The organism is Macrococcus equipercicus (assembly GCF_004359525.2).
Taxonomy (GTDB): Bacteria; Bacillota; Bacilli; order Staphylococcales; family Staphylococcaceae; genus Macrococcus; species Macrococcus equipercicus.
The window spans coordinates 461,372-503,182 of the sequence record NZ_SCWC02000001.1 but is presented as its reverse complement, the minus strand read 5'-3'; the positions used below and the strand labels follow the sequence as shown (position 1 = coordinate 503,182).

The following is a 41,811-nucleotide window of genomic DNA, read 5'->3' as shown; positions in this document are numbered from 1 at the left end:
ATTTTCCTAATGCCGAAGGCGTCAGGTCATATTCACGTACAATTTCATTTCTAGGTTTACCGTTCTCATAAAGTTTGACCATCTGTAGTTTAAACTCAGGACTGAAACTTCTTCTTTCTCGTGACATAAATAAATCGCCTACTTTTTTAGATTAACAATATCTATTCACATAGAAATTGTCCAACTAAGTGTAGACGATTCAATATGAATTCTGGAGATTTTAAGATAACTTTAAGGATAGGCATCCTTTTCCTCTCAACTTAGGCCATAACTCTATTTTCCCGTAAAAAAACCGCTGAACGTATTGTTCAGCGGTTGTTTGTCATATTAGAACGGCAGGTTCATTCCCTGGAACGGGTTTCTGCCTTTTTTGCCTTTTTTCATGCCTGAGAACTGCTTCATCATCTTCTTCATCTCGTCGAACTGCTTGATCAGACGGTTCACTTCGCTCATGCTTCTACCTGAGCCGGCCGCAATTCTGCGCTTTCTTGAGACGTTGATGATCGCCGGATTCTCACGCTCTGCTTTCGTCATGGAACGGATGATCGCCTGCACATGATCGATCTGCTTCGGATTCATGTTCAGCTGATTGACGCCTTTCATCTTGTTGGCGCCTGGTATCATCTTCAGCAGATCATCCAGCGGTCCAAGCGCTTTGACCTGATCCAGCTGCTCCAGGAAGTCATCGAACGTGAATGATGATGTCTTCATCTTCTGTTCCAGTTCCTTCGCTTTTGATTCATCGACTGACGCCTGTGCTTTCTCGATGAAGCTTAAGACGTCACCCATGCCGAGTATACGGGACGCCATGCGCTCAGGATGGAACGGCTCAAGTCCGTCCATCTTCTCGCTCATACCGACGAATTTGATCGGTTTCTGTGTCACGCTGCGGATGGACAGTGCTGCACCACCACGTGTGTCACCGTCAAGTTTCGTCAGCGTGACACCTGTCACATCAAGCTGTGTATCGAAGCTCTCTGCCACGTTCACTGCATCCTGACCGGTCATGGCATCGACAACAAGCATGATTTCATCCGGTTTTGAGACTTCCTTCACATCAACCAGTTCATTCATCAGCGCTTCATCGATATGCAGCCGGCCTGCAGTATCGATGATGACGAAGTCATAATGTTCTTCTCTTGCGTGCTGCAGTGCCTGACGCGTGATTTCATCAGGTTTCACCTGGTCTCCTAATGTGAACACCGGGATGTCGATCTGCTTACCGACTGTCTGCAGCTGCTGAATCGCAGCGGGACGATATATATCACACGCGACAAGCAGCGGTCTTTTGTTGAATTTCTTCCGCATCAGGAGGGCAAGTTTACCGGCAGTGGTTGTTTTACCTGCCCCTTGCAGACCGACCATCATGACGACAGTCGGCGGCTTTTTGCTCATGTTGATGGCTGTATTCTCTCCGCCCATGAGCTGTGTTAATTCATCCTGGACGATCTTGATGACCTGCTGGCCCGGCGTCAATGATGTCATGACATCGCTGCCAAGCGCGCGTTCTGATACAGTCGCGACGAACTGCTTGACGACTTTAAAGTTGACGTCGGCTTCAAGCAGTGCAAGTCTGACTTCACGCATCATCACTTTAATATCTGCTTCTGTTACTTTACCTTTACCTCTGATCTTCTGCATCGTTGCCTGCAGTCGTTCTGATAATCCTTCAAATGCCATATGACACACCTCTATTCAATCGATTCTATTTGTTCTATCAGCTTCAGCAGCGCTGTGTCCTGCTGTGTTAAGCTTGCTTTCATATCATCCAGCAGTGCTTTACGTTGTTCAAACTTCTTCAGTAGCCCGAGCTTCTGCTCATAATCCTCAAGCAGTTCGTCAGTCCGTCTTATATTATCATAAACCGCCTGACGGGACACTTGAAATGTCTCTGCGATTTCTGACAGTGACTCATCTTCCAGATAATAGCGCTCTAAATAGTTGCGCTGCTTATCGGTCAGCAGCCCCTGGTAGAAATCAAAGAGATAGTTCATCCGCATCGTTTTGTTCAGATCATCCTGCATGAGGATCAGTCGTTTCTGTGTCGTCCGCTGTGTCAGATTCAACACCGCTCGCTTCAATCATATCTGCGAACAAGCCGTAGACATAGCTTTCTGCGTCAAACGGCTGCAGGTCATCCAGCTTCTCACCAAGTCCGACAAACTTCACAGGGATGTGCAGTTCGTTACGGATCGCAAGGACGATACCTCCTTTAGCTGTACCGTCAAGCTTCGTCAGCACGATACCTGTGACGTCAGTCACTTCTTTGAAGGCCTTCGCCTGCACAAGTGCATTCTGTCCAGTCGTCGCATCTAATGCCAGCAGCACTTCATGCGGTGCACCCGGCACAGATTTTGAGATGACTTTCTTCACTTTCTGCAGCTCATTCATCAAGTTCGCTTTATTCTGCAGCCGGCCTGCTGTATCACAGATCAATATATCGACTTTCTTCGCTTTCGCGGCATTGACTGCATCAAACATGACTGCGGCCGGATCTGATCCTTCGCTCTGCTTCACGACTTCCACGCCGACGCGGTCGCCCCAGATCTGCAGCTGTTCAATCGCTCCTGCACGGAACGTGTCACCTGCTGCCAGCATGACTGTCTTGCCCTGCTGTCTGTAGCGGTGTGCAAGCTTACCGATAGTCGTCGTCTTACCGACACCGTTGACACCGACCATCAGGATGACCGTCAGACCATCTTCCTGAATATTCATCGCCTGCAGCTCATCGTCTTCCTGCTCATAAATTTCCACAATTTTCTCAACAATGACTTCACGGAGGTCAGCTGTTTCAGTAATATTTTGACGCTTGGCTTCAAACCTTAATGATTCGACCAGCTCCATCACCGTGTTGAAGCCGACGTCCGCCTGGATCAGCATTTCTTCCAGTGCTTCAAAGAAATCTTCATCGACTGTCCGGTAGTGCGCTAATAAGTCATTCAGTCTGTTCTGGAAATTCTCACGGGATTTTTCCAGTCCTTGACGGAACTTCGCACCGATCTGCTGCGCTTCCAGCTCCTCGAATTCTTCGATGGACATTAAATCTTCGTCATCAAAGCTGAAGTCCCAGTCGTCCGCCTTTTTCTTCGGCTTGACTGGTTCTGCTGGAACGGGTTCATCGGCTGGAACGGGTTCATCTAAAGGCTGTAACTGTTCCTGTTCTTCTTCTGGTGCTACAAATCTATCTTTTAATCGTTTAAAAAAACTCATTGTGTCAGCTCCTTAACTTTATTATGGTCCAGTTCATTTAAATTGACACTGACTAACTGAGTGATGCCGGAGTTCTGCATCGTGACGCCGTAAAGTCTATCCGCTGCTTCCATTGTACCTTTTCTGTGCGTGATGACAATAAATTGTGTGTCGTCGCTCAATGTCTGCAAGTAACTGCCGAAACGGACGACGTTCGCCTCGTCGAGCGCCGCCTCCACTTCATCAAGTATGACAAACGGCGCACTTCTTACTTTCAGAATGGCAAACAGCAGGGCAACGGCAGTCAACGCCCGCTCACCACCTGACAGCAGTGTCAGCTGCTGCCGTTTCTTGCCGGGCAGCTCCACTGTCATGTCAACGCCTGCTGTTAAGAGGTCATCGCTGTTTAATGTCAACTCACCGATGCCGCCGCCGAACAGCTCACTGAACACCACATTGAAATGCTGCTGCACCTGCTTGAATGTCTCCGTGAAGCGTGTCATCACTTCACTGTCCATCTCCTTGATGACTGTTTCGAGTGTCGCTTTCGCTGCCAGCAGATCGTTTTCCTGCTCAGTCAGGAAGTCATAGCGTTCTTTCACTTCCTCATACTGCTTGATGGCACCGATGTTGACCGGTCCCAGTTCTTCAATCGATGCCTTCGTCAGCTTGACGCGTTTTCTCAGCGCATCGATGTCGCTATCGTCCGTATAATCAGCTGCCGCCGCTTCATATGTCATATGATAGTCTTCCAGCAGGTGATAGATCAAGTTCTCAAGCTGCACATCAATTCTTGAGTAGCGGGCTTTCATTTCGCCGATGCCGTTCTCAAGGCCGCTGATCTGCCGCATCCCTTCATTGTAATGGTGCCGGGCCTGACTCAGGCTGTCTTCCTGCGCCTGTAGTTCTGACCTCCATGTTTCCAGCTGCTGCTGGACAGTCGTGCGGTCGTGCTGCATATCAGCAAGTGTCGTTGACAGCTCACTGATTTTAGCGGTCATCTCTTCCACTGACGTCAGCGCGTTCTGTGCAGTCAGTTCAAGCGTCTGCTGCTCGAGCTGCGTCTGCTGCTGCTGAATCTGCGCGGACTGCTCCTCCTGATACTTCAGCCGTTCCTGCTGGATGATGCGGCGGCTTCTCAGATCATTCAGTTCGGCACTGACTTCTTTTTCGAGCGTTCTGCTGTCAGTGCGGAATACCGTATAGTCTTCCAGCTGCTGCTGAATGTGTGCCAGCTCTTCCTCGCGGCGTGACACGCGCTGTCTGAGGTCAGCCGCCTGCTCTTTAAGCTCTGTATGCTCCTGACGGCGGTCTGCGAGTTCAGCGAACGCCTCATTCGCACGTTGCAGCTGCGCGAGCTTCTGCTCATGCTGCGTCAGTTCAAGCATTTTCTCCTGGCGGTCTTCCGCCAGTGCTTCCCCGCGCGCTCTTAATGTATGGCCATAATGTTCCGCTTCTGCCAGTTCTTCTTTCAGTGCGGCGACTTTCGCCTCAAGTGCTGTCGCCGATGTCTTGTATGTGCTGATTTTAAGGGCGAGTGCTCGTTCTTCTTCTTTCTGCTTTAGCAGCAGCGACGGCTGATTCAGACTGCCGCCGGTCATCGAGCCGCCCGGATTCACCACATTGCCGTCAAGTGTCACGATGCGGTACTTATAGTTGACGATGCGTGCCAGCTGGTTAGCGTGCGGGAGTGTATCGGCGATAATAGTCAGGCCGGTCAAGTTCTGGATCACTGCCTGATAGCGCCTGTCTGTTGTGATGAGGTCTGACAGCACACCGACAAAGCCTGCCTGCTCTGTCAACTGAAGTTTGACTGACTCCGGCAGTTCCCGCTTCTTGATAGTCGTCAGCGGCAGAAATGTCGCTCTTCCTGCTTTCTTCTTCTTGAGCGCTGCAATCGCTGTGCGGGCGCTGTCCTCATCTTCTGTAATAATGCTCTGCAGCTGGCCGCCGAGCGCAATATCGAGCGCCGTCTGATACAGAGCGTCAATATCAATCAGCCCTGCCACAGCGCCGTGAATGCCGGGTAATGAGCCATCTTTCAAGACAGCCCGTACACCTTGGAAATAGCCCTGGAATTCCGCCTGCATAGCGACAATGCTCTCATGTTTTGATGTCAGCTGCTCGATGTAACGGTAAGCTTTAAATAAGTTTTCTTCTTCTGTCTTATACGTCTGATTCAGACTGCTGACTTTGAGCGCTTCCTGCTTATACGCTTCGCGGGCAGCGGTTAACTGCTGCTCGAGCTCAGTGAGCTGCTGCTGCTTCATTCGATGTGCTTTATCAGCCTGCTCGTAATTGTCACGGTCCGCCGCGTCCACCTTGTGGCTCGCAAAATAACCAGCCAGCTGTTCCAGCTGCCGCTCGATCAGTTTAAGCTCATTTTTATTCGCCGTCTGCTCGCTTAACGTCTCGTAGTAATTACCACGCGCCTCTTCCACGAGCTGGTCGACGTCACTGTTCAGCGCCGTCAGCTTCTGTTCAAGCGCGCGTTCTTCTGCCCGCAGCTGTTTGACTGCCTGCTTAGCTTCGTCAATGGTTTTGATGCTGTCATCATGACGCTGCCGGGCTTCTCTGCTTTCTGCTGACAGTCTCGTCAGTTCACGCTGCAGCCGTGCTGTTGAGGCGGCATGGTTCTCTTTCTTCTCTGCCAGCAGGTGATACTGTCCTTGCGTCCGCTCTATTGTCTCCGTCAGCTCGAGCAGCCGCGCCGTCAGCTTGTCAAGTTCGGCTGCCGCCAGTGATTTGTCAGCGGCTGCCTGTCCGATCTGCTGCTCAAGCCGTGTCACTTTGTCCTGCTTGATTAAAATCATTTCTTCGTACTCTTTGATTTCCTGCTCAAGCCGGCTGTAGTGAGTCTTCAACTGAGTGATGTCAAACACCGTGACCTGGATGTCGGCATCTTTCATCTCCTGCAGCAGCTCCTGGTATTCCAGCGCAATCGCCGCCTCCATCTTCAGCGGCTCCACGCGGCCTTCCAGGTCAAAGATAATATCGTTGACGCGTGCTAAGTTGCCTACCGTCTCACTGAGCTTTGACTCCGTCTCTTTTTTGCGCTTCTTGTACTTCAGGACGCCGGCCGCTTCCTCGATCAACTGCCGGCGGTCTTCCGGCTTCGCATTCAATATTTCGTCCACTTTGCCCTGTGAGATGATACTGAACGCTTCTTTACCGAGACCTGTATCCAAAAACAGCTCCGTGATATCTTTCAGCCGGACTTTATTATGATTCAGAAAATATTCACTCTCTCCTGAGCGATACAGCCGGCGCGTCACTTCAATCTCCGCCGCGCCGTCAATCAGCTGACCTGCCTCGTCAAGCTTCAGCGTCACTTCCGCGTAGTTCAGCGGCTGCCGGTTCTCAGCCCCTGAAAAGATGACATCTTCCATGCGCGCACCCCGCAGGTTTCTGGCTGACTGCTCCCCGAGCACCCAGCGGATGGCATCTGTAATATTACTTTTACCTGAACCGTTCGGCCCGACAATCGCCGTGACTCCGCGGCCGAATGTCACATGAGTCTTATCAGCGAATGATTTAAAGCCATAGGCCGTAACCCCTTTCAAATACACCATGCTATACTCCTAACTGAATCGTTTCGAGCGCAATGCGTGCTGCCTGCTGCTCTGACTCTTTCTTCGTACGCCCCGTACCGCGGCCGATCACCTTTGTATCGAGCACCACTTCTGAAGTGAACTCCTTGTGATGCGCCGGGCCGTTTTCTTCTACAAGACGATAGACAATCTGCCCCAGCCCCTGCTGATGAAGATATTCCTGCAGAAATGTCTTATGATCTAAAATTCCTGCCAGCAGCTCCTCATTGATATGCGGGATGATCGCAAGATCCGCAAACTTGACCGCTGCCTCAAACCCGAGGTCAAGAAACAGCGCTCCGATGAACGCTTCAAAGACATCCGCGATCAGTGACGGACGATTTCTGCCCCCTGTCTTCTCCTCACCTTTACCGAGTAGAATCAGCCGGGAAAATTCAAGTTTATTCGCGAATGTTACAAGTGATGGCTCACAGACAATAGCTGCTCTTAATTTCGTCAGCTTACCCTCTGACATATCGCTATGTTCTCGGAATAAATATTGAGAAACCACCAATTCTAACACCGCATCACCGAGGAATTCGAGACGTTCATTATCTTTCAGCTTCTCCATCTTGAAATCATTGATGAAGCTTGAATGAGAAAATGCCTGTTCATACAGTTTTAAATTATCCGGCTTAATATTCAGCTCAGTCATTTTCAGCGCCAGCCGGCTGTGAAAATCTTTTAATATCGCTTGTTTCTTACTCATATGCTACCTCCTTTTATTATCCCTTTATTTTACGTCATTCCTGCATGAAAAAAAAGAAAAAATGGCTAAATAAGATGATGCTTCCTAGTAAACCGCCGATTATCATCTAGAGAACTAAAAAAACGCCTTGCAGTCTTCACGAGGAAGCATTCAAGACGTAAAAATCGCTGATCGATTATTTATCTAATGATTCAATGTATGATACAGCGTCACCAACAGTGTTGATTTTTTCTGCTTCCTCATCAGGAATTTCCATACCGAATTCATCTTCTAATTCCATTACTAATTCTGCGATGTCCAAAGAATCAGCACCTAAATCATCTTTGAAAGACGCTTCAGGAGTTACTTTTTCAGCATCGACACCTAAACGGTCGACGATGATTTCTTTTACTTTATCGAAGTTTGCCATGATCTCACCTCCTTCAAATGATGGCCTGAACATTAGTTCATGACCATGCCGCCGTTGACGTGCAAAGTCTGCCCTGTTATATATTTTGCCTTATCAGACGCTAAAAAGCTAGCCGCATATGCCACATCTTCTACTTGACCGAATGTTCCGAGCGGAATCTGGGTTTTCATCGCTGACTGGATGTCCTCGTTCAGCTGGTCTGTCATATCAGAGACGATAAAACCCGGTGCGATCGCGTTCACTGTAATGTGACGGGATGCCAGTTCACGTGCAAAGGTCTTTGTCAGTCCTTCTACACCGGCTTTCGCTGCGACATAGTTCGCCTGTCCGGCATTGCCGATAGTGCCGACGACGCTGCTGATATTGATGATGGTACCGCTTCTCTGCTTCAGCAGCTGACGAGTGACACCCTGCACGACGTTGAAGACGCCTGTCAGGTTAGTGTCGATGACGTCACTCCACTCGTCCTGCTTCATGCGCATCATCAAATTGTCGCGCGTAATCCCTGCATTGTTCACAACGCAGTCAATCGTCCCGAACTTCTCGATCGTTTCTTTGACCATGGCCGCCACTTCTTCTTTGACGGCAACATTCGCCTGGACGGCAACGGCTTCACGGCCGAGCGCCTTGATTTCGTCTACGACCTGCTCCGCTTTTTCTTTACTGCCGGCATAGTTGACTACGACGTCAAAGCCATCTTTTGCGAGCTGCAGTGCAATGGCTTTGCCGATTCCTCTTGACGCGCCGGTTACTAATGCTGTTGTCATTGTGCATTCCACCCTTTAATTTCTTCAACCGTGCCGAGCGCTGTGAGCGTGACATTCCGGTCGATTTTTTTGATGAGACCGCTCAATACTTTGTTCGGTCCTACTTCTACAAATTCAGTGACACCCTGCTCGATTAAATAACGGATCGATTCTTCAAAGCGGACGGGTGAATACAGCTGTTTGATCAGCTGCTGCTTAATTTCGTCTTTATCAGTCACAGGCCGTGCGGTCGTATTCTGAACGACCGGTACTACCGCATCATTAAATGTGAACGTCTCTAAAAAGGCACCGAACTCCTCAGCGATGCATTCCATCATCGATGAATGGAATGGTCCTGAGACATTAAGCGGCAGGACACGTTTTGCGCCGAGCGACTTACCGTCCCGCACGAACGCATCAATTTTTTCCTGATGCCCAGAGACAACAATCTGACCCGGACAGTTCAAGTTGGCCGGTTCCACTTTCAGTTCCGGTGTAGACAGCTGTTCGCAGATAGCCGTCACTTCCTCCACTGTCAAGCCGAGTACCGCAGCCATGGAGCCGGTGCCTTTCGGAAAGGCCGTCGCCATCAGTTCACCGCGTTTAGCAACAATCTTGACGGCATCTTCCGCAGTCAGCACGCCGCTTGCGACAAGCGCTGCATATTCGCCTAAGCTGTGACCGACAGTATAGTCATAATCGATTGTCAGTTCATTCAGGACAGCCGTGCTATGGCTGACAATGGCCGGCTGGGTATACTGGGTCAGACCGAGCTGTGCTTCATCATTGAACATGAGCTCAAGCACATCAAAGTTAAGTGCAGCGTTCAGCTGGTCAAGAAATGCCCGGCCGCTCTCCAGTTCGTCGTATATATCTTTCGCCATCCCAAGCTTCTGGGCTCCCTGACCGGGAAAGAGCAGTGCGCGTTTAGTCATTTCGGACAACCTCTCGTTTCATAGTTTCTAGCACATTCATTTCTACTGTTTCCTTCGCCTGGCGGAGTGCATTGAAAATCGCTCTGGCGTTGGATGAGCCGTGTGCTTTAATGACGATCCCATTCAAGCCGAATAATATAGCGCCGCCGTACTCCGAATAGTCCATTTTGTCTTTAATAAGATTCATATCTTTTTTCAGCACACCTGCTGCCAGTTTGTTCTTCATGTTTTTCGTCAGCTGCTGTTTCAGCATGGTGAAGATGCTGTTCGCTGTACCTTCCAGTGACTTAAGCACCATATTGCCGGTGAAACCGTCTGTCACAACGACGTCAGCTGCACTGAACAATAAATCCTTCGCCTCAACGTTGCCGATGAAGTTCAACGGGTCCTGCGCCTTCAGCAGTGTGAAGGCTTCACGTGTCAGCATGTTCCCTTTTTTATCCTCTGTGCCGATATTCAGCAGACCGATCGTCGGCCGCTCTATTTTGCGGATTGCTTTGGCATAAACATTGCCCATGACCGCATACTGCTCAAGGTGCTCCGGCTTGGCGTCGGCATTGGCCCCCATATCAAGCAGGATGAATCCGCTGTCATCTACAGTCGGCAGCGTCAGCGCAAGTGCCGGTCTTTCCACGCCCGGCAGCCGGCCGACGATAAACAGGCCGGATGACATGAGCGCCCCCGTATTTCCCGCCGATACACAGGCATCCGCTTCACCGTATTTCACTGCTTCTGCCATGCGGACCATAGAAGAATCTTTTTTGCGTCTGATGGCGCGGACCGGTTCATCCTCCATATCGATCACTTCTGTACAATGCTGGAACTGAATACGTTCATGCTGCAGGCGGTATTTCTCCTGGTCACCGAAGAGCTGGATTTCGACGTCATCGTATTCATCGAGCAGCATTTTAACGCCGTCAAGCACAACATCCGGAGCATTGTCTCCACCCATCATATCAACCGCAATTTTAATCATTATTTTCACCTTCACTCACATAATACATTTCAAACTTACCTGTAAATACCATACGCTGCTTGACCGTGCTGACCACTTCGATGACCGCCCTGTTGTTTTTCTTCTCGACAAGCAGTGCTTTCGTGATGACCCGTTCACCGAGCTTGACCGGACTGACAAACTTGACCTCACTCTTTGCCGTCAAGGCGAATTCATCATCCATCAGCGCCACACAAAGTGAGTTGGCCTGAGCAAACAGGAAATGACCGCGGGCAATCTTATTGCGGTGGAACACATGCTCATCCTGGATATCAAGAATAGAGATCGCCACTTTATCCAGCTGCAGTTCAACAATCTCACCGATGACTTCATCAATCGGCAGCGCCTTCACTTCATCCCTGTTCTGACAGGCAACATCTTTAATACGTTCACGCAGCTCAGGAATGTTCTTCTCAAGTCGATCCAGCCGGATTGTCTGGATGCTGACATTGAACGTCTGACTAAGCGCCTCATCGGTCAGAAAAGGGTTGTCATTCAATATGGTCTGCAGCTGCTGCTGGCGTTCAGCCTTCGTTAATTTTTTCATATCTTCAAGTCCTGTCTTAGTAGTTGGTACTAATACTTGTACTTAGTATAAACAACTTCTAAAGTTTGTGCAAACATTTACAGACTGTAGTTCTACACTCTGCTGCACAAAAAAACCGCTGGAGTCAGTCGTTCACTCCAGCAGCTGTTAAGCGCCTCTCACAATACGTGCCTTGACGATGAGCCGCTCTTCAAAGAGCAGCGTGTCAGGGTTATAGGAATCACATGTAATCAAAGTCAGCTCCTGCGGTCTGCCCGGATGTTCATTCAGCACGGACACTTGTGACGGATTGACCTTATAACTGTCATAAATCTCATACACTTTCTTTCCGCCCTTTGTCACGAGGATGACTTTATCCCCCTTGTTGGCGCGGCCGAGATAATTGAACCTGATGCCTGCTCCTTCGACCCGGTGGCCTGCAATGGCGATATTCTGTTCAGATAACTGTTCATCCTTCTCTACAAGCGTGACACCATTCTCTAAGTTAGCCTGTGTCGCCGGTCCTTTCAGCAGCGGCTCGTTAATGCCCGCTGCCGGTATTTCTAAATAGCCGAGCATGTTCTTCTTCAGCGTCACTTTTTCCGGGTCTGTCTGAGTGATCCACCGCTCGAGTGGATTGACTTCAGGCGCTTTGTCCTGCTGTTCAAAGGAAGTAATCACTTGATGGTTCACTCTATCCGTGAAGTAAGCCCGGATATTCTGCCAGAAAAACAGCACAAGAGCTGCCATTATAAATAGCACGCCGAGTGCTCGTAATCCTCTCATCAGTTTTCTCCTCCATTTCAGCATCAGCCCGCTTAATCAATCTCCAGCGTGTTCAGTTCCAGCTGCAGCCGATTTTTCAGGCCGCTGTTTTCAGGTCTATCAATCGCACCGCTTAAGATCATTGCCGCTGCTTCGTCACGCGCCACTTCAAGCATGCGGTAATCTTCAACAATATCTGCGACTTTAAAATCCGGCAGCCCGCTCTGCTTCACGCCGAAAAAGTCGCCGGGGCCGCGCATCTCAAGGTCTTTCTCACTGAGGACAAAGCCATCAGTCGTCTGACACATGATCTGCATCCGCTCAATTCCGGTCTCTGTTGACGGGTTGCTGATTAATAGGCAGTAACTCTGCTGATCGCTCCGCCCGACGCGGCCGCGCAGCTGATGCAGTGTCGACAGACCGAACCGCTCAGCATCTATAATGATCATCATCGTGGCATTCGGCACATTGACCCCGACTTCAACGACGGTCGTCGACACTAAAATTGATATCTCGTGTCTGCTGAACCGCTCCATCACCGCATCTTTCTCTTCTGACGACATGCGGCCGTGCAGCAGGCCGACCCGCTCCGCACCGAACTGGCGGCAGAACTCCTCGTAGACAGCGACGGTGTTCTGCACATCCAGTTTCTCGGATGCTTCTATGAGCGGGCAGATAACATAGGCCTGTCTGCCTTTCTTCAGTTCGTCTGCCGTCCTCTGATAAATAATCGGCATCTCCTCATGTTTCGCCCATGACGTGATAATCGGTTTACGGCCTTTTGGCATCTCACGGATTGTCGTGACGTCCATTTCTCCGAACACAGAGATCGCCAGTGTTCTTGGTATCGGTGTCGCCGTCATAAAGAGCACGTTCGCCTCTTCGCCTTTTTCGCGCAGTCGTTTCCGCTGATTGACGCCGAAGCGGTGCTGCTCATCCGTGATGACCAGTCCTAACCGGTTGAACCGTACTTCGTCCTGGATGAGGGCATGCGTACCGACAATCATGTCGATCTCTCCTGCTGCCAGCTGTTCGAGCAGGAGACGCCGCTTTCTGCCCTTGACTGAACTCGTCAGCAGGGCGATACGGCAGCTGTCTTTGTAGAGAGCTGCAAGACTTTCTGCATGCTGTTCCGCGAGAATCTCTGTCGGTACCATGAGCGCACTCTGATAGCCGGCTGTCATAAGGGCATACATGGCAATCGCAGCCACCACTGTTTTACCGGAACCGACGTCTCCCTGCAGCAGACGGTTCATGCGCAGCGGCAGTTTGATGTCCCGGAATATTTCATTGACGCTCTTCTTCTGCGCTTCAGTCAGTTCAAACGGCAGTGTCTCAATGAACGCCTTGACTGCGTCTATATCATAATTGATACCGACCGCAAGACCGGTCTGATGCTCCTTCATATTCAGCATTCTCATCTTCAGCTGAAATAAAAACAGTTCGCAAAAAGCAAACGTTCGTTTCGCCTGCTTCAGGCTGGAATCATCCGCCGGAAAATGCAGTGTCTCGACCGCCTGCTTTAAATCCCACAGCTTATACTTCGCTGCGAGGTCATCAGGAATCATTGGCGTGATGTCAGTGAGCGATAACGCCTGTGCCACTAACTTCTGAAACTGCTTCGGCTTCAGCTGACCTTTCAAGCTGTACTGCGGCACAAGCGCTTTGTCCGAGCTGTCAGTCACTGTCGCTGAAAATTTGCTGCCTTGAATGATCTGCTTGGACCGCTGCCATTTACCGGTGACGGTCACTGTCTCGCCGAGCACGACTTGATGCTTGATGTACGGCTGGTTAAAAAACTCGACTCTGACCGCCACTTGGTTCACCAGCATGTGAAAGGCTGTTTTCGAGCGGCTTCTGCCAAAATAACTCAGTTGCGGAGAACTATATACTTCCCCCGCCACCGTTATTTTCTCGCCGTCCGCCGCCGTGTTGATATCGACAATGGATTCGTCCTCATAGCGATACGGCAGATGCAGCACGATATCAGTCAGCGAATGGATGCCGAGATCATTCAGCTTGAGCACCGTCTGCGGGCCGACACCTTTTAATTCTGTTAATGGACATTCAGACTCAATTAAATGTTGATTGTGCATTGGAACCGAAAATTCTTTCTTTCATTTCCTGTCCTGTCTTAGTGCCCGCCAGGCCGCCGCGTCCTGTTTCACGCAGTGCACTCGGCATCGTCTGACCGATTTTGTACATCGCTTCAATGACTTCATCAGTCGGAATACGACTTTCGATGCCTGCAAGCGCCATATCTGCTGAGACGATGGCATTGGAAGCACCGGCTGCATTACGTTTAACACATGGCACTTCAACGAGTCCTGCAACCGGGTCGCATACTAGACCGAGCATATTTTTCATGCAGATGGCAAATGCATGAGCAGATTGTTTCGGTGAACCGCCCGCCATTTCTACGATCGCCGCTGCAGCCATCGCAGCAGCCGAGCCGACTTCCGCCTGACAGCCGCCGGCAGCACCGGAAATAGAAGCATTGTTCGCTACGACAAAGCCGAATGCGCCTGTTGTGAACAGGAAGTTCACCATATCTTCTCGAGTCGCCTTGAGTTTATTTTTCACGGCGAACAACGTGCCCGGTACCACCCCTGCAGAGCCGGCTGTCGGTGTCGCACAGATTAAGCCCATCGCAGCATTCACTTCGTTTGTCGCGACTGCTTTCGCAACTGCATCAAGCAGCAGCTCACCGCTTAACATGTTGCCTTTCTCAATATATTCACGCATTTTAACGGCATCCATGCCTGTCAGACCTGTCGGACTCTGCACGCCGTTCAGTCCGCGTTCAACCGCCTGCTCCATGACCTCCAGGTTGCGTTCCATTCCTTTGTATATATCTTCATAAGAGCGTTTAGAGACTGCCATCTCCTGCTCGATCATCACTTCATATATTTTTTTGTTCTCTGTTTCGCAAATCGTTACGAGTTCTGCTACACTTTTAAACATCATGTCCTCCTTATGACTCTTCCATCAAGGTTACTGTCTGTATCCCCTGACAAGCTCTTATTTCATTTAAAACCTCTTCAGTGATCTGATCATCCAGTTCACACGTCATTAACGCGATGTCGCCTTTCTCTTTACGGGACACCTGCATCTGACCGACGTTGATCTGATGTCTGCCTAAAATCTGTGTCACGCTCGCAATAGAGCCGAACGTGTCCTGGTGAAAGACAAGCAGTGTCGGATAGTTGCCTGATATGGCAATAGGGAAGCCGTTTAACGCGACAATTTCGATTTTACCGCCGCCGATGGATATCCCTTCGATCGTCAGTTCTTTATCGCCGTCTGACATATGAATGACGGCAGTGTTCGGATGACTCTTCTCCTCACTCATCTCGATGAATGAGACAACCATGCCCTGTTCCTTCGCAATGTTCAGCGCCTGAGGAATACGGGAATCATCTGTATCAAATCCCATCAGTCCGCCGACTAACGCGACATCTGTGCCGTGTCCTCTGTAAGTCTCCATAAATGAACCATATAAATAAATATCCGCCTGCTTCGGTGTCCCGCCGAATAAATCACGTGCGACAAGACCGATTCTCACGGCCCCTGCTGTATGTGAAGAAGACGGACCGACCATTACCGGGCCAATAATATCGAATACACTTCTATATTTCATTGCTACCTACCCCTTTAAACCTTTTAATATGATGATTATACCACCATTTGACCATTAAATGCTGGCTGACCATTCACTGACAGCCGCAAAAAGATAGCGTTTTCAGGAAAATTAATATTTTCGCCATAAGTAGCCTACCATCTTTCCTGCACCACTTCAACTTGAACGGGTTAAAGCCTCATAAAAACATAAAAAAGCTTACTTATAGTAAGCTTTGTAACGATTCATGCTTCTCTACTCGCTCCAGAAAGAAGACATGTCTTCAATTATTCTACTGCAAACATGAAACTGTAGATCGGCTGTCTGCCGTCCTGCACTTCCACTTCGATATCTTCATACTGCTCCTCAAGATGCGCGACCAGTGCATCGACGTCTTCGTCGGCAGCATCAGCACCTTTAAAGATGGTAACGATCTCGCTGTCGTCATCGATCATCGCAGCAAGCAGCTCAGTACATACTTTCTGCTGACTCACGTCCGATACTTTAATCTTGCTTTCAAACAGACCCATGAATGCACCCTTTTTAATCTCCACGCCGTCAATTGACGTATCTCGTACTGCATAAGTGACAGAGCCGGACTTCACATGTTTCAGCGCTTCAGTCATCTGCTCCTTGTTAGCTTCAAGTTCAGCATCCGGCATATAGGACAGCATAGCCGTCATACCTTGCGGAATCGTCTTGGACGGAATGACCGCGACCGGAATTGAGACGACGGAAGCTGCCTGTTCTGCTGCCATGATGATATTTTTGTTATTCGGCAGAATGATGGCTTCCTGACATTTAGAAGCTTCGATGACTTTGACGATATCTTCTGTCGATGGATTCATCGTCTGACCGCCGCTGATGACGTGTGTGGCACCGATAGACTCAAAGAGCTTCGTAATACCGTCACCCATTGAAATCGTGATGACCGCTTTTTCCACTTCTTTTGTCGCTGACTGCTTAATTCCACGTTTACGCAGTACTTCTCTATGCTGCTCACGCATGTTCTCCACTTTGATCTTGATGATCTCACCGTACTGGCTGCCATATGTCAGCGCTTCTCCCGGTGTTTCTGAGTGGACATGTGTTTTTACGATTTCATCATCTGAAATGACAAGCAGAGAATCTCCGAACTCAGCCATGTCATTTCTGAACGCATCTTCATTGAACGGCTTTTTGCCCGGCGTAAAGCGCACCATGAACTCTGTACAGAAGCCAGGGACAATATCTTCTGTTTTCACGACATCACCGAAGTCATGGTCGTCATTGACAAACGACTCATCCACTTTGGCCTGCGGCGGTGCAATAGCTTCACCTTTCATCGCTGCAAGAAAGCCTTCATACACATACATCAGCCCTTGGCCGCCGCTGTCGACGACACCGACTTCCTTCAGTACAGGTAGTAGTTCAGGTGTATTCTTCAGAGAAATATTGCCTGCTTCGACGATGGCTTCCATGATCTCAATGACATCATCACTTGTGTCAGCCACTTCCATGCCGCGGGCGGCTGCTTCTCGTGCGACCGTCAAAATCGTCCCTTCCACAGGTTTCATCACTGCTTTATAAGCTGTTTTAACACCTGAATCAAAAGCCTTTGCAAATTTCTTCGCCTCGATGTCCGCCTGTTCCTCCACTGCTTTAGAGAAGCCTCTAAACAGCTGTGACAGAATGACACCGGAGTTTCCGCGTGCACCCATGAGCAGTCCTTTAGAAAATGCTTTGCCGACATTGCCGATATGAGCTTCAACATGCGCTGCTGTTTCTGTTGCGCCGGAAGTCATCGACAAATTCATATTAGTTCCTGTATCACCGTCAGGCACAGGGAAAACGTTCAGAGAATCCACGTACTCTGCGTTCTGAGATAAGTTATTTGCTCCAGCTGAAATCATCTCAGCAAATAGCCTGCCATCAATCTTGTTCATTCAAATGATCCTCCTTATTCTTCCTCGTCCAGTTTAATCACACGTACACCTTGTATATATATATTAACTGAATTAACTTTTAAGTTTAATGCTTTTTCAAGCGTATATTTAACAGCAGACTGCACATTATTCGCGATTTCTGAAATCTTTGTGCCGTAAGCGACAATGATATACATGTCTACGTCCAGTTTATCGTCTTTCTGTGAGACAATAACCCCTTTAGAGTAGTTATCACGTCTTAAAATATCCGCAATTCCGTCTCTCACTTGATGTTTGCTTGCCATCCCGATGATACCGTAGCATTCAACAGCAGCACCGCCGGCAATGGTAGCAATGACGTCATTAGAAATATCAATACTGCCGAACTCATTTGTAATTTCTAAAGTCATGAGATCCCTCCTAATTTTCATTCATCAAGTTATTATACGCAATATTCCCTGCAATGTACAAGAAAACTCTAAAATATGAAAGCACAGCTCAATGAATACAATGTCTCAGCAGAGACAGCCGACCGGTTTTCTGTCATAAAATAACACACAGCTGTCACAAGTTTCTCAACAATAAAGTTGCAACCTCTACTCATTTGTGTTAAATTACTATGGTATGTAAAAGATAAGTGTATCTCTATATATCATTAAAGGAGGAAATCACATGGCTAAAGTATGTCACGTTACAGGCCGTAAAGCCGTAACTGGTAACAATCGTTCTCACGCTATGAATGCGAACAAACGTCGCTGGAATGCTAACTTACAAAAAGTTAGAATCCTTGTAGATGGCAAACCGAAACGTGTATGGGTTTCTGCTCGTGCATTAAAATCAGGTAAAGTGACTCGCGTTTAATGACTATATAGATACAGAAAAAAAGACCTTTGTGTGGAAGGTCTTTTTTTTTATGCTGATTTGTCCCTGCTCTGCACCATATAGACCATGCCGTTCTCTACTGTCACTTGGGCCCGGTCAGCGATAAACTCATTGGACACCGTCCGCGTCCGCCCTAGTTCAAGCGGTGTGCGGGGCAGCTCGTATTTCAGGCCTTCTATCGTCAGCAGCACCTGCTCGCCGAGCGGAATGAAGGAGACATACTGCATGTCTTGCGCATGCGTAATGATATGTGTGCCTGCTGCCAGCACCTGGATGATGTTCTGGTCATCTACAATATAGAACTCACTGCCGGACAATATGACGTCCGGATGTGCAAGTGTCTGTAAGTTGCCGAGGAAGTGATCCATCCGGCCGCCTGTCGCGCCGTGAATGAACACCCGGTCATAATCAAGCGTCAACGCGTAGTGAATGCCTACTTCAAGATCCGTCTCATTTTTTTCTGACGGCAGCACTTCCACTTCGATATGGTCATTGATCAAGTCGCGTTCTGCGGGCGTCGTCGAATCAAAGTCACCGAAAGCAGCAATCGGAGTGATCCCGTGCCTGAGCAGCACGACGGTGCCGTAATCTATCCCGACCCAGTCCTCATGAGCGAGCTGACTCAGCGTGTCCTCTGTCACGCCGTTATATGTACATAGCAGATGCAGATCCATCTTATTCACCCCTCAGTTTCTGTGCAGGTACATTGTAATCATCATGCTTGAAGAAATAGGACCCTGCAACAAACACGTCGGCACCGCGTGCCCGGCACAATGCGGCTGTCTCCTCATTGATGCCGCCGTCCACTTCAATCTCATAGGTCAGGCCGTGTGCCCGGCGGTAGTCGTCCAGATAGCTGATCTTGTCAACCATGCCTTCTATGAACGACTGGCCGCCGAAACCCGGATTGACGGTCATCACAAGTACAAGGTCGACATCAGACAGCACCGGCTCAAGCAGTGTCACGTTCGTTCCGGGATTAACAGCCACTCCTGCTTTCTTACCCTTCTGCCTGATCATTTGCAGCACGCGGTGAATGTGAGGCGTCGCTTCCAAGTGAACGGTAATGATATCGCTGCCGGCATCCGCAAACTGACTGACGAACACTTCAGGGTCGGCAATCATCAGATGGCTGTCAATCGGCAGCGAGGTAATCTGCCGCAGCTGCGCTAATATCGGCAGCCCGAAAGAGATGTTTGGTACGAACTGACCGTCCATGACATCATAATGCAGATAGTCGACGCCGCTCGCCTCCAGTTTCTTGACCTCCTCCTGAAGCTTCGTAAAATCACATGATAATAAGCTCGGTGCAATTTTAACCATCAATATCTCACCTTTCTCGTCTCAATTTCATTCATCAGCTGCAGATAGTTGTCATACCTTGACTGCATCACCTCACCCGATTCAACCGCTGCTTTAACAGCGCATGACGGCTCATTGACATGCAGACATTCCCTGTATCTGCACTGGTCTTCACGAGCCACAAACTCAGGAAAGCAGTTTTTGAGGATATATTTATCAATATGGGCGATATCAAGTGCACTGAACCCCGGCGTATCCGCTAAATACTTGCCGTTCACTTGAATCAGTTCAACATGCCTGGTCGTATGCTTCCCGCGGTTAAGGGCGCTTGAAATAATCCCAGTTTCAAGCTGACTGTCAGGTTTCACCGCATTGATCAGTGACGATTTGCCGACACCTGACTGCCCGCTCAGCACGTTAATGCCATCCACTAAAATATCGGCAAGCGCTGACTGGTCCTCAAGATTGGAGACGAAATACGTGCGGTAACCGATGGCTTCATAATCGCTCAGCTGGCTCTCTATCGCTGCAGTCTGTGCCGCGTTCAGCAGATCTTTCTTCGTGACAATGAGACAAGGCTCTATGTCATAGCTTTCAACAATAACAAGGAATTTATCGATTAAGTTTTTGCTGAATTCAGGTTCTTTCGCACTCATCACGACGAGCACCTGGTCGATATTAGCGACTGGCGGCCGCTTCAGTTCATTCCGGCGGGGTTTCAGTTCTGTAATGTAGCCGTCCGTCTCATTTTCAATCTGAAAGATAACTTCATCACCGACAAGCGGCGAGATGCCTTTTTTCCGGAACACACCACGCGCACGGCACTGGAAGCTTTCACCTTCACTGTCCACATAATAAAAACCGCTTAACGCCTTATAAATTAATCCTTCTCTCACTGCGTCACCTCATCTGTTTCTTTCGCTCATTTCAGTATAAACAATTGTCATTAGTTTAACATACATCGCAGCGTCAGAACATGACACGTTGTATATTATTGCGCCGGAAAGATAACAGTGATGATGGTCCCACCGTTCAGTTCGCTGTCGACTTTCAGTTCCGCGCCGTGCAGCACTGCTATTTCATGCACGATAGCCATCCCAAGACCATTTGACAGCGTTTCATCTTCCTTTGTATCCGCCTTATAGAAGCGCTCAAACAAATGCCTGCGCGTGTCATCAGTCATCCCGCGGCCATTGTCACTCACCTGCAGAACAGTATGACCCGCTCTGAGTTTCAGTGACAGGCGGATCTCTCCTACTGCCGGCGAATATTTAATGGCATTCGACAGTAAGTTCGTCACGAGCTGAAACAGCAGGTCCCGGTGCCCGTAAAGCATGATGTCATCAGCGTCAGCGATGGCAAGCTGCTCTTTCAGGTCCAGCTGATAGAGCATCGACTGGATGACTTCCTGCAGCAGCTCCCGGCCGTTAAAATATGCCCTCTTGAGCTTTACGCCTTCGTTATCAATGGCAGCGAGCAGCAGCAGCTGTTTCGTCAGTCTGCTGAGTCGTTCTGACTGATGCTCAATGGCTGAGATCACCGTGCTGTCCTGCCGGTCTTTCAGCTGATGCGTCAGGCCGAGCAGATTAGTGATTGGCGACTGGATTTCATGGCTGACATTGGCGACGAACCGTTCATTCATCTCTTGATGCCGCTTGATGGCGCGGCTCATCTCTTCCATCTCGCGAGCCAGCACACCGATCTCATCGCGCCGCTTAATCGCTGTCACGTCGCTGTAATCTCCGCTGCGAATGCGCTCTGCAAACGACTTCAGTTTAACGACCGGACTGACGATGCCGATGGAACTGAGCAGCACGAAGAAGATGGAGAAGAGGACAATGAGTACGAGCAGTATCGCCAGAAACACCCTGAATTCTCCCATGCTCTGCCCGACATCCGGACGAATATAGACATCATAAGATTCACCGTTCACAATCAGCGTCCTGCCCACTGTATTTTTCGTCTCGTTATCAAAGAAGCCGGTGATGAACAAATTAAACGGCCTGTTTTTGATGCCGTGATAGATCTTGTGTTCAAGCGGCTGGACTGTGAGATTATCCACTCGGAACGGTGTACCGTAGAAGCGCTTCTGCCCGTCTTTAATCGCCATCACCTGGAAATTCAAGCTTGCAACCTGGTTGAAGTAAGCAGCACTATCGATGTCCGGGTGGTGCTCTATAAACTGTTTCTGCCTGGCCAGCGTGTGCGTGATACGCGCGTCATTCATCGGTTTCAAATAACTATGGTAGCAGACATTGGCGAGCAAAAAGGCAAGCAGACTGCTGAGCAGCATAACGATTAATGTCGAGACAATAAACTGTGTCGACAACCGGTTAAACATGATGCACCTTATAGCCGACGCCCCGCACTGTGACAATTTCGATCGTTGCCTGAACAGCCGCCAGCCGCTTTCTCAACCGCTTAATATGAACATCGATGGTCCGCTCGTCGCCGTCGAAGTCATAGCCCCATATTTCAGTGATGAGCTCGTCACGCGGTGCCACTTTCGGTTCGCGCTTGACCAATGTACTCAGCAGTTCGAATTTTTTCCGCGGCAAATACAGTGTCTGGTCATTGATATATAGCTCATAACTCTCAGGGTTCAGTTCGACATTGCCGAGCTTCAGCTGCTCTGACGATACGCGGTAGCGGCTCAGCACCGCCTTTATTCTGAACTGCAGCTCCTCCGTACTGAACGGCTTTGTCATATAATCATCAGAACCCGCTTCGAATGCCTGGCGCTTATCGTGCAGCTCACTGCGGGCAGTCAGCATGATGACCGGCTTATGATAGCAGCGTTTAATATCATCGCACAGCAGAAATCCGTTGGTCCCAGGCATCATGACATCGACGACGCACAGATCAACGCCGCCTTCATCGAGCAGCGTCACTGCTTCTTCAGCATCCGCTGCACCGACGACTGTGAAATCAGGCAGTCCCCGGAGCACCATCTCTCTAATATTCTTCTCATCGTCCACAATTAAAATAGTCGGTTTCATTTTTTCGCTCCTGTTCATATTCAGTTCATATAACTCCCTTAATATAACGTTATCAAACAAAATAGAAAGGAAGTTAATCATGAAACTCGCTTTAAAAGAACTCTCTTACTACAAACTAAAATACTTACTGATTACAGCCATCTTGTTCCTGCTGGCTTTTCTTGTGCTCTTTGTCACTAGTTTAGCACAAGGGCTCGGTCAGGATAATGTCTCAGCAATCGACCATATGAAGGCAGAGCAGTACATCATAGATAAGGATGCTGATCATCAGCTGACACAGTCGGCCCTCAGCGATAAAGACAAGCAGCTGCTGACGGACTATCATATCGACCTGCTTGCCATGCAGCTGCTGCCGCTGACTAATAATCTCTCTGTCGCAGCGATGTACTCTGAAACAATGCCCGAAAGAACGATAGTTGAAGGCCGGATGCCGAAGCAGGCAGATGAAATTGCTGTCGACGAATCGCTGCAGGAAAAATTAAAACTGAATGATACATTAACTGTAAAAAATAAAGAAGACAACAAGAAAAAAATCAAATATAGAGTGACCGGTTTCATCGCAAAAGAGATGTACGCCCATACACCGGCTGCCATCGTCACGAAAGCAGGATTTGAGCAGTTCAATCCCGATGTCACACCAAATGCCGGCTTTGTTCAGGCCAATGATAAAGCAGAACTGAGCAAACTGAAAGATGACTTAAGTGACTCAGAGATCATCACAGCCGATGAACTGAAAAAAGGAATCCCAAGCTTTGAAGCTGAACAGATGCCGCTGCAGCTGATGGTCGTATTCCTGTTCGTGATCTCTGCGATTGTTATTTCAGCGTTCTTCTATGTGATCACGATACAGAAGACTAATGAATACGGTATTTTGAAAGCCATCGGTATGAAGAACCGGAAGATTGCGCTCGTCATTCTCGCGGAAATTATGCTGATCACGTTCATCGGTGTCGCAGCAGCGATTATACTGACCGTCGTCATCTCTATGTTCCTGCCTGCGACAATGCCGTTTTATTTAAATCATAACCTTGTCGTTATACTCGCAGGACTATTCTTTGTCGTCTCGTTAATCGGTGCCATGATGTCACTGATCAAAGTCATTAAAATTGACCCGCAGGTCGCTTTAGGAGGAGAATAATATGCTAAGCATCGAAAACGTCTCAAAAACATATGGTAAAGGCGCGCAGGCGACGACTGTGCTGAAAGATATCAATCTGCAGCTGGCGCCGGGAGAAATCGTTGCGCTGTATGGTCCATCCGGCTCCGGTAAAAGTACGCTGCTGTCCATCGTCGGCGCATTACTCACCCCGTCTTGCGGCGATATTACTCTTGATGGCAGAGCATGGCGCCACCTCACTGACAATGAAAGAACCGACATGCGGCTGAAAGACATCGGTTTCATCTTCCAGTCATCTCACCTGCTGCCCTACTTGACAGTTAAAGAACAGTTGACGGCAGTCGGCAGTGAGGCAGGGCAGAGCAAGAAAGAAGCCTCTGCACGTGCCGAACAGCTGCTGACATCATTCGGACTCGGCCATCGCCTGTCCGCTCATCCAAAAGAGCTGTCGGGCGGCGAAAAACAGCGGACAGCCATTGCCCGCGCTTTCATGAATAAACCGAAGCTGATTCTTGCCGATGAACCGACAGCGAGCCTTGACAAGGAACGTGCGTCTGAAGTCGTCGATATGCTGAGAAAGCGTGTTAAGGAATCGGGGGCCGCCTGCATCATGATTACCCATGACCAGCGCCTGTTTTCCTACACTGATAAAACGTATTATCTTGAGGACGGCTATTTGACGTTAGCAGCTGAATAACAAAAGGACCTGCATTTCACATGCAGGTCCTTTTGTATTGAATTACAGCGGTTTGATATACGGTGCTTTATGAGCAGGCAGTGAAATCGGAATCGATTCATAGACCACTTCATTCGCAGGCAGTTCGAACCATTTTGTCGGTGAAGCCGTATATTTTTTCAAGAATATTTTTATCTGCATGATCAGGCGGTCATACCATGCAATGCTGGCATCAATCGGCAGTTGATCCATAAGAAGAATATAAGCGAAGTCGCCGATGATTCTTGTCGGATTCGTACCGTAGCGGCGCGACTGCTCATGAATGATGCCTTCTTTCAGCATATGCGCTGCAATCTGTTTGATGTACAGATTGATGTTCTGATGGATACGGAAGCCGAGAACGAGCTGAACTTTGAAGATGTTCTTCGTCCCGAAGTCCTCAATCTGATAGTTCACCTGATACGGTTTATCAGACACTTTGACATTGACGAACCAGTAGACGTCTGCTCGTTTCGGCCGGCCGTCAAGAATAGACTTCAGCGCCTGTTTCTCAATCATCTTCATATCGTTTGTTGTCGACAGATAGACGAGGTTCGCAGCGTATTTAGGGACAGCTGTATCTGCTGATAAAGCTGTCAGCTGGTTCACATACAGATCGATGTTGACATCAAATGTCCGCTTATCCTTGATTTTGTACCCTTTATACCAGACGATCATCAGCGCGATGACCGCGACAGAGATGAGGACCGCGATATAACCACCGTGCATGAATTTAGCGAGGCTTGAGAATAAGAACGCACTTTCCAGTATCAGGAAAAATCCAGTAATTATGATTGTCAGCCCTTTGTCGATTTTCTTCATCGATAAGTAATGATAGATCAATATCGTCGACATCAGCATTGTCACTGTAATACTCAGACCGTAGGCCGCTTCCATGTTGACTGATGTTTTAAAGTACAGGACGACCATGATGCATAATATCCAGATGCAGAATGTGACAGCCGGTATATACATCTGTCCTTTCATCGTCGAAGGATATTTAATGTCCAGCTTAGGCAGCAGCCGTAAGTGAATGGCTTCTGAGACAAGCGTGAAACTTCCTGAGATTAATGCCTGAGATGCTATAATCGCGGCACCCGTCGCGATAATGACACCGAAAACAATAAATGATTCAGGCATGACTTGAAAAAACGGATTGAGCTCATGATTGCCGAGCATATCCTGCTTCTTAATATGACCGATAATCCATGCAGACTGCCCGAAATAACTGAGCAGCAGCATGAGTTTGACGAACGGCCATGTTTTAAAGATCGCATGCTTGCCGACATGTCCCATATCTGAGTACAGTGCTTCAGCCCCTGTCGTCGAGAGGAATACTGTGCCGAGAATCAGCAGTCCCATTTTGTTGCTGTCATCGAACAGCACACGGATACCATACAGCGGATTGATCGCTCTTAAAACAGATAAATCAGTTGCCAGCTGAATCACACCGAACAGACCCATCATCGAGAACCAGATCAGCATGAACGGTCCGAATATTTTACCGATGCTGCCCGTGCCGAAACGCTGTGCAAAGAAAATCAGCGAGATGACAGAAATGACAACGATCAGAATATTAGTCTGATGAGTGACAAAGCTATTTTTGAGGGCCGGAATCTCCTGCATCCCTTCAACAGCGGCTGTAACTGTGACGGCCGGCGTCAGCACGCCGTCAGCGAGCAGTGCTGCCCCGCCGATGATCGCCGGGACAATCAACCAGCGGCGGCGTTTTCTGACCAAAGTGTAAAGGCTGAAGATTCCTCCCTCACCATGGTTATCTGCCTGCATGGCAATCAGCACATATTTTACTGTTGTCAGTAAGGTGATGGTCCAGATGACAAGCGACAGACAGCCGATAATATAATCTTCAGTCATCGCCTTCATTCCGCCGTTCGTCTCCACGACCGCTTTCATGACATAGAGCGGAGACGTACCGATATCCCCGTAGACGATACCGATAGCGACAAGCATTAGACCGAACTGCCAGTTGCTTCTTTTATTTTGCGGCATTTTTAACCCTTCTTTTATCAAATATTTTTTGCTTACAATGGCTATATGATACTGCTGCTGCAGCGATATAGCAATCCTTATTTTTAGAATCGTACCTTCTACTCAACGTTATTTACTTCCCGCTCCGGGGTATATTAAACATGTACCTTAATTCTGAAAAAAGAGGTGTCAACATGACGAACAAATCGATTACAACTGATGCGCTTCAGGCTGCACTTCAGGCTGCAACAACTGACCGTATCATCGATGTCAGAGAACAGGATGAATATAACCGCGGCCATATTAATGAAGCAGTGAATATGCCGCTGTCAACGCTCGCAGAACACACAGACGAGCTGGCTAAGGATCAAGCTTATTACGTCATTTGCCAGAAAGGCGGTCGTTCACAAAAAGCAGTCGATTATTTACATGGACAAGGCTATAATGTGACGAACGTTGAAGGCGGAATGGACGACTGGCATGGTGAAATTGACATATAAAAACCTGGGATAATATCCCAGGTTTTTATATTAAAGCGTACGGTCGAAGTTCAGACGTACGTTTTCGATTTCCATACCACTCTTCACGCGGCCCGGCAGTTTTGTGCGGTCTACAGTGAAGTCCTGTGCAGGCACATCATAAGTGATTTCGCGCGCAAAGTATTTCATCGTTTCTTCCATAATGATGATGGTCATCCACTCACCCGCACAACGGTGGTTCGTATGATAATCGCCGCCGCCTTGAGGAATCAGGTCGAACGGGCTGCCATCCCAGTTGTCAAAACGGTCAGGATAGAAGCGTTCTGGATCCTGCCATAAATCTTCGCGGTGCAGCGTGCCGAAAATATCAAGGACAATCATTGTGTCCTGTGGAATGCTGTAACCTTGAAAGTCAATGTCTACTTTCGCTTTTGCAGGTAAGAACGGTACGAATGGGAAATAACGTCTTAACTCCTGTGTAAATTTGTAGGCATAGTTGTTGTCATCAGCTGCAACACGTTCACGTTCACCCGGGAATTCATGCAGTGCAAGAACACCATACGCTACGAAACGGTTGATCGCCACTAATGGACGGATGACGTTCATCAAGTCAACGGCAGCAAGTCTTGAATCCATATAGTTGCCCTGGAAGTCTCTCCAGTGACTAAATGAATGTAATGCCGTTCCTACTTCAGGATGGATTTTACCCTTACGCGTCGCAATGATCTGCTTTTCAAGGAAATCTTCAACGCGCGCACGGGCTTTCTTTGCTTCGCGGTAACCTTTATAAGCAGTGCCGACTGAACCGAATGAGTCAATCATTTTGTCCATGTCCATCGCATGCTGTTCAATCTTCTCAGGCTTTTCAGTGACACCTGCCCAGCGGAAGCCGACTTTAGTCAGAAGAATGATGGATTCTTTATAAACATTCACTTTACCCATCAGCTGCATGCGTTCTGTATTCTGGTACCAGAATGTACGCGTTAATTTCCTTAAATATTCCAGGTTGTTTTCAGTCATCAATGACATGAATAAAGATTTACGGTCAAGATGGACTTTACCTGTTGTTGTATGGATCGCACCTTTACCGAACAATGTTTTGACGACACGGGGCGGTAATGTACCTTTACGTTCAATTTTGTCATTATCATAGAATAATTCTGCCGCTTCTTTACCGCTGATAATCACAGCGCGTTTACCACCAAGTACACGCGTCTCGAAAACATCGGAATTGAATTTTTTCGTGCGGTTGGAAATGTATTCATATCCTTCTTTCATGACTGTTAATGTTTTGTCTATTCCCTTATCCTTTGGAATGGGCTTGCTCATCAGAATTCCTCCTAAGTCCTTAAACTTATTACCTTCATATTATATTACTACTGATTGCTAAGTCGGTTCATTAGTTCAAATCTGCCAACTTGCCTGATATCATCCTGTAAAAATGAAGATTCACTTAATTCTACCATAACATCAGGTAAAACTGTCTTATCTTTATATGCGGAATATATAAAAAAATGATTGCCGAGCGCTACTTTCTTCAGCGGTTGGGCCTGACCGTACGTTTCCCGGCCGACGAGCCGCCCCCGGCCTGCGAAAGAGTCAGCAAGCCGCTCAGCACTACCTTTCGTCATTGCATCGACCAGCATGACGAACTCAGTGCGTGCCAGCTGTTCAGCCATCCAGTCAATCTGGTTGTCAGGAATCACGCCGTAAGCAGCGGTGAGGTCAATAAGTAAACGCTCCGCCGGTTCATGGAGATAGCGCTGCAGCATGTCAATGGAATAGACGACGACTTCCGTGTACTGGTCATGCTGGATGACGTCAAGACCTCGGTTGTCATCGTAGACATGAAGGTCAAAGTCATAATACTGGTCGCTTCTTCTGACTTTTGCACTGCTTTGTTTCCTGAGTATCGGATGCCAGTCCTGGCGTTCAGCCGGTTCATTGAACAACAGCTTCTGATAACGTTCCGCAAGGTCGCTGAGCGGGTCTCCTGATAAGGCGACGATTTCATCACCGACAACAAACTGCAGATCATCAATGACATCAGTGACAATCAGCGCGTCGTTATAGCGTCTGACACGGATACCATTTGTCCAGTAATGCTGATCTATATAATCCATCGATTTGACATTGAACTCACTTAAATACTCGACCATCAGCTGCTGAAAAGTCAGTTCATTCGGTGAGAGATTCTTGAATATCTCCTCATAATTGCTGCTGATAGTGTCATTGCTGTATCCTTCCTGCTCCAGAAGACTTCTGACCTCCCGGAATATCGTTAAATAGTTTTCCATACTGTTCCCCCTTCACACTGCTTGTTATTAATTCTTACCCATTTATGCTGTTTTTAGACGCGCGGCTACTGACGGCTCTGTTCTTTATAGCAAGTCGTCCACAGTCCCATCAATACGAGCAGTATGATGATGACGGCCAGCATGACATTATGAATGTTCGGACCGATAAGTACTACCGGCAGCACATAAATATAGCCCATAATGGTTGAACCGATGGAATTGCCGAGACTCTTAGTCAGCGTGTACAGCGACATCATGCGCTTCATCTGTTCAGGTGACGATTCCTCCTGCACGGTGATGCTGTCCTTCGTATAGACAATCCCGAAACTTGCACCGGCAAGCAGTAGACTTACGGCGGTGAAAAGCGGCACTGAACTGCCGAACAACAGCAGAATGCTGCAGAGCATCAAGCTGGTGAACGCACTTAAATAAAGCATCTTCTTCGTTCGTCCGGCTTCGATTCTAGGCATATTAAAGTTGATGGTGATCCAGGCAAGTGAAATCGGGAAGATAGTCAGACCACTCTGCAGTGGTGACAGTCCCACTTCTTCCTGCAAATAGATCGGCATGTATAAGTTATAGCCCATCAGCATAATGGCATAGAGAAAATCCGTCAGAAAGACAATAATGATTGTCCGCTTGAACTCTGTCACCGGAATAAAAGGAACCCGCTGCTTTTTCTCGGCTTTAAACAGCAGCAATGCTGCAAGCAAAAAGACGATGAAACCAATACTATTGTACACAAGATGGGCGGTAGACAGCACCGTGACCATCAATGCCGCAATCATGACATAGAATAACGCAAGGCCTTTGTAGTCCAGACGGTTCTTGACCAGCACTTCATCTTCAAAATGGAATGTCCAGAGCACGAGCGCACCAGCAATGACCGCGATCGGGAGATTGATGAAAAACAGCCAGTGCCACGATGCAATCTCAAGGATCGCACCGCCCATCAACGGTCCGAGCAGACTCGCCACGCCCCATACACTGCCGACCATTCCCATGACCTTGTAGCGGAACGGAATTGGAAATGCAAGCTTCGGCACGATTTGACTGAGCGCCATTAAAATACCTGAACCAAGCCCTTGAATAAAACGGGAGATAATCAGGATAGTGAACGTGTCACTTAAGCCGGAGAACAGGCTGCCGAGTGTAAATAATATCAGACCTGTAATCGTCAAATAAATGATTTTGACCCGTGACAGCAGCTCCCCGACAATCGGATTGGCAATGACTATCGCGATGAAGTATACCGCAAAGACGAGCGAAACAGATGATTTTACATTCAGATCGTCTTTGATTGTCGGCAGCGCCAATGAAATAATCGACGTCTCAATCGCCGACATAAACATAATAAGTATCAGGGCAATAATAATCCCTGCTGATTTAAATTTCACAATATTCCTCTTTTCCACTTAAAACGCTGTTTATAGCACAGCGCTTTGTATTGTTACGACCTCTTTCTTCTATTATTTAATAGCAGCATGATGATCAGCCCGATAATCAGCAGCAGCATCGTCACCGCATCATCCAGCAGCTCGAAAGCATAGCGGCAGAAAAATAACATTAAGACATAAATAAACATGACCAGAATCTTTATATTTTTATGAGACATTTTTTCACCCGCTGACTTTCTTAGTTTACATAATATTAATATGATTATTATATCGATTAAAAAAGCACCAATCCAATGATTGGTGCTTATACGTCGTCATAATTAATCGTCTTACTTGTAAATACTTTACCATCGACTTTAATAATAAATGTCGCCCTGCCCTTCGGAGCAATCGTCATCGGTATCACGACCGTGGCATCATTGTTCATATTAAACGAATTTACTGCACGGCTCTGTTTATTGTTCTTATCTTCGACATATACTTCTACTTTTTTCGCTGACGGCTGCCCGGCCTGTGCGACTTGCTGATAAGGAATGATGACTGTCTCTGTATAAGTGACATCATATCCTGCTGTCGGTTTCTCTGTTGCTGGTTCTTCCGTCGTCGGTTCTTCTGTCGCCGGTTCTTCTGTCGTCGGTTCTTCCGTTGTCGGTTCTTCCGTCGTCGGTTCTTCTGTTGTCGGTTCTTCTGTTGTCGGCTCACTGCCTTTTGACACGACAAAGTTGATGACTGTGCCGGCAGTATAGCTGCTGTCTTTATGATCCTGCGAAATAATCGCGCCGTTGTTTACAGTGTCGCTGTAATGTTCGCCGGTTACATTCACTTTAAAGCCGAGCGCTTCCAGCTCGTCTTTCGCCGCAGTGAACGGCTGCCCGGTAAAATCTGCTACTTTTATTTTTTTAAGTCCTTTAGACACGGTGAATGTCACTGTTGTATCTCCCGGTATGACTTGTTGTCCGGCATTTAAGCTCTGCGCTAAAATAGTCCCGGATTCAGCTGACTCATAGACGTGCTTCACAGCGACTTTATTGAATCCTGCTTTTTCCAGAGTCTTTTTGACCGCACTGATTTTTTTACCTTTATAGTCCTGGATCTTATATTTCTTGAGTCCTTTAGACACTAAAAGGTCAACTTCTGCCATTTCCTTGAGCTTAGTGCCGGCTTTCGGTGTAGCAGTCAGCACAGTGCCGTCATCCTCTTCAGAGTATTGATAAGTGACTTTCCCTTTTCTCAAGTTCTCTTTTTCAAGCAGCGCTGTCGCTTCCGCCAGAGAATGTCTGCTGACGACTGGAACATGGCTGTACTTTGGTAGAAACATATACCAGAGTATTCCGCCCAGTGCCAGTAGAAGGAGCAGCAGCGGCATAAGCAGCAGTAACAATGGATTTCTCTTCTTCGCTGCCGGTGTATTTTCTCGTGGTTCAGGTGTCACTGCTGCTGTAACCGGCCGCACGGTTTTTCTTTTATCATCGATCACAGGAATCATCATCGTCTTATCATCGGCTACTTTAACCGGCTCTTCTTTCTCGCGTTCGGCATCCAGTACGGTCGACAGGTCAGTGTACATATCTTCCGTTGACCGGTACCGGCTGTATTTGTCTTTCATCGTTGCCTTGATGACGACGTTCTCAAGGCTCTGCGGGACATCAGAACGGACAGCACGAATATCAGGCAGCGGCTCCTGAATATGCTTGATGGCGATGCTGACCGGAGAATCACCTTCATACGGCGGATGTCCGGTAAGCATCTCATAGAGCACGATACCGATTGAATAGATATCCGCTGATTCATCGGCTGCCTTTCCTTTAGCCTGTTCAGGCGGTAAGTAATGAACAGAACCCATCACGTGATTCGTCTGCGTCATCGCTGTCTCACTCAGTGCGCGGGCAATGCCGAAATCAGTGATTTTTAATTCCTTATCTTCTGTCAGCAGAATATTCTGCGGCTTAATATCTCTATGAATGATCATGTGATGATGGGCATGCCCGATGCCTCTTAAGATTTGCTTAGTAAACAAAATCGCTTCATCGACTGATAATGGCCCGTTCTCTTTGATGTATTCTGATAGTGTCGGCCCTTCAATGAACTCCATGATCAAATAATAATGATGGTCATCTTCATCCACATCGATGACCTGTACAATATTAGGATGAGATAACGACGTGGCATTCTGTACTTCCCGTTCAAACCTCTGGACAGCACGTTCCTTGTCATTAGGTGGAATATTGATAATTTTTACAGCTGCCCGCCGGTTGAGAATGATGTCTTCTGCTAAGTAGACATTGCTCATGCCACCGCCACCGATATAGCGGATTAATTTGTAACGCTCACTGATGATCGTTCCAAGCATTAACGGACACCCCCAAAATCACCTATCACAAATGAGACATTGTCATTCACATCAGAGGACAAGGCAAGGTCGATCAGCTTTTCGCCGATTGTCTCCAGCTCACCTTCTTCATTGAATACATGATGGATGACCTGCTCATCTACATAATCCGTCAGGCCGTCTGATGTCAGCAGAATTTTATCGTAATGCTTTGTCTCATAAGTAAATATATCAGGATGCAACCGTTTATCACTGCCGACGACTTTAGTGATAATATGACGCTGCGGATGGCGGGCTGCCTCTTCTTTTGACAGTTCTCCGGCCATGACAAGATGATTGACGAATGTATGGTCATTGGTCACTTGTCTGAATTCCCGTTCATTGACGAAATAAGCCCTGGAATCACCGACATTCGCAATGACAGCTTTGTCATCATACAGCAGCGCCGCTACGATCGTCGTTCCCATGCCCTGGTTCTCATCATCCTGATGCGCCAGCTGATATAACTGACGGTTAATGTCTGAGATATTGGATTTCAGCCAGTTCTCTGCCTGATGGTCCTCGATATAATTCTCTTCCTGAAAACGCTCTTTCATGCGGGCAGTGACAAAGCTGCTCGCCACGTCTCCTGCATTATGTCCGCCCATTCCATCACATATGAGTAACAAAACCTGTCCCGTATGATTTTTAAAGACGCCGCCTGCATCTTCGTTACGCGTCCGTGTCCTGCCTATATCCGTAAAAAAACGTGCATCCATTTATGCTACCTCGTTTCTTCCTGTCTTTCTTTAGCTCTCAGCTGCCCACATGCAGCGTCTATATCAGAACCATGTTCCCGTCTAATTGTAGCATTAATCCCATGTCTTTTTAATTCTTTTTCGAACTTGAAGATGTCTTCTTTCGATGTACGGACGTAATCGCGTTCCGGCACATGGTTCACTGGAATCAGATTGACGTGGCAGTTTAAGTGCTTGATTAATTTCGCCAGTTCCCGAGCGTGGTGCACTTGATCATTGACACCGCCAAACAGACCGTATTCGAAAGTGACACGGCGCCCTGTCTTCTCAGTGTAATATTCAATTGCCGGCATTAATTTATCCAGATTATAAGCCCGGTTGATCGGCATTAAGCGTGAACGGACATCATTATCTGCGGCATGAAGGCTCAGCGCAAAGTTGATCTGCAGGTCTTCATCAGCAAAGTCATAAATACGAGGGACGACGCCGGACGTTGAGACGGTGATATGACGTGCACCGATATTCAGTCCATCATTATGATTGATGATTTTCAGGAAATCCATCATCTCGTCATAGTTTTCAAACGGTTCACCGATACCCATGATGACGACATGGCTCACACGTTCTTCTGTTAAATCAAGCGCCTGCTGCACGTTCAGCACTTGAGCGACGATTTCACCCGCTTCCAGATTTCGTTTCAAGCCGCCGAGCGTACTGGCACAGAACGTACAGCCGATGCGGCAGCCGACCTGTGTCGTCACGCAGACAGAGTTCCCGTAGTCGTGACGCATCAACACTGTTTCAATCGTATAACCGTCCTGCAGCTCATAGAGAAACTTGATGGTGCCGTCTTTACTTTCCTGTTTGACGACAGTCTTCAAGGTGGTAATAGAGAACTGCTCCTCCAGCAGCTGACGAAGCTCCTTTGATAAGTTGCTCATCTCTTCAAATGAAGTGATGCGTTTAACATATAACCAGTCGAATATCTGCTTCGCCCGGAATCCCTGCTGCTTGTTATCAGCGAGCCACTCTTTTAATTCATGTAATTGTAATGAATAGATTGAGGGCTTGTCGAAGTTCGGCATGAATTTATTTCTCTTCTTTTCTAATAATGCCATTATGACACGTCCTTTCTTCTGAGTTTCGCAATGAAGAATCCATCCGCATTAAAATCATGCGGCAGAATCTGCAATGTTTTATGTGTTTCATCACCAAGCACAATCGGCTCAATGGCAAAGTCTTTGTTCTGTTTAATGAATGAGTAGACTACGTTCTCATTTTCCATCTGTTCAATCGTACAAGTTGAATAAATGAGCAGTCCACCGGGTTTCACACTTGCTGCGGCATTCGCTAAAATATCAAGCTGCAGCGGCCAGAGCTGGTCGATATCTTTCTGAGATTTCTCGTATTTAATCTCCGGCTTGCGCTTTGCGACGCCGAGTCCGCTGCACGGTGCATCGACCAGCACTTTATCATACTGTCTGTCAAACGGCGCACGGGCATCGTGCAGACCGACCTCCACATTCGTCAGCCGCAGCTTGCGCAGATTGAAGTCAATCAGTTCGAGCTTATGCTCATGAATGTCGAAGGCATCAATGTGACCCGTGTTATTCAGGCGCTCCGCCATATGACACGTCTTGCCGCCCGGTGCACTGCATGTATCAAGGATGGTCTCACCCGGCTGCGGATCCATAATATGCGCCACAAGCATGGATGACGCGTCCTGAATGCTGACCAGACCATCTTTGAAGAGCCGTGTCTGCACGATCGGCGGCCCTTCGATGAACAGACATTCCGGTACAATCGTTGACTGCTTCACTGTATAGCCCTCTGCTTCCAGCCGGTTCACTGCAGCTTCCACTGTCAGTCGAGTCGTATTGACACGGATGCTTGTATCCGGACGTTCCAGCAGATTGTCACAGATTTTCTTTGTCACTTCCAGCCCAAAATGCGTCTTCCAGTGCTTGACGAGCCAGAGCGGTGTACTTGTTTCAACACTGATTCTTTTCAGTTCATCTTTAATCTCGCTGAACTCCCGGAGCGGTGTCCGCTGGAAGTTACGGAGAATCGCATTTACTGCATTAGCACCGGCAACAGAGCCGCGGCGCTTTGTGATTTCGACTGCTTCATTGATGATGGCGTGGTCCGGTATTTTAGTCAAGTAGACCGCCTGATAGACGCTCATCATCAACAGGCGGCGCATCCACCCTTTAATGTTCGTCTTGATGAACGGCTCTAAATAGAATTCGAGTGTGAGCTTATGCTGCAGTGTCCCGTAGACGATTTCTGTCAACAGCGCACGGTCCTGCACTTCAACGTCTCCTGACTTGATAGCCTCATTGATCAGCAGATTGCTGTATCCGCCTTCTGTCAGTACTTTATCCAGTATGTTCAGTGCAGTCAGTCTTACATTATTATCCTTCATTGAATACCGTCCCCGTTAAGTCTTTCTGCTGGCCGGCTGCAAAGCTTGCAGCAGTCATCCGTTTCTTACCGGCCGGCTGGATTTCTTTCAGCAGCACGGCTCCATCTGCCGTCGCTACTGTAATACCCTCTTTATCTGTGCTGATGATCGTACCGGGTGCACCACTGCCGTCAGTAAGTTCGGCCTGCCAGAGCTTCATCGGTCTGCCGTCAAAGTTCGCGTAACCGACCGGCCATGGCGACAGCCCTCTGATCTGGTTATGAACAGCGCGTGACGGCCGGTTGAAATCCACGTACTCGTCCGCCCGCGAAATATTAGAAGCAAATGTGACCTGCGACTCATCCTGCGGCGTCCGTGTGTTCGTCCCGTTAATAATAGAAGGAAGTGTCTCCAGCAGCAGCTCAACACCTAACTGCGACAGCTTGTCATGGACAGTGCCGACTGTATCATTCAGTTCAATAGGAAGCGCACGCTGTGTGATCACATCCCCGGCATCCAGCTGCTTCACCATATACATGATGGAGACGCCGGTCTCCTGCTCACCGTTAATGACTGAGTAGTGAATCGGCGCACCGCCGCGGTATTTCGGCAGCAGGCTCGCATGGACATTAATACAGCCTAATGCCGGCGCGTTGAGCAGCCGCTCAGGTAACAGCTGGCCGTAAGCCGCAGTGACAATCAAATCCGGCTGAAGCGCAATAATCGCGTCCAGTTCTTCTGAACCGGAAAGCTTTACCGGCTGATAGACCGGAATGCCCAGCTGCTGTGCCGTCACTTTGACCGGTGGAGGGGTCATTATTTTTTTGCGGCCGACTGGTTTGTCAGGCTGTGTCACTACTGCTGTTACGTTATAATCATGCGCTAAGCGCTCAAGTATCGGGCTCGAGAAATCAGGCGTCCCCATGAATATGATCTTCGTCATCGCTATACATCTCCTCCAGTTCTTCCAGACTGATCTGTCTGATCATCTTTTCTGTAAACAGCTTGCCGTATAAATGGTCGACTTCGTGCTGGATAGCCCGCGCGACATCATCAAATGCCGTCATTTCAATGGGTCTTCCTGACAAGTCCTGGCCCTTCAGTTCAATCTTCACGCTGCGCGCCACTTCACCGAATATATCCGGCAGGCTGAGACATCCTTCGATATCTACTGCTGTCTCCGTCGAATAGTGGGTGATCACAGGATTGATTAACTGCAGTATCCCGTCTTCCTCCATATCTACAAGCGCGACTTTTAGGTCGACGCCGATCTGCGGTGCTGCTATCCCGACACCGTCCGCCTCAAACATCGTATCTTCAAGGTCCATGAGCAGCTCACGCAGTGAGTGATCGAATTTTGTTACGTCCTTCACTTCTCTATGCAGCAATGGACTGCTGCCTTCGATTAATGGTCTTATCGCCATCGTTATTCCCCGTTTCTTCTCGTTCTTCTTTATCTGATACAATCATAATAGTATAAATGATGTAGACTGTGAATAGCAAGGCATTGAGCAGAATAAAAGCTGCCGGCAGTCACGCGAGCAGCTCTTTTGAATTCTTATAATGCTTGATATATTAGCACAAAAAGTGTACTTTGTCACTTAAGCAAACTTACATCATCGTCTGTGGATTGATGTCGATGCTTAACGAAAATTTATCTTTTACAAACTGCTCATAATAATAATCATCAAGGTAAGTGAGTGCCTTTAACAGCTCTGGTTCAGCCTTGAACTTGATGATGATCTGGAATCTGTACTGGTTATTGATCCGTCCGATAGCACACGGCGCCGGACCGAGAACAAAGCTGCCCGGTGTTAAATGCTGCAGCAGCACATCATGGATATGTCTGCTTTCAAGCAGCACCCGCTTCATCTCGCTGTGGCTGAACACAAGATTGACTAAATAGAAGTACGGCGGATATTTGCCGACTTTCCTGAACTGCATCTCCTGGGTGTAGAAGCCGGAGAAATCATTGTTTTTCGCATGCTCGATCGCATAATGGTCGGGGTTATAAGTCTGGATGATCACATGCCCTTCCTTCTCCGCACGGCCTGCGCGGCCCGCGACCTGTGTCAGCAGCTGATACGTGCGCTCAGCAGACCTGAAGTCCGGCAGATTAAGCATTGTATCTGCATTCAGCACACCGACCAGTGTAATATTCGGGAAATCAAGCCCTTTCGCGATCATCTGTGTGCCGAGCAGAATATTCGCTTCCCCGTTTTTAAACTGAGTGAGCAGCCGTTCATGTGCCCCCTTGCGGGACGTCGTATCATTATCCATCCGGATGACTTTCGCCCCGTCGAAGTGCTGATAGATCAATTCCTCGACTTTCTGTGTGCCGACACCCATCTCACGAATGTGGTCACTGTCACAGTTCGGACATGTCAGCACTTTCGGTTCCTTGTAACCGCAGTAATGACATTTTAAGTCATCGGTCACTTTATGGTAAGTCAAACTGATATCGCAGTTCGGACATTGCGGCACATAGCCGCAGTCGCGGCACAGCATAAACTGCGCATGTCCTCTACGATTTAAGAACAGCACAATCTGCTCACCCTTTTGTATGCGGTCATTGATTGCTGCAGTCAATGTCTCGGAAAACATCGAGCGGTTGCCTGCTGCGAGTTCATCGCGCATGTTGATGACCTCGACTGACGGCACCGGGAACTGGTTCGCCCGTTCCTTGATCGTCAGCAGTGTATACACACCTTTTTCAGCGCGCGCATAGCTTTCTAATGATGGTGTTGCACTGCCAAGAATGACCGGGCAATGATTGTACGCTGCACGCCACTGGGCGATGTCTCGCGCATGGTAACGCGGATAATCCGCCTGCTTGTAGCTCGCTTCGTGCTCTTCGTCGATAATGATGAGTCCAAGGTTCGTGAACGGCGCAAAGATGCTTGAGCGGGCGCCGACAGAGACGCGCGCTTCCCCGCTTCTGATTTTCCGCCATTCATCATAACGTTCTCCTGCGCTCAGTCCCGAATGCAGCACCGCGACCTCATCGCCGAACCGCGCCTTAAACCGCTCAACCATCTGCGGTGTCAGTGCGATTTCAGGCACAAGCATCAGCGCAGTCATGCCTTTATCCAAAACATCAGAGATTGCCTGCAGATAAACTTCCGTCTTGCCGCTGCCGGTTATACCGTGCAGCAGAAACACGTCGTTTCTTTCAGCGTCCACTGCCGCTTTAATGGCATGATAGGCGGCCTCCTGCTCCGGTCTCAGTACTTTTCTGTCATCTGCAAAGAACACCCGGTCTTTGTAAGGGTCTCTTGTCTCTTCAATTTCAATCTTTTTCAGAATTCCTTTACTCACGACACCATTGATGACCGCTGCCGAATAGTCCATCTCCTTCAGTTCCTTCAAAGTGATGGTGCGGCGGTCGGCCACTAATTCAACAAGCGACTTCTGCTTGTCCGTCCTCAGCATGGCAAGCGCCCTATCTATGTCGCCGGATAGCGTGACAGCCTTCTGCATTTTAATGCGCTGCTGCTGGCTGACATCAATATCCTCGATCACCTGGCCGGTTGCAATGAACGGCTCAAGCGTCATCACTTCTTCAAGCGCGCAGTCGCCGATCTTCCGTATCCCCTGTTTGTTGAACAGCTGTTTCACTTCATTCGGGATATCGTCAGCCATCAGCCGGTACACTTTCTGATATTTCCCTTTCACCGCGTTCGGCAGCATGACATCCAGCACCGCAATGCGCTTAGCGATATGCGTCTCCTGCATCCATGCGCTCAGTTCGATGAGTTCGGCATTGAGTTCCGGTGTCACATCCTGTATACAATGGATCGCTTTCAGCGGCTTTGCTGATTCACCTGTCACCAGTTCAATAATGTACCCTTGAATCTTTCTCGGGCCGAACGGTACGACGACACGCATGCCGACAGCGATGACTGCCTCCAGTTCGCCGGGCACCGCATAGTCAAACAGTTTGTCCACTCGTTTTGCATTGACATCCACTACTACTTTAGCGTACATGATCATCCTTCTTTAGCGCTGTTAATATTTCGTGGGCGACATCGAGTTTCGGCATCTTCTCGATGACGCGCGTACTGCCGTCCTTAAAGAACAGCTGAACGGCATTATCAGCCGACTTAAACCCAATGGACGTGTCACCGACATTATTGGCGACAATCACATCAGCATTCTTCTTCTTCAGCTTGTCTTTAGCATACTTCTCGATCTGCTCGGTCTCCGCCGCGAAGCCGACAAGATATTGATGCGTCTTATGTTCGCCTAAATAGTTCAGAATATCAGTCGTCCGCTTGAATGACAGTTCGAGATTCCCTTCCTGTTTCTTCAGCTTACCTTCAAGGCGTGATTCAGGCGTATAATCAGCGACAGCGGCAGCCTTGATGATGATGTCCTGACTGTCCATCCGTGATTTCACTGCTTCAAACATGTCCTCAGCACTCTCCACATTAACGACACGCACGCCTTTTGGCGGTGTCAGTTGAACCGGGCCGCTCACTAAAGTCACATCAGCCCCGCGGGAAGCAGCGGCTTCCGCAAGCGCGTAACCCATGCGGCCGGTCGAATGATTAGTCATATATCTGACCGCATCCAGCCGCTCGATAGTCGGCCCGGCAGTAACCAGCAGACGTCTGCCCGCATAATCCTGAAGATAACGCTGCCCTATGATAAACGCCTCGATCGACTGAATGATTTCAAGCGGTTCAGCCATGCGTCCTTCAGCAATATAGCCGCATGCCAGAAAGCCGCTGTTCGGATCAATGACATGATAGTTCATCTCACGGAGCAGTGCCATGTTGCGCTGCACGGCCTGGTTTCTATACATATTGCTGTTCATGGCCGGGGCGATGAACGTCGGTTTAGTCGATGCGATAAGCGTTGTTGTCACCATATTATCAGCAATGCCGTGTGCCAGCCTGCCGATCGTTGATGCTGTCGCCGGGGCGACGATATTGATGTCCGCCCAGTCCGCAAGATCGATATGTTTAACAACCTCTGGATTCGTCTCATCAAATAAGTCCGTATGCACTTCATGGCGGCTCAACGCTTGAAACGGCAGCGGTGTCACGAATTTCTGTGCTGATTGTGTCATCAGGACTTTGACTTCGTGACCTGCCTGCACGAGTTTGCTCGTTAAATCAATCGCCTTATAGACAGCGATACCACCAGTCACACTCAGTAATATTTTCATTGTTTCCTCCTATAAAAAATCTGACAAACAAGTTTGCCAGATGAACGTTCAGATGATTGTATCCTCTATTATTATAATACGTGATGGACAATGATGCCACATGTTAGAATTCTGTGAATCACCGGCCAAGAGAAAAATAAAACGAAGTGCCGGCAGCACTTCGTTGCTAAAAAGCGTCGCATCAGACGAACGCTTCAACTATTCTTCGATAATGTGGATTTTACCCTGGGCGATCTCTTCCAATGACTGGCCGACCGGTTTGTAGGACGTGTAACGTTCCAGCAAGTTTGAATCAGGATTGTCCTGTAATTCACGGGCGCGTTTTGCTGCCAGTGTAACAACCAAGTATTTTGAATTTACATTCTCTTTAATTTTATCTAATGGTGGGTATAACATTATTTTTTTGCCTCCAATAACATTTTTCTGAATCTCGCTTCAATACGCTCACGCTTTAAATGCTCCGCTTCTACGATAGTCTGGATTTTACGCTTCGCTTCCAGCACTTCATCATTCACGACGACATAGTCATACAGGTTCATCATTTCCACTTCTTTTCTCGCTTCTGAAATTCTGTAGGCGATAACGTCCGCAGATTCTGTGCCGCG

At 48.3% G+C, this 41,811-nt stretch carries 41 protein-coding genes (1 of these 41 running past the window's edge); 4 read left to right on the top strand and 37 right to left on the bottom strand.

Translation table 11 applies throughout. The features are described from left to right. The 17 genes from ERX35_RS02530 to ERX35_RS02450 form a co-directional block, all read right to left on the bottom strand. The coding region (locus tag ERX35_RS02530; RefSeq protein ID WP_149458327.1) for a transposase at positions 1 to 127 on the bottom strand (127 nt) is incomplete at its 3' end. A 200-nt stretch (positions 128 to 327) separates the two neighbouring features. Beyond that, positions 328 to 1,680 carry a signal recognition particle protein gene (gene ffh, locus ERX35_RS02525; protein WP_149458326.1) on the bottom strand — a complete coding sequence of 451 codons (1,353 nt, stop codon included), beginning with the start codon at positions 1,678 to 1,680 and terminating at the stop codon, positions 328 to 330. 11 nt (positions 1,681 to 1,691) lie between these two features. After that, positions 1,692 to 2,024: a putative DNA-binding protein gene (locus ERX35_RS02520; RefSeq protein ID WP_211359959.1), complete on the bottom strand. Its 333-nt coding sequence runs from the start codon at positions 2,022 to 2,024 to the stop codon at positions 1,692 to 1,694. Continuing rightward, on the bottom strand, positions 2,014 to 3,210 hold the full coding sequence (gene ftsY, locus ERX35_RS02515; RefSeq protein ID WP_149458325.1) for a signal recognition particle-docking protein FtsY: 1,197 nt from the start codon (positions 3,208 to 3,210) through the stop codon (positions 2,014 to 2,016). Before ftsY ends, ERX35_RS02520 begins: the two co-directional genes overlap by 11 nt. Beyond that, positions 3,207 to 6,761 carry a chromosome segregation protein SMC gene (smc, locus tag ERX35_RS02510; RefSeq protein ID WP_149458324.1) on the bottom strand — a complete coding sequence of 1,185 codons (3,555 nt, stop codon included), beginning with the start codon at positions 6,759 to 6,761 and terminating at the stop codon, positions 3,207 to 3,209. Before smc ends, ftsY begins: the two co-directional genes overlap by 4 nt. A gap of 1 nt (position 6,762) precedes the next feature. After that, positions 6,763 to 7,488, bottom strand: coding sequence for a ribonuclease III (gene rnc, locus ERX35_RS02505; protein WP_149458323.1), 726 nt, complete (start codon positions 7,486 to 7,488; stop codon positions 6,763 to 6,765). A gap of 175 nt (positions 7,489 to 7,663) precedes the next feature. Next, positions 7,664 to 7,897 carry an acyl carrier protein gene (locus ERX35_RS02500; RefSeq protein WP_149458322.1) on the bottom strand — a complete coding sequence of 78 codons (234 nt, stop codon included), beginning with the start codon at positions 7,895 to 7,897 and terminating at the stop codon, positions 7,664 to 7,666. Between the two features lie 32 nt (positions 7,898 to 7,929). After that, positions 7,930 to 8,664, bottom strand: coding sequence for a 3-oxoacyl-[acyl-carrier-protein] reductase (gene fabG / locus ERX35_RS02495; RefSeq protein WP_149458321.1), 735 nt, complete (start codon positions 8,662 to 8,664; stop codon positions 7,930 to 7,932). Next, the gene (gene fabD, locus ERX35_RS02490) at positions 8,661 to 9,578 is read right to left on the bottom strand and encodes an ACP S-malonyltransferase (protein WP_149458320.1); all 918 of its coding nucleotides are present in this window, start codon (positions 9,576 to 9,578) and stop codon (positions 8,661 to 8,663) included. The genes fabG and fabD overlap by 4 nt, the downstream gene beginning before the upstream one ends. Further along, entirely contained in the window at positions 9,571 to 10,554 is a 984-nt protein-coding gene (gene plsX, locus ERX35_RS02485) for a phosphate acyltransferase PlsX (RefSeq protein ID WP_149458319.1), read from the bottom strand. Before plsX ends, fabD begins: the two co-directional genes overlap by 8 nt. Next, a complete protein-coding gene (fapR, locus tag ERX35_RS02480) occupies positions 10,547 to 11,119 on the bottom strand; it encodes a transcription factor FapR (protein ID WP_149458318.1) in 573 nt (190 codons plus the stop codon). The genes plsX and fapR overlap by 8 nt, the downstream gene beginning before the upstream one ends. A gap of 147 nt (positions 11,120 to 11,266) precedes the next feature. Further along, a complete protein-coding gene (locus tag ERX35_RS02475; RefSeq protein WP_149458317.1) occupies positions 11,267 to 11,884 on the bottom strand; it encodes a class A sortase in 618 nt (205 codons plus the stop codon). Between the two features lie 32 nt (positions 11,885 to 11,916). Beyond that, on the bottom strand, positions 11,917 to 13,959 hold the full coding sequence (recG, locus tag ERX35_RS02470) for an ATP-dependent DNA helicase RecG (RefSeq protein ID WP_149458316.1): 2,043 nt from the start codon (positions 13,957 to 13,959) through the stop codon (positions 11,917 to 11,919). Next, entirely contained in the window at positions 13,937 to 14,827 is an 891-nt protein-coding gene (gene sdaAA, locus ERX35_RS02465) for an L-serine ammonia-lyase, iron-sulfur-dependent, subunit alpha (protein WP_149458315.1), read from the bottom strand. The genes recG and sdaAA overlap by 23 nt, the downstream gene beginning before the upstream one ends. Before the next feature lie 10 nt (positions 14,828 to 14,837). Then, complete coding sequence (gene sdaAB, locus ERX35_RS02460; protein WP_149458314.1) at positions 14,838 to 15,503, bottom strand: L-serine ammonia-lyase, iron-sulfur-dependent subunit beta; 666 nt, start codon at positions 15,501 to 15,503, stop codon at positions 14,838 to 14,840. Positions 15,504 to 15,769: 266 nt separating this feature from the next. Then, positions 15,770 to 17,407, bottom strand: coding sequence for a DAK2 domain-containing protein (locus ERX35_RS02455; RefSeq protein ID WP_149458313.1), 1,638 nt, complete (start codon positions 17,405 to 17,407; stop codon positions 15,770 to 15,772). Positions 17,408 to 17,421: 14 nt separating this feature from the next. Further along, complete coding sequence (locus ERX35_RS02450) at positions 17,422 to 17,796, bottom strand: Asp23/Gls24 family envelope stress response protein (protein ID WP_149458312.1); 375 nt, start codon at positions 17,794 to 17,796, stop codon at positions 17,422 to 17,424. A gap of 262 nt (positions 17,797 to 18,058) precedes the next feature. Between ERX35_RS02450 and rpmB the strand changes: the two genes are divergently transcribed. Beyond that, a complete protein-coding gene (gene rpmB / locus ERX35_RS02445; protein WP_133451977.1) occupies positions 18,059 to 18,247 on the top strand; it encodes a 50S ribosomal protein L28 in 189 nt (62 codons plus the stop codon). 50 nt (positions 18,248 to 18,297) lie between these two features. Here the strand turns inward: rpmB and ERX35_RS02440 are convergent, their stop codons facing one another. The 5 genes from ERX35_RS02440 to ERX35_RS02420 form a co-directional block, all read right to left on the bottom strand. Beyond that, entirely contained in the window at positions 18,298 to 18,942 is a 645-nt protein-coding gene (locus ERX35_RS02440; RefSeq protein WP_246143103.1) for a thiamine diphosphokinase, read from the bottom strand. Between the two features lies 1 nt (position 18,943). Beyond that, entirely contained in the window at positions 18,944 to 19,591 is a 648-nt protein-coding gene (gene rpe / locus ERX35_RS02435) for a ribulose-phosphate 3-epimerase (RefSeq protein ID WP_149458310.1), read from the bottom strand. Then, positions 19,591 to 20,466: a ribosome small subunit-dependent GTPase A gene (gene rsgA / locus ERX35_RS02430; RefSeq protein WP_149458309.1), complete on the bottom strand. Its 876-nt coding sequence runs from the start codon at positions 20,464 to 20,466 to the stop codon at positions 19,591 to 19,593. The genes rpe and rsgA overlap by 1 nt, the downstream gene beginning before the upstream one ends. Positions 20,467 to 20,561: 95 nt before the next feature. Continuing rightward, positions 20,562 to 21,911: a HAMP domain-containing sensor histidine kinase gene (locus tag ERX35_RS02425; RefSeq protein WP_149458308.1), complete on the bottom strand. Its 1,350-nt coding sequence runs from the start codon at positions 21,909 to 21,911 to the stop codon at positions 20,562 to 20,564. Beyond that, positions 21,904 to 22,569, bottom strand: coding sequence for a response regulator transcription factor (locus tag ERX35_RS02420; protein WP_149458307.1), 666 nt, complete (start codon positions 22,567 to 22,569; stop codon positions 21,904 to 21,906). Before ERX35_RS02420 ends, ERX35_RS02425 begins: the two co-directional genes overlap by 8 nt. Positions 22,570 to 22,648: 79 nt before the next feature. Here ERX35_RS02420 and ERX35_RS02415 point away from each other — a divergent pair, with 79 nt between their 5' ends. Continuing rightward, positions 22,649 to 23,707: an ABC transporter permease gene (locus tag ERX35_RS02415; protein ID WP_149458306.1), complete on the top strand. Its 1,059-nt coding sequence runs from the start codon at positions 22,649 to 22,651 to the stop codon at positions 23,705 to 23,707. Position 23,708: 1 nt separating this feature from the next. Continuing rightward, positions 23,709 to 24,383: an ABC transporter ATP-binding protein gene (locus ERX35_RS02410; protein WP_149458305.1), complete on the top strand. Its 675-nt coding sequence runs from the start codon at positions 23,709 to 23,711 to the stop codon at positions 24,381 to 24,383. 42 nt (positions 24,384 to 24,425) lie between these two features. Here ERX35_RS02410 and ERX35_RS02405 read toward each other — a convergent pair whose 3' ends face one another. Then, positions 24,426 to 26,411, bottom strand: a complete 1,986-nt coding sequence (locus tag ERX35_RS02405) for a KUP/HAK/KT family potassium transporter (protein WP_149458304.1) — start codon at positions 26,409 to 26,411, stop codon at positions 24,426 to 24,428. Between the two features lie 173 nt (positions 26,412 to 26,584). On the opposite strand from ERX35_RS02405, the gene ERX35_RS02400 reads away from it, so the two are divergent. Continuing rightward, positions 26,585 to 26,890 carry a rhodanese-like domain-containing protein gene (locus tag ERX35_RS02400; protein ID WP_149458303.1) on the top strand — a complete coding sequence of 102 codons (306 nt, stop codon included), beginning with the start codon at positions 26,585 to 26,587 and terminating at the stop codon, positions 26,888 to 26,890. 30 nt (positions 26,891 to 26,920) lie between these two features. On the opposite strand, the gene ERX35_RS02395 is transcribed toward ERX35_RS02400, so the two are convergent. From ERX35_RS02395 to gmk, 14 genes are all read right to left on the bottom strand, one after another. Then, a complete protein-coding gene (locus ERX35_RS02395) occupies positions 26,921 to 28,198 on the bottom strand; it encodes a cytochrome P450 (protein WP_149458302.1) in 1,278 nt (425 codons plus the stop codon). Between the two features lie 47 nt (positions 28,199 to 28,245). Next, positions 28,246 to 29,166: a S41 family peptidase gene (locus ERX35_RS02390; RefSeq protein WP_149458301.1), complete on the bottom strand. Its 921-nt coding sequence runs from the start codon at positions 29,164 to 29,166 to the stop codon at positions 28,246 to 28,248. 65 nt (positions 29,167 to 29,231) lie between these two features. Next, positions 29,232 to 30,563 (bottom strand): multidrug efflux MFS transporter SdrM, encoded by a 1,332-nt coding sequence (sdrM, locus tag ERX35_RS02385; RefSeq protein WP_149458300.1) that lies wholly within the window; start codon positions 30,561 to 30,563, stop codon positions 29,232 to 29,234. A 53-nt stretch (positions 30,564 to 30,616) separates the two neighbouring features. Continuing rightward, entirely contained in the window at positions 30,617 to 30,751 is a 135-nt protein-coding gene (locus tag ERX35_RS11635; RefSeq protein WP_281290556.1) for a hypothetical protein, read from the bottom strand. A 116-nt stretch (positions 30,752 to 30,867) separates the two neighbouring features. Further along, positions 30,868 to 32,913 carry a Stk1 family PASTA domain-containing Ser/Thr kinase gene (gene pknB / locus ERX35_RS02380; protein WP_149458299.1) on the bottom strand — a complete coding sequence of 682 codons (2,046 nt, stop codon included), beginning with the start codon at positions 32,911 to 32,913 and terminating at the stop codon, positions 30,868 to 30,870. Then, a complete protein-coding gene (locus ERX35_RS02375; RefSeq protein ID WP_149458298.1) occupies positions 32,913 to 33,650 on the bottom strand; it encodes a Stp1/IreP family PP2C-type Ser/Thr phosphatase in 738 nt (245 codons plus the stop codon). The genes pknB and ERX35_RS02375 overlap by 1 nt, the downstream gene beginning before the upstream one ends. A gap of 5 nt (positions 33,651 to 33,655) precedes the next feature. After that, positions 33,656 to 34,747 (bottom strand): dual-specificity RNA methyltransferase RlmN, encoded by a 1,092-nt coding sequence (gene rlmN, locus ERX35_RS02370; RefSeq protein ID WP_425463244.1) that lies wholly within the window; start codon positions 34,745 to 34,747, stop codon positions 33,656 to 33,658. Beyond that, the gene (gene rsmB, locus ERX35_RS02365; protein WP_149458296.1) at positions 34,747 to 36,054 is read right to left on the bottom strand and encodes a 16S rRNA (cytosine(967)-C(5))-methyltransferase RsmB; all 1,308 of its coding nucleotides are present in this window, start codon (positions 36,052 to 36,054) and stop codon (positions 34,747 to 34,749) included. The genes rlmN and rsmB overlap by 1 nt, the downstream gene beginning before the upstream one ends. Beyond that, positions 36,044 to 36,976 carry a methionyl-tRNA formyltransferase gene (gene fmt / locus ERX35_RS02360; RefSeq protein ID WP_149458295.1) on the bottom strand — a complete coding sequence of 311 codons (933 nt, stop codon included), beginning with the start codon at positions 36,974 to 36,976 and terminating at the stop codon, positions 36,044 to 36,046. Before fmt ends, rsmB begins: the two co-directional genes overlap by 11 nt. Beyond that, positions 36,945 to 37,457, bottom strand: a complete 513-nt coding sequence (gene def / locus ERX35_RS02355; RefSeq protein WP_149458294.1) for a peptide deformylase — start codon at positions 37,455 to 37,457, stop codon at positions 36,945 to 36,947. The genes fmt and def overlap by 32 nt, the downstream gene beginning before the upstream one ends. A gap of 187 nt (positions 37,458 to 37,644) precedes the next feature. Further along, the gene (gene priA, locus ERX35_RS02350) at positions 37,645 to 40,020 is read right to left on the bottom strand and encodes a primosomal protein N' (RefSeq protein WP_149458293.1); all 2,376 of its coding nucleotides are present in this window, start codon (positions 40,018 to 40,020) and stop codon (positions 37,645 to 37,647) included. Next, complete coding sequence (gene coaBC / locus ERX35_RS02345) at positions 40,010 to 41,206, bottom strand: bifunctional phosphopantothenoylcysteine decarboxylase/phosphopantothenate--cysteine ligase CoaBC (RefSeq protein WP_149458292.1); 1,197 nt, start codon at positions 41,204 to 41,206, stop codon at positions 40,010 to 40,012. Before coaBC ends, priA begins: the two co-directional genes overlap by 11 nt. Before the next feature lie 198 nt (positions 41,207 to 41,404). Next, the gene (gene rpoZ / locus ERX35_RS02340; protein WP_149458291.1) at positions 41,405 to 41,602 is read right to left on the bottom strand and encodes a DNA-directed RNA polymerase subunit omega; all 198 of its coding nucleotides are present in this window, start codon (positions 41,600 to 41,602) and stop codon (positions 41,405 to 41,407) included. Then, on the bottom strand, positions 41,602 to 41,811 hold the 3' portion of the coding sequence (gmk, locus tag ERX35_RS02335) for a guanylate kinase (protein WP_149458290.1). The gene runs 414 nt beyond the window's last position; 210 of the gene's 624 nt are visible here — the last part of the coding sequence; the start codon falls outside the window, past its right edge; it ends in the stop codon at positions 41,602 to 41,604. Before gmk ends, rpoZ begins: the two co-directional genes overlap by 1 nt.

Bases quoted from the DNA above. Each gene is read 5' to 3' on its own strand.
- ffh (WP_149458326.1), bottom strand. From the start codon at position 1,680: ATGGCATTTGAAGGATTATCAGAACGACTGCAGGCAACGATGCAGAAG.
- ERX35_RS02520 (WP_211359959.1), bottom strand. From the start codon at position 2,024: ATGCAGGATGATCTGAACAAAACGATGCGGATGAACTATCTCTTTGAT.
- ftsY (WP_149458325.1), bottom strand. From the start codon at position 3,210: ATGAGTTTTTTTAAACGATTAAAAGATAGATTTGTAGCACCAGAAGAA.
- smc (WP_149458324.1), bottom strand. From the start codon at position 6,761: ATGGTGTATTTGAAAGGGGTTACGGCCTATGGCTTTAAATCATTCGCT.
- rnc (WP_149458323.1), bottom strand. From the start codon at position 7,488: ATGAGTAAGAAACAAGCGATATTAAAAGATTTTCACAGCCGGCTGGCG.
- ERX35_RS02500 (WP_149458322.1), bottom strand. From the start codon at position 7,897: ATGGCAAACTTCGATAAAGTAAAAGAAATCATCGTCGACCGTTTAGGT.
- fabG (WP_149458321.1), bottom strand. From the start codon at position 8,664: ATGACAACAGCATTAGTAACCGGCGCGTCAAGAGGAATCGGCAAAGCC.
- fabD (WP_149458320.1), bottom strand. From the start codon at position 9,578: ATGACTAAACGCGCACTGCTCTTTCCCGGTCAGGGAGCCCAGAAGCTT.
- plsX (WP_149458319.1), bottom strand. From the start codon at position 10,554: ATGATTAAAATTGCGGTTGATATGATGGGTGGAGACAATGCTCCGGAT.
- fapR (WP_149458318.1), bottom strand. From the start codon at position 11,119: ATGAAAAAATTAACGAAGGCTGAACGCCAGCAGCAGCTGCAGACCATA.
- ERX35_RS02475 (WP_149458317.1), bottom strand. From the start codon at position 11,884: ATGAGAGGATTACGAGCACTCGGCGTGCTATTTATAATGGCAGCTCTT.
- recG (WP_149458316.1), bottom strand. From the start codon at position 13,959: ATGCACAATCAACATTTAATTGAGTCTGAATGTCCATTAACAGAATTA.
- sdaAA (WP_149458315.1), bottom strand. From the start codon at position 14,827: ATGTTTAAAAGTGTAGCAGAACTCGTAACGATTTGCGAAACAGAGAAC.
- sdaAB (WP_149458314.1), bottom strand. From the start codon at position 15,503: ATGAAATATAGAAGTGTATTCGATATTATTGGCCCGGTAATGGTCGGT.
- ERX35_RS02455 (WP_149458313.1), bottom strand. From the start codon at position 17,407: ATGAACAAGATTGATGGCAGGCTATTTGCTGAGATGATTTCAGCTGGA.
- ERX35_RS02450 (WP_149458312.1), bottom strand. From the start codon at position 17,796: ATGACTTTAGAAATTACAAATGAGTTCGGCAGTATTGATATTTCTAAT.
- rpmB (WP_133451977.1), top strand. From the start codon at position 18,059: ATGGCTAAAGTATGTCACGTTACAGGCCGTAAAGCCGTAACTGGTAAC.
- ERX35_RS02440 (WP_246143103.1), bottom strand. From the start codon at position 18,942: ATGGATCTGCATCTGCTATGTACATATAACGGCGTGACAGAGGACACG.
- rpe (WP_149458310.1), bottom strand. From the start codon at position 19,591: ATGGTTAAAATTGCACCGAGCTTATTATCATGTGATTTTACGAAGCTT.
- ERX35_RS02425 (WP_149458308.1), bottom strand. From the start codon at position 21,911: ATGTTTAACCGGTTGTCGACACAGTTTATTGTCTCGACATTAATCGTT.
- ERX35_RS02420 (WP_149458307.1), bottom strand. From the start codon at position 22,569: ATGAAACCGACTATTTTAATTGTGGACGATGAGAAGAATATTAGAGAG.
- ERX35_RS02415 (WP_149458306.1), top strand. From the start codon at position 22,649: ATGAAACTCGCTTTAAAAGAACTCTCTTACTACAAACTAAAATACTTA.
- ERX35_RS02410 (WP_149458305.1), top strand. From the start codon at position 23,709: ATGCTAAGCATCGAAAACGTCTCAAAAACATATGGTAAAGGCGCGCAG.
- ERX35_RS02405 (WP_149458304.1), bottom strand. From the start codon at position 26,411: ATGCCGCAAAATAAAAGAAGCAACTGGCAGTTCGGTCTAATGCTTGTC.
- ERX35_RS02400 (WP_149458303.1), top strand. From the start codon at position 26,585: ATGACGAACAAATCGATTACAACTGATGCGCTTCAGGCTGCACTTCAG.
- ERX35_RS02395 (WP_149458302.1), bottom strand. From the start codon at position 28,198: ATGAGCAAGCCCATTCCAAAGGATAAGGGAATAGACAAAACATTAACA.
- ERX35_RS02390 (WP_149458301.1), bottom strand. From the start codon at position 29,166: ATGGAAAACTATTTAACGATATTCCGGGAGGTCAGAAGTCTTCTGGAG.
- ERX35_RS11635 (WP_281290556.1), bottom strand. From the start codon at position 30,751: ATGTTTATTTATGTCTTAATGTTATTTTTCTGCCGCTATGCTTTCGAG.
- pknB (WP_149458299.1), bottom strand. From the start codon at position 32,913: ATGCTTGGAACGATCATCAGTGAGCGTTACAAATTAATCCGCTATATC.
- ERX35_RS02375 (WP_149458298.1), bottom strand. From the start codon at position 33,650: ATGGATGCACGTTTTTTTACGGATATAGGCAGGACACGGACGCGTAAC.
- rlmN (WP_425463244.1), bottom strand. From the start codon at position 34,747: ATGGCATTATTAGAAAAGAAGAGAAATAAATTCATGCCGAACTTCGAC.
- rsmB (WP_149458296.1), bottom strand. From the start codon at position 36,054: ATGAAGGATAATAATGTAAGACTGACTGCACTGAACATACTGGATAAA.
- fmt (WP_149458295.1), bottom strand. From the start codon at position 36,976: ATGACGAAGATCATATTCATGGGGACGCCTGATTTCTCGAGCCCGATA.
- def (WP_149458294.1), bottom strand. From the start codon at position 37,457: ATGGCGATAAGACCATTAATCGAAGGCAGCAGTCCATTGCTGCATAGA.
- priA (WP_149458293.1), bottom strand. From the start codon at position 40,020: ATGTACGCTAAAGTAGTAGTGGATGTCAATGCAAAACGAGTGGACAAA.
- coaBC (WP_149458292.1), bottom strand. From the start codon at position 41,206: ATGAAAATATTACTGAGTGTGACTGGTGGTATCGCTGTCTATAAGGCG.
- rpoZ (WP_149458291.1), bottom strand. From the start codon at position 41,602: ATGTTATACCCACCATTAGATAAAATTAAAGAGAATGTAAATTCAAAA.